The sequence below is a fragment of the Arthrobacter sp. E44 genome, from assembly GCF_041877125.1.
Taxonomy (GTDB): domain Bacteria; phylum Actinomycetota; class Actinomycetes; order Actinomycetales; family Micrococcaceae; genus Arthrobacter.
In genome coordinates this window covers 1-57,671 of sequence record NZ_JBHDJA010000016.1, presented here as the reverse complement: position 1 = coordinate 57,671, position 57,671 = coordinate 1, and the positions used below count along the sequence as shown (strand labels likewise).

The 57,671-nt window shown below is 64.1% G+C and carries 49 protein-coding genes (1 of these 49 running past the window's edge); 32 read left to right on the top strand and 17 right to left on the bottom strand.

What is annotated here, in order from left to right; all coding sequences use genetic code 11:
• The 3 genes from ACETK3_RS14770 to ACETK3_RS14760 all read right to left on the bottom strand — a co-directional run.
• Positions 1–1,429 carry the 5' portion of an ABC transporter substrate-binding protein gene (locus ACETK3_RS14770; RefSeq protein WP_373993123.1) on the bottom strand. 257 nt of this gene lie to the left of the window's left edge, so the window shows 1,429 of its 1,686 coding nt (coding positions 1–1,429); it begins with the start codon at positions 1,427–1,429; its stop codon lies beyond the left edge, outside the window.
• 163 nt (positions 1,430–1,592) lie between these two features.
• Positions 1,593–3,725, bottom strand: coding sequence for a murein biosynthesis integral membrane protein MurJ (gene murJ, locus ACETK3_RS14765; protein ID WP_373993122.1), 2,133 nt, complete (start codon positions 3,723–3,725; stop codon positions 1,593–1,595).
• Positions 3,726–3,785: 60 nt separating this feature from the next.
• Positions 3,786–4,334: an NUDIX hydrolase gene (locus ACETK3_RS14760; RefSeq protein WP_236800376.1), complete on the bottom strand. Its 549-nt coding sequence runs from the start codon at positions 4,332–4,334 to the stop codon at positions 3,786–3,788.
• A gap of 160 nt (positions 4,335–4,494) precedes the next feature.
• Between ACETK3_RS14760 and ACETK3_RS14755 the strand changes: the two genes are divergently transcribed.
• The 15 genes from ACETK3_RS14755 to ACETK3_RS14685 all read left to right on the top strand — a co-directional run bounded on the left by ACETK3_RS14755 (position 4,495) and on the right by ACETK3_RS14685 (position 22,749).
• On the top strand, positions 4,495–6,003 hold the full coding sequence (locus tag ACETK3_RS14755; RefSeq protein WP_236800375.1) for a CCA tRNA nucleotidyltransferase: 1,509 nt from the start codon (positions 4,495–4,497) through the stop codon (positions 6,001–6,003).
• Entirely contained in the window at positions 6,000–6,584 is a 585-nt protein-coding gene (locus tag ACETK3_RS14750; protein ID WP_236800374.1) for a histidine phosphatase family protein, read from the top strand. Before ACETK3_RS14755 ends, ACETK3_RS14750 begins: the two co-directional genes overlap by 4 nt.
• A 156-nt stretch (positions 6,585–6,740) precedes the next feature.
• Positions 6,741–6,875 (top strand): hypothetical protein, encoded by a 135-nt coding sequence (locus ACETK3_RS14745; RefSeq protein WP_272912533.1) that lies wholly within the window; start codon positions 6,741–6,743, stop codon positions 6,873–6,875.
• Positions 6,876–7,228: 353 nt separating this feature from the next.
• A complete protein-coding gene (locus tag ACETK3_RS14740) occupies positions 7,229–7,357 on the top strand; it encodes a hypothetical protein (protein ID WP_272910815.1) in 129 nt (42 codons plus the stop codon).
• A gap of 64 nt (positions 7,358–7,421) precedes the next feature.
• On the top strand, positions 7,422–8,885 hold the full coding sequence (locus ACETK3_RS14735) for a glycosyltransferase family 87 protein (protein WP_236800373.1): 1,464 nt from the start codon (positions 7,422–7,424) through the stop codon (positions 8,883–8,885).
• An 11-nt stretch (positions 8,886–8,896) separates the two neighbouring features.
• The gene (locus ACETK3_RS14730; protein ID WP_236800372.1) at positions 8,897–10,339 is read left to right on the top strand and encodes an NAD(P)/FAD-dependent oxidoreductase; all 1,443 of its coding nucleotides are present in this window, start codon (positions 8,897–8,899) and stop codon (positions 10,337–10,339) included.
• A gap of 86 nt (positions 10,340–10,425) precedes the next feature.
• Entirely contained in the window at positions 10,426–12,414 is a 1,989-nt protein-coding gene (locus ACETK3_RS14725) for a penicillin-binding transpeptidase domain-containing protein (protein ID WP_373993121.1), read from the top strand.
• 25 nt (positions 12,415–12,439) lie between these two features.
• Positions 12,440–14,122, top strand: a complete 1,683-nt coding sequence (locus ACETK3_RS14720; protein WP_237429317.1) for an ABC-F family ATP-binding cassette domain-containing protein — start codon at positions 12,440–12,442, stop codon at positions 14,120–14,122.
• 119 nt (positions 14,123–14,241) lie between these two features.
• On the top strand, positions 14,242–15,015 hold the full coding sequence (locus tag ACETK3_RS14715) for a DeoR/GlpR family DNA-binding transcription regulator (RefSeq protein WP_306968340.1): 774 nt from the start codon (positions 14,242–14,244) through the stop codon (positions 15,013–15,015).
• A complete protein-coding gene (locus ACETK3_RS14710; RefSeq protein WP_237429315.1) occupies positions 15,012–16,265 on the top strand; it encodes an MFS transporter in 1,254 nt (417 codons plus the stop codon). The genes ACETK3_RS14715 and ACETK3_RS14710 overlap by 4 nt, the downstream gene beginning before the upstream one ends.
• Before the next feature lie 22 nt (positions 16,266–16,287).
• Complete coding sequence (locus ACETK3_RS14705; RefSeq protein WP_237429314.1) at positions 16,288–17,784, top strand: bifunctional phosphatase PAP2/diacylglycerol kinase family protein; 1,497 nt, start codon at positions 16,288–16,290, stop codon at positions 17,782–17,784.
• Between the two features lie 145 nt (positions 17,785–17,929).
• The gene (locus ACETK3_RS14700; protein ID WP_236800366.1) at positions 17,930–18,853 is read left to right on the top strand and encodes an ABC transporter ATP-binding protein; all 924 of its coding nucleotides are present in this window, start codon (positions 17,930–17,932) and stop codon (positions 18,851–18,853) included.
• Positions 18,853–19,746: an ABC transporter permease gene (locus ACETK3_RS14695; RefSeq protein ID WP_236800365.1), complete on the top strand. Its 894-nt coding sequence runs from the start codon at positions 18,853–18,855 to the stop codon at positions 19,744–19,746. Before ACETK3_RS14700 ends, ACETK3_RS14695 begins: the two co-directional genes overlap by 1 nt.
• A 272-nt stretch (positions 19,747–20,018) precedes the next feature.
• Positions 20,019–21,425 carry an amino acid permease gene (locus tag ACETK3_RS14690; protein ID WP_236800364.1) on the top strand — a complete coding sequence of 469 codons (1,407 nt, stop codon included), beginning with the start codon at positions 20,019–20,021 and terminating at the stop codon, positions 21,423–21,425.
• Positions 21,426–21,447: 22 nt separating this feature from the next.
• Positions 21,448–22,749, top strand: coding sequence for a M18 family aminopeptidase (locus ACETK3_RS14685; RefSeq protein ID WP_236800363.1), 1,302 nt, complete (start codon positions 21,448–21,450; stop codon positions 22,747–22,749).
• Positions 22,750–22,753: 4 nt separating this feature from the next.
• Here the strand turns inward: ACETK3_RS14685 and ACETK3_RS14680 are convergent, their stop codons facing one another.
• The 5 genes from ACETK3_RS14680 to ACETK3_RS14660 form a co-directional block, all read right to left on the bottom strand.
• Complete coding sequence (locus ACETK3_RS14680; RefSeq protein WP_236800362.1) at positions 22,754–23,401, bottom strand: acetyltransferase; 648 nt, start codon at positions 23,399–23,401, stop codon at positions 22,754–22,756.
• Entirely contained in the window at positions 23,398–24,561 is a 1,164-nt protein-coding gene (locus tag ACETK3_RS14675) for a DegT/DnrJ/EryC1/StrS aminotransferase family protein (RefSeq protein ID WP_237429311.1), read from the bottom strand. The genes ACETK3_RS14680 and ACETK3_RS14675 overlap by 4 nt, the downstream gene beginning before the upstream one ends.
• Positions 24,562–24,609: 48 nt before the next feature.
• Positions 24,610–25,719, bottom strand: a complete 1,110-nt coding sequence (locus ACETK3_RS14670; protein WP_237429310.1) for a Gfo/Idh/MocA family protein — start codon at positions 25,717–25,719, stop codon at positions 24,610–24,612.
• Between the two features lie 51 nt (positions 25,720–25,770).
• On the bottom strand, positions 25,771–27,348 hold the full coding sequence (locus ACETK3_RS14665) for a sugar transferase (RefSeq protein WP_237429309.1): 1,578 nt from the start codon (positions 27,346–27,348) through the stop codon (positions 25,771–25,773).
• A gap of 147 nt (positions 27,349–27,495) precedes the next feature.
• Positions 27,496–30,144 carry a LuxR C-terminal-related transcriptional regulator gene (locus tag ACETK3_RS14660; protein ID WP_373993120.1) on the bottom strand — a complete coding sequence of 883 codons (2,649 nt, stop codon included), beginning with the start codon at positions 30,142–30,144 and terminating at the stop codon, positions 27,496–27,498.
• Positions 30,145–30,706: 562 nt separating this feature from the next.
• Here ACETK3_RS14660 and ACETK3_RS14655 point away from each other — a divergent pair.
• The 5 genes from ACETK3_RS14655 to ACETK3_RS14635 all read left to right on the top strand — a co-directional run bounded on the left by ACETK3_RS14655 (position 30,707) and on the right by ACETK3_RS14635 (position 37,822).
• Positions 30,707–32,629 carry a hypothetical protein gene (locus tag ACETK3_RS14655; RefSeq protein ID WP_373993119.1) on the top strand — a complete coding sequence of 641 codons (1,923 nt, stop codon included), beginning with the start codon at positions 30,707–30,709 and terminating at the stop codon, positions 32,627–32,629.
• Complete coding sequence (locus ACETK3_RS14650; RefSeq protein WP_373993118.1) at positions 32,626–33,651, top strand: aminoglycoside phosphotransferase family protein; 1,026 nt, start codon at positions 32,626–32,628, stop codon at positions 33,649–33,651. The genes ACETK3_RS14655 and ACETK3_RS14650 overlap by 4 nt, the downstream gene beginning before the upstream one ends.
• Positions 33,652–33,674: 23 nt before the next feature.
• The gene (locus ACETK3_RS14645; protein ID WP_236800355.1) at positions 33,675–35,141 is read left to right on the top strand and encodes a lipopolysaccharide biosynthesis protein; all 1,467 of its coding nucleotides are present in this window, start codon (positions 33,675–33,677) and stop codon (positions 35,139–35,141) included.
• A gap of 57 nt (positions 35,142–35,198) precedes the next feature.
• Positions 35,199–36,353 (top strand): glycosyltransferase family 4 protein, encoded by a 1,155-nt coding sequence (locus ACETK3_RS14640; protein WP_373993117.1) that lies wholly within the window; start codon positions 35,199–35,201, stop codon positions 36,351–36,353.
• Between the two features lie 149 nt (positions 36,354–36,502).
• On the top strand, positions 36,503–37,822 hold the full coding sequence (locus tag ACETK3_RS14635) for an O-antigen ligase family protein (RefSeq protein ID WP_237429303.1): 1,320 nt from the start codon (positions 36,503–36,505) through the stop codon (positions 37,820–37,822).
• Positions 37,823–38,301: 479 nt separating this feature from the next.
• Here ACETK3_RS14635 and ACETK3_RS14630 read toward each other — a convergent pair whose 3' ends face one another.
• The 4 genes from ACETK3_RS14630 to ACETK3_RS14615 form a co-directional block, all read right to left on the bottom strand.
• Positions 38,302–38,898 carry a hypothetical protein gene (locus ACETK3_RS14630; RefSeq protein ID WP_236800352.1) on the bottom strand — a complete coding sequence of 199 codons (597 nt, stop codon included), beginning with the start codon at positions 38,896–38,898 and terminating at the stop codon, positions 38,302–38,304.
• Positions 38,899–39,322: 424 nt separating this feature from the next.
• Entirely contained in the window at positions 39,323–40,495 is a 1,173-nt protein-coding gene (locus tag ACETK3_RS14625; RefSeq protein WP_373993116.1) for a glycosyltransferase, read from the bottom strand.
• Between the two features lie 90 nt (positions 40,496–40,585).
• Complete coding sequence (locus tag ACETK3_RS14620) at positions 40,586–42,244, bottom strand: polysaccharide biosynthesis tyrosine autokinase (RefSeq protein WP_237429300.1); 1,659 nt, start codon at positions 42,242–42,244, stop codon at positions 40,586–40,588.
• Between the two features lie 193 nt (positions 42,245–42,437).
• Positions 42,438–44,450 (bottom strand): hypothetical protein, encoded by a 2,013-nt coding sequence (locus tag ACETK3_RS14615; RefSeq protein ID WP_373993115.1) that lies wholly within the window; start codon positions 44,448–44,450, stop codon positions 42,438–42,440.
• Positions 44,451–44,890: 440 nt separating this feature from the next.
• On the opposite strand from ACETK3_RS14615, the gene rpsF reads away from it, so the two are divergent.
• The 6 genes from rpsF to ACETK3_RS14585 all read left to right on the top strand — a co-directional run bounded on the left by rpsF (position 44,891) and on the right by ACETK3_RS14585 (position 48,381).
• A complete protein-coding gene (gene rpsF / locus ACETK3_RS14610) occupies positions 44,891–45,196 on the top strand; it encodes a 30S ribosomal protein S6 (RefSeq protein WP_013602900.1) in 306 nt (101 codons plus the stop codon).
• 70 nt (positions 45,197–45,266) lie between these two features.
• On the top strand, positions 45,267–45,842 hold the full coding sequence (locus ACETK3_RS14605) for a single-stranded DNA-binding protein (protein ID WP_141158852.1): 576 nt from the start codon (positions 45,267–45,269) through the stop codon (positions 45,840–45,842).
• 126 nt (positions 45,843–45,968) lie between these two features.
• Positions 45,969–46,208 carry a 30S ribosomal protein S18 gene (gene rpsR, locus ACETK3_RS14600; RefSeq protein ID WP_003800144.1) on the top strand — a complete coding sequence of 80 codons (240 nt, stop codon included), beginning with the start codon at positions 45,969–45,971 and terminating at the stop codon, positions 46,206–46,208.
• A 17-nt stretch (positions 46,209–46,225) separates the two neighbouring features.
• Positions 46,226–46,678: a 50S ribosomal protein L9 gene (rplI, locus tag ACETK3_RS14595; protein ID WP_018769834.1), complete on the top strand. Its 453-nt coding sequence runs from the start codon at positions 46,226–46,228 to the stop codon at positions 46,676–46,678.
• Positions 46,679–46,758: 80 nt separating this feature from the next.
• A complete protein-coding gene (locus ACETK3_RS14590) occupies positions 46,759–47,607 on the top strand; it encodes a PhzF family phenazine biosynthesis protein (protein ID WP_373993114.1) in 849 nt (282 codons plus the stop codon).
• Between the two features lie 147 nt (positions 47,608–47,754).
• On the top strand, positions 47,755–48,381 hold the full coding sequence (locus tag ACETK3_RS14585) for an FMN reductase (RefSeq protein ID WP_237430569.1): 627 nt from the start codon (positions 47,755–47,757) through the stop codon (positions 48,379–48,381).
• A gap of 11 nt (positions 48,382–48,392) precedes the next feature.
• Here ACETK3_RS14585 and ACETK3_RS14580 read toward each other — a convergent pair whose 3' ends face one another.
• On the bottom strand, positions 48,393–48,968 hold the full coding sequence (locus tag ACETK3_RS14580) for a hypothetical protein (RefSeq protein WP_373993113.1): 576 nt from the start codon (positions 48,966–48,968) through the stop codon (positions 48,393–48,395).
• Positions 48,969–49,723: 755 nt separating this feature from the next.
• On the opposite strand from ACETK3_RS14580, the gene dnaB reads away from it, so the two are divergent.
• A complete protein-coding gene (gene dnaB / locus ACETK3_RS14575) occupies positions 49,724–51,109 on the top strand; it encodes a replicative DNA helicase (protein ID WP_236800347.1) in 1,386 nt (461 codons plus the stop codon).
• Here the strand turns inward: dnaB and ACETK3_RS14570 are convergent.
• Together ACETK3_RS14570 and ACETK3_RS14565 are read right to left on the bottom strand one after the other, a co-directional pair.
• On the bottom strand, positions 51,106–52,080 hold the full coding sequence (locus tag ACETK3_RS14570; protein WP_373993112.1) for an acyl-CoA thioesterase: 975 nt from the start codon (positions 52,078–52,080) through the stop codon (positions 51,106–51,108). The genes dnaB and ACETK3_RS14570 overlap by 4 nt on opposite strands.
• A gap of 136 nt (positions 52,081–52,216) precedes the next feature.
• A complete protein-coding gene (locus ACETK3_RS14565) occupies positions 52,217–52,651 on the bottom strand; it encodes a DoxX family protein (RefSeq protein ID WP_236800345.1) in 435 nt (144 codons plus the stop codon).
• A 108-nt stretch (positions 52,652–52,759) separates the two neighbouring features.
• Here ACETK3_RS14565 and ACETK3_RS14560 point away from each other — a divergent pair, with 108 nt between their 5' ends.
• The 3 genes from ACETK3_RS14560 to ACETK3_RS14550 all read left to right on the top strand — a co-directional run bounded on the left by ACETK3_RS14560 (position 52,760) and on the right by ACETK3_RS14550 (position 55,217).
• Positions 52,760–54,112 (top strand): MATE family efflux transporter, encoded by a 1,353-nt coding sequence (locus ACETK3_RS14560; RefSeq protein ID WP_373993111.1) that lies wholly within the window; start codon positions 52,760–52,762, stop codon positions 54,110–54,112.
• Positions 54,113–54,158: 46 nt separating this feature from the next.
• Entirely contained in the window at positions 54,159–54,749 is a 591-nt protein-coding gene (locus ACETK3_RS14555) for a hypothetical protein (protein WP_373993110.1), read from the top strand.
• Between the two features lie 96 nt (positions 54,750–54,845).
• Positions 54,846–55,217 (top strand): hypothetical protein, encoded by a 372-nt coding sequence (locus ACETK3_RS14550; protein WP_236820874.1) that lies wholly within the window; start codon positions 54,846–54,848, stop codon positions 55,215–55,217.
• On the opposite strand, the gene ACETK3_RS14545 is transcribed toward ACETK3_RS14550, so the two are convergent.
• Positions 55,214–55,759, bottom strand: coding sequence for a CGNR zinc finger domain-containing protein (locus ACETK3_RS14545; protein ID WP_236800341.1), 546 nt, complete (start codon positions 55,757–55,759; stop codon positions 55,214–55,216). The two genes, ACETK3_RS14550 and ACETK3_RS14545, sit on opposite strands and share 4 nt — an antisense overlap.
• 71 nt (positions 55,760–55,830) lie before the next feature.
• On the opposite strand from ACETK3_RS14545, the gene ACETK3_RS14540 reads away from it, so the two are divergent.
• A complete protein-coding gene (locus ACETK3_RS14540; protein ID WP_236800340.1) occupies positions 55,831–56,856 on the top strand; it encodes a DMT family transporter in 1,026 nt (341 codons plus the stop codon).
• 99 nt (positions 56,857–56,955) lie between these two features.
• On the opposite strand, the gene ACETK3_RS14535 is transcribed toward ACETK3_RS14540, so the two are convergent.
• Positions 56,956–57,219: a WXG100 family type VII secretion target gene (locus ACETK3_RS14535; protein WP_043448478.1), complete on the bottom strand. Its 264-nt coding sequence runs from the start codon at positions 57,217–57,219 to the stop codon at positions 56,956–56,958.
• Between the two features lie 211 nt (positions 57,220–57,430).
• On the opposite strand from ACETK3_RS14535, the gene ACETK3_RS14530 reads away from it, so the two are divergent.
• On the top strand, positions 57,431–57,604 hold the full coding sequence (locus ACETK3_RS14530; RefSeq protein ID WP_373993109.1) for a DUF2277 family protein: 174 nt from the start codon (positions 57,431–57,433) through the stop codon (positions 57,602–57,604).
• The last annotated feature ends 67 nt before the right edge of the window (positions 57,605–57,671 follow it).

Sequence of the window (57,671 nt, the reverse complement as noted above, 5' to 3'; positions counted from 1 at the left end):
TGGACTGGCTCTTCAGCTTCACCACGAGGGGAACACCCTGCGGGGCCAGGCCGCCCCAGTTCTCCGTGGCGAACTCCATGTCGGACCAGTAGCTTGCGGCGTTGCCGTCGTACGCCTTGATCAAGTCGCGGTCGAAAGTGGCGGCAAAGTCGAAGTTACCCTGCCTGCTGACACTCTCGATGGCCGGCGGAACTACCGGTGGTTTTGAGGGAGCTGCCTGCGTTGCCGGCGCGGATGCCTGCGGTGCAGTGGTGCTCGCTGCCGGTGCGGCCGTTGGCTGGGCCTGTGGTTCGGAGGTGAATAGGCTGCCCAGGTTGGTGACGGCAAAAATCAGGCCAGCAATCAGAACCACGGCCAGCAAACCCCCAACCAGCCAACGCATGGAACGGGGCTGGTTCTGGGATTCATCCCGGTCATCGTCGTAGTCGTCCCGGTCAGCGAAGGAGACTCCCGCGGAAGCGGGTGCTGCCGCGCGGGCGAACAGGGCAGATTTGCTCTTGACCGGCCGCGGCTCCTGCTGTGCTTCGTCGGTGTCCTCGTAGCGGTCCTGGTCCCCCGCGTGTGTGTAGTCGTCGTCGGACCACAGGGAAACCTTTGGCTTGCGCTGCTCCGCGGCAGGGTGGGCCTGGGTGCTGCCGACGGCCGCCGTATCGTTCGGGCCCGTGTCTGTCTCCGCGGAACCAGCACGTTCAGACGGAGAAGGAGCACGATTGGTTACCGGCTGGGCGGCGGTGGCATCCGGGTCGACCCGGGAGGCTCCCAACCCCGTCTTTGATGCTGCGGCACCGGAAGCAGCGGCAGCACCAGCAACACCGGCGGCTGCACCCGCAGCAGCTCCGGCACCGCGGTGGCCGTTCGAGGCAGGCGGCTGAGAGGCAGGCTGCTGAGAGCCAGCCTGCTGCGGACCAGGTTGCTGTGCTGCGGGGCGAACGGAAGGCCGGGGCGGTACAGCGGGACCGGAACGGTAGGGATCAACCTGGCTGGGGTGCGAATCGGCGTAATTGATGTACCCGGCCTCGACGTGGTCTTCCTCGTCGTACGGCTCAGGCTCGTGGGACCGGGGCTGGCCAAAGATTTCACTGCCCAGGGTGTCCGTAAAGAAGGGCTCAACGTAGGGCGGATTCGAGGTAACCACCAGATCCAGCAGGTCGGCAGCGGACGTGTGGTTGGTGATGAGGTAGGTGGTGTCCTCGGTCACGCCAAGGTCCAGGACCTGCACGGTGCCAGGGCGTTCGCCGGTGGCCACTTCGCGGGCGCTCTGGGCAACCTGTTCGGTGTTTTCCGGTCCGGCAACCAGGATGCTGACCGGGCGGTTGAGGACCTGGTCCACACCGTCCAGCACCAGATCGTGGTCATGCGAGGCCAACACTGTGGCGGTGACCTTGTAGCGGCCGCCCAGTACTGATCCGACATCGATCGGGTTGGACACGTGTTCCTCCTAGACTGTCCGGGATTGCCGGCCTCTATGACGCAACCGCCGTTCAGGCGCCGCGCACGGCCAACCCTGAATGCAACTACCCCTGTACCTGTTCGATCCTAGCTGATCTGCCCCGGACGGCCGCGGAGAAGACGGGCTCCGGGGCACATTCGCGTTACTTTTTGCGCTTGCGCCGGCTGCTGAAATACGGGTTTTCGCCGGTTTTCCCCTGGTAGGTCCGGCGGCCGGGGAGCGGGATCCGTTCGCTGAGCAGGCCGCCCCGAGCCGTGCTTGGCTGGTCCTCGACCGGCAGGTAGCCGCCCTCGGCACCTTGCTGGCTGCCGCCGTCGTACGTTTCCTGGCGGCGGGAACCCCGCTCCGGATCGGGGCCCGCACGGAAGGAGACGGCATCGAACTCGCCGGAAATCCGGGGGATGAGGCCGGTGTCCACGGAGGTGGTGGCCCGTTCAGGACGGTGCCCGGAGGAACCTTCGGCAGGAGCGGACGACGGCGCGTCCCCGGCTTCCGGCGCAGGGGCCTGGCCGCCGCGGCCAAGCCGTCCCAGCAGGGGCCGGAGCATGTCGCTCAGCTCCGAGACGCGGAACAGCCGCAGCAGCAGGAAGTAGACGGCCAGCATGACCGGCCCTGCGATGGCTACCGTCACCAGCGCTTGGAGGCGCCCGCTCCACGCGAAACCGTCCGGGTTGTAGCTGCCCATCAGCCACAGGGCGCCGGCGCCGGCAATGGCCGAACCCAGGGCTGCGTACCCCATCCGGATGTACGAGTTGGCAATCCGCGGCCCGTCGAGGCTGCCCAGCATGCGCCGCAGGAAGAACGCGCTGATGACCACCGAGAGGATGTTGCCCACCATGTACAGGACGGCAATGGCATAGATGATCTGTCCCACCGGCAGGAACTGGATGACGAACGCACCGGCCACGTACACGACTGCGAGAAGCAGCTGCACGTAGAAAGGCGTGCGGGCGTCCTCGTTGGCGTAGAAGACGCGGGACATCATGAAGTTGGCGCTCATGAACGGCGTGCTGAGGGCCAGGATGGTGAGCGTCTGGGCCAGCATGACGCCGTCCTGGCGCAGGCCGCCGGAGAAAAACATGCCCAGCGGACCGGCCAGGGCGAACAGTGCCAGGGCACCGAAAACAGTGGCCACGGCCATAGTCCGCAGGCCGTGCGAGAGGGCGTCGCGCAGTTCCGCGCGGTTGCCGTCCTGCGACGCCCTGGTCATCCGGTTAAAGAGGACAGTGGCCAGGGACAGCGCGATGATTGAGTGCGGCAGCAGGTACAGCTGGCTGGCAACCTCGAGCACGGCATTGCCGGGAAGGGTGGAGGCGGACGGGTCCCCCGCCTCCTGCAGCCGGATGCGTTCGGCGCCGGGGATGGTGGCGATGCGCATGACGTACAGGAAGGCGAGCTGCCCGACGGCGGCCGTCAGGAGGGTCCAGACGCTCAGCCGGGCAGCGTGGCCCAGTCCCACGCCCCGCCACCCGAACCGGGGACGGAGACCCAGCTTCAACCGGAAAACTGGAACCAGCAGGATGGCGGTCTGGGACAGCACGCCGATAGTGGAGAACCCGGCCACCAGGAGCGTCTGGGTGGGCCCCCAGTTGTCCAGGGTGTGGGGGCTGACCTTGTTCGTGCCGAAGATCCAAATGAACATGCCCAACCCTGCGATCGACACCAGGTTGTTCAGGATAGGCGCCCACATGGCAGGTCCGAACGCGCCATTGGCGTTCAGGACCTGGGTGAGCAGGGCGTAGAGGCCATAAAAGAAGATCTGCGGCAGGCACCAGAAGGCGAACGCGACCGCCAGTGCCTTCTGCTGCGGCGAGTAGCCCTGGGTGGTCAGCTCAATGACCCCCGGGGCCGCCAGGGTGACCAGTGCCGTCAGGCCGAACAGGAGCAGGACAGCCAGCGTCAGCAGCCGGCTGATGTAATCCGCTCCCCTGTCCGGAGCCTTGCTCGCCTTGATGATCTGCGGAACCAGCACCGCATTGAACACGCCGCCGGCCACCAGCAGGAAAATCAGGTTGGGCAGGTTGTTGGCGTTGATGAACGTGTCATTGACCGTTGAGCCAAGGCCCAGGGCTGTTCCCAGCATCCAGGTCTTGCCGAAGCCCAGGAAACGCGACACCAGCGTGCCCGCAGCCATGATGGCGCTGGAACGCGTCTCGCTGGCTCCCGCTGCTGCGGGCTGGTCGATGTCCGGCGCAGCTGGCTCGGGGGGCACGCCGTCGGGTGCCGAATCATCGGGCCGGCCGGACCGGTCGGAAGGAAAGTTGGTAGCTGACATCGACTTCATCGTCTCACCCGCAGGCACTTAACACCGCAATGACGACGGCGGCGTCCGGGCTTAGAGGTGTCCCGGCAGGACTTCGCGGGCGAGGTCGGCGATGCGGCGTTCGTTGGGAAAGGACAGCTTCCGGGCCAGTTCCTGGATGGGCACCCAGGCGACGTCCACGGCTTCCTGGTCCGGATCGTTCTCGATGGTGAGCTCGCCGCCGGTGGCGCGCAGGAGGTAGTGGTGCACGGTCTTGTGCACCCGGTGTCCGCTGACGGTGAACCAATAGTCGATGCTGCCCAGGGGGGCCAGGATGATGCCCTCGATGCCGGTTTCCTCGGCAATTTCCCGGACCGCGGCCTCTTCGTTGTTTTCCTTGCCCTCCGGATGGCCCTTGGGCAGGCACCACTCGAGCCGGCCACCCCGGTTAAGGCGGGCGATGATCGCCACCCTCAGTTCGGCGTCGGACGTGTCCACCACGACGCCGCCGGCGGAGACTTCCTCCACCGTGGGCAAGGACGCCGGCGCCGATTGCTGGGCAGGGGCAACGTGCGCCCCGATTGCCGACGGCAACGGTGCGTTTGTCCTCCTGCCTGGAGCGCTCGGTACTGGATGGGCCATGGAGTCCACTCTAACGACTGTTGCCCTCCTGTGATGACCGGAACATGACACGAAGATGGACGGGATATGACGTACTTTTTGGCGGGGAAGGCGAATCAGCGCGGATCGTGACGCTTTTTTGGACTGCCGCCGCGCTGGTTTCTGCCAAGCTTAAGGAACTATGTCGCACGCACATCACAAGATTGATACCCACACCGTCGACTTCAAGGTGGATCCGGTGGTCCTGGAGCTCGGGCAGCGCTTCGTGGACGCCGGCCACGAGTTGTCCCTTGTGGGTGGTCCCGTGCGTGATCTGTTCCTTGGCCGGACCTCCCCCGACCTGGACTTCACCACCGACGCCACACCCGACCAGACCGTAGCCCTGATCAAGAAATGGGCTGACAATTTCTGGGAGATCGGCAAGGCCTTCGGCACCATCGGCATGCGCAAGGCCGGTTTCCAGATCGAGATCACCACCTATCGTGCGGAGGCCTACGATCCCGAGTCCCGCAAGCCCGTGGTGGCGTTCGGTTCCTCCCTGACGGATGATCTGCTGCGCCGCGACTTCACCATCAATGCCATGGCGCTGAAGCTGCCTTCCATGGAATTGGTGGATCCCTTCGGTGGCGTACGCGACCTGCACGCTTCCCTGCTGGCCACGCCCGGTTCTCCGGAGGCGTCCTTCTCCGATGACCCTCTGCGGATGATGCGGGCCGCCCGGTTCGCCGCGCAGCTGGGGGTCTCCGTCCGGGACGACGTCCGTGAGGCCATGGCCAACATGGCGGACCGGATCAAGATCATTTCCGCCGAACGGGTGCGCGACGAGCTGGTCAAGATGGTGTGTGGGGCGCGGCCGCGGACAGGCATCGACCTGCTGGTGGACACCGGGTTGGCCGAGCACGTGTTGCCGGAGGTTTCCGCCCTCCGCCTCGAATCCGACGAGCACCACCGGCACAAGGACGTCTACCAGCATTCCCTCCAGGTCCTGGAGCAGGCGGCCCGGCTTGAAACCGATGCGGAGGGCCCCGTGCCCGGGCCGGACTTCGTGCTGCGCTTTGCTGCATTAATGCACGACGTCGGCAAGCCGGCTACGCGACGCTTCGAACCGGGCGGAGCGGTGAGCTTCCGCCACCACGACATGGTGGGTGCCAAGCTCACCACCAAGAGGATGAAGGCGCTGCGGTTCGACAATGACACCACCAAGGCCGTGGCACGGCTGGTGGAACTTCACATGCGCTTCTATGGCTACGGCGACGCCGGCTGGAGCGACTCGGCCGTCCGGCGCTACGTGACCGATGCCGGTCCGCTGCTGGAGCGGCTGCACCGGCTGACCCGCTCCGACGTCACCACCCGCAACCAGCGCAAGGCCGACCGGCTGTCCTTTGCCTACGACGATCTGGAAGAACGGATCGCCGCACTCCGCGAACAGGAGTCCCTGGATGCGGTGCGCCCAGACCTGGACGGAGCCGCGATCATGGCGCTGCTGGGGCTCAAGCCGGGCCCCGTGGTGGGCCGCGCCTACAAGTTCCTCCTCAACGAGCGGATGGAACACGGACCGCTGCCCACCGAGGAAGCGGAGGCGCGCCTGCTCCGCTGGTGGGCCGAACAGCCTGAATCTGCACCTGCCGGACCGGGGGCAGAAGCCTCTTCCGCCGTCGTCGAACGTTCACCCGTTGAGGAGCCCAAGTGACTAATTCCGCCTTTGCCCCGCGCCCCCAGCTCTGGATCCTTCGCCACGGTGAGACCGAATGGTCAAAGAGCGGGCAGTACACGGGCCTGACCGACCTTCCCCTGACAGTGGAAGGCGAGCAGCAGGCCGTGGAGGCCCGCAAGGTGCTGGACGGCGTCGACTTCGACCTGGTGCTCACCTCTCCGCTGCGGCGCGCACGGCGGACGGCCGAACTGGCCGGATTCCCTGACGCCCGGCACGAGCCGCTCGCCGTGGAATGGAACTACGGCGACTACGAGGGCATCAGCTCGGACCTGATCCGCAAGGACAACCCCGATTACCTGATCTGGACACACGGCGTGCCCAACGGTGAAACGCTGGACGAGGTGGCCGCGCGGGCGGACAAGATCATTGGACGGATCCTGGAATCCGGGATGGACAACGTGCTGATCGTGGCACACGGCCATTTCTCCCGGATCCTCACCGCCCGTTGGCTGGAATTGCCACCCACGGAAGGCCGGCACTTTGTCCTGGGCACCGCCAAGGTCTGCACCCTGGGATGGGATAAAAAGACGCCCGCTATTGTGCGCTGGGGCCTCTAAATCTTCTTTTTGAATAAACTTCTTACCTTTTTACGGGAATTGCTGGCCTTTCGCTGATTCCTGGGGTAACTTTATTCCTGACCCCACGGTGATCTGCCCGGGTCCCAGACCGCAACGCAACCCACGCAGCGGACAGCAGAAAAGGAGGTTGGGATAATGATGACTTTGACTGGCGAATGGAATGCCCCCATCAATGCGTTCCCGGCCTTTGCTGATGACGCACGCATAGCTCCGGTCTACTCCGGTTCCCGCCGCCCAGCCGCCCTCGCGGGCTTGCTGCGGCGCCGCTAACCGGCACCTGCATCCGCTCACCCGCCAGGACTCCTTCCAAGGCTTCGGCCCTGGCTCTCGGCCTGCCCGGAATGCTGCGCTTCTTCGCTGACTTCCCGGAAAAGCTTTTGGCATAGCCCCCGCTCTTTCTTCGAATAGTCCCTGCTCGGAGAATTTTGCATCCGGCTTTGTGGTCTCACTTCAGCTTCGCCATAGTCAGGCACCCCTGGAATTGCGCTTTCTTGTGCGATTCCGATTAATTCCCTGGTGGAATTTATGCACCCTTTTTACTGCACTTTCCCGCGCACAAAAACAGCGCTAATTCGCCGTGCCCTTTTGCACCTAATGATCAACGAAAGGAGGTGGTTCCCTTGATGCGAATGATCATGGGACTCCTGTCCCGCCCCCTGCAGCGCCGCAGTTCCTTCAACAGCGCCCTGCTGGAGCAGCACCGGAACGATGTTTTCGTGCTCATGCACCAGCAGCTGGGCGGCCTGCGCTGACGGCCGGCCCCGATCCTGCCGGACACTGATCTCCTGGGACGGGGCCGGCGGTAAGCTCGATGCCATGCACGAGACCCAGCCGCCGGAGGATGAACGACGGCCCCGCATCGTGGTGCCCAGCCGCAGTGATGACGTGTTGCGGAATTTCACGGAGGTGCTCGGTGGCCCGCTGGGGACCAGGACAGCGCCCGGTGTGGTCTCCCCCGGCATCTTCACCGTTGAACGGGTGCTGATTGTCCTCACGGCGCTGGCAGCCTTGGTGGGAATCCTGTTGAAGGGATACTGCAGGGCCAACGGCTGGGAGACGCCCACACAGTTCTACGCCACCTGCTACTCGGACTTCCCGGAGCTGTTCCGGAACCGCGGCATGGCAGCGGGGATGTTCCCCATCCTGGGCAGCGGCAGCCAGTTCGAATACCCGGTGCTCATAGGACTCATCGCAGGGGTTACGGCCTGGTTGGTGCCGGGCGGAGACCCCAAAACCATGGCCCTTGCCTACTTCGACATCAACGCCGTGCTGCTGGCGGCAGTGGCCATGGTCACCGTGGTGGTGGTTGCCCGCATGCCAGGCAGGCGGCCCTGGGACGCGGCCATGGTGGCCGTGGCCCCGGGGATCGTGCTGGCCGGCACCATCAACTGGGATCTTTGGGCCGCCTGCCTGCTTGCCATGGGCATGTACCTCTTTGCCCGGAAGCGGCTTGTCCTTGCAGGGGTGCTGATCGGGCTGGCCACCGCCACCAAGCTGTATCCGGTGCTGGTACTCGGAGCCATCCTGCTGCTCGCCGTCCGGTCGGGCAGGTGGCGACCGTTGCTGGTAACCGGCGCCAGTGCAGCGGCCACGTGGGTGCTGGTTAATCTGCCGTTCGCGCTGATGAACCCTTCCGGCTGGGCCTATTTCTTCCAGTACAGTGCCGACCGGGGCGCCGGCTACAGCTCGGCATGGTTCGCCTACAACCTGGTGGCGGGCAGGCTGGGCTGGTCCGGTCTGGGCGCCGAAGGCGTCAGCATCCTGTCTGCCGGGTTCTTTGTGCTGGCCTGTGCCGGGATTGCCGCCGTTGCCCTGACCGCGCCCCGCCGTCCCCGCCTGGCCCAGCTGGCATTCCTGATCGTCGGGGCCTTCATCCTCACCAGCAAGGTCTATTCGCCGCAATACGTGGTGTGGTTGATCCCGCTCCTGGCCCTGGCCCGGCCGCGCTGGCGCGACTTCCTGGTGTGGCAGGGCATCGAAGCCCTGCATTGGGCCGCGATCTGGATGTACCTTGGACAGGTGACCAGCGCAGGTTCCTCGCAACACAACCTGGACATGCCGTACTACGTCCTCGCCGTTGCCGCGCACATGGCCGCGGTGGCGTACCTCATGGCGCGCGTCACCTGGGACATCTACAACCCCGCATACGACCCCATCCGAAGGCACCACCTCGATGACCCGCACGGCGGGCCCTTCGCGGACGCACCGGACCGGTTCCGCTGGCGCATCCGGCGCCGCGCCGCTTCGCCCCTCCCTTCCAAAGCTTCACCCTCACTTTGAAAGAAGGTCCCATGGTTGATGTTGCGGTAGTAGGTTCCGGGCCCAATGGGCTCTCGGCGGCAGCGGTCATGGCACGTGCCGGGCTGTCGGTGGAGGTCTTCGAGGCAGCATCGACGATCGGCGGCGGCACGCGGACCACCGAGTTGATGCAGCCCGGCCACCTCCATGACGTCTGCTCCGCGGTGCATCCCATGGCCGTTGCATCCCCCTTTTTCCGCGCCTTCGAGCTGTCCCGGAGGGTTGACCTGATAACCCCGGACGTCTCCTTCGGGTCCCCGCTGGAGGGTGGCCGTGCTGCATTGGCCTACAAGTCCCTGGACAAGACCGCGGAAGCCCTGGGGCAGGACGGCCCGGCGTACCGGCGGCTGATGGAACCGCTGGTCCGCCATGTCGCTGACGTCATGGACTTCACCCAGAACCAGCTCCTCCGGATCCCCCGGAACCCGCTCGTGGCCGGCATCTACGGGCTGCGGACCCTGGAACAGGGAACCGGCCTGTGGAACCTCCGGTTCCGGGAAGAACTTGCCCCGGCCCTGCTCAGCGGGGTGGCGGCCCACGCCATCTCACACCTGCCGTCCCTGGCCGCGTCCGGGGCCGGGCTCATGCTGGGCGCCCTGGGGCATGCGGGCGGATGGCCCATCCCCCGCGGCGGCTCGGCATCAATCGCGGCAGCACTGGCTGATGACATCCGCGCCCATGGCGGCGTGATTCACACCGGAACACCGATAGACCGGCTCGAGCAGCTTCCGGCGGCCCGGGCCACCCTGCTGGATGTGGCGCCGCGCGGACTCCTGGACATGGCAGGGGAATCACTTCCGGGCCACTTCCGGCGGGCACTGGACCGCTTCCGCTACGGCAACGGCTCCTGCAAGGTGGATTTCATCCTGTCCGGGCCGGTGCCATGGCAGGCCGACGGACTTTCCGAATCCGGTACCGTCCACGTGGGCGGCACACGGGCCGAACTGGCGCGTTCGGAAAATGAGGTCAGCGCAGGACGCCACCCTGAACGGCCCTACGTGCTCGTGGCCCAACCCTCCCGTTTCGACCCGAGCCGGGCACCCGCCGGCAGGCACACCCTCTGGACCTACTGCCATGTTCCCTCGGGCTCCACAAAGGACATGACCAACCAAATTGTGGCCCAGCTGGAACGGTTCGCTCCGGGCTTCCGCGACCTGGTGGTGGAATCACATGTCATCACCGCTGCGGAGCTGGCCGAGTACAACCGCAACTACATCGGGGGCGACTTCAGTGCCGGCGTCATGGACGTCCGGGGGCTTATCCAGAAGCCTGTGATATCCCCCGTCCCGTGGCGGACGCCGCTGCTGGGCGTCTACCTCTGCTCGTCGTCAACCCCACCGGGGCCGGGGGTGACAGGCATGCCGGGCATGCATGCGGCAAGGCAGGCCCTCAAGGATGTCTTCAAGCTGCCGGTCCCTGACCTTGGCATCGCCTAGGTTCCAGGCATGGCCGGCGCGTGGTTGGGCCGTCCGCTGCTTACACAGTTGCGCAGCCGGCGGCCGGCCCGGGGGATAATGGCGCGATGGGGAAATCAACAAAACTTTCGCTTGCCGTAGCTGCGCTCATTCTCGGAACCTCGCTGGTGGCCTGCGACGACGGGAAGTCCGGGGCGGAAGCCGCCGCGCAACAACTGGCCGGCGCGGTCTCGGCGCTGGATGTGGGATCTGTGGCCTTTGAGGGCAAGGATGCTGCGGCAGCCAACGACCAGCTCCACCAGGTCTTCGCGGCCCTGGATCCGCAAAAGCCGCAGGTCCAGGCAGGCGGGCTTACGCTCGACGGCGACAAAGCATCCGCCCCACTGAATTACACGTGGAAGTTTGGCGACGCCGAGTGGAAGTACACCATCGCGGCAAACTTCAAGAAGTCCGGCGACAAGTGGCTCACTGTCTGGGACCCGGCCATGCTGGCACCCGGCCTGGCGGACAGCGAGATCGTGACCAAGGGCTCCCAGTCGCACAAACGCGCGGACATCCTTGGTGCCGGGGACGTCCCGCTGGTCACCTACCGTCCCGTGGTGAACGTGGGGATCGACAAGCCCCAGCTCGGTGGCGCGGACCCGGCCGATTCCGCCGGCAAGCTGGCCGCACTGGTGGGAGTGGATCCTGCCGCCTACGTACAGCAGGTCAAGGCTGCCGGTGAACAGGCCTTCGTTTCCGCGATCACCCTGCGGGAAGAAGGCCGGACCATCTCCGACCAGCAGATCCAGGCCATTCCGGGTGCCCGGGGGATACCGGCGTCGATTCCGCTGGCGCCGAGCCGGACGTTCGCCCGTGCCGTTCTTGGGTCGGTGGGTGAAGCATCCGCAGAGCAGATCGAGGCATCCAACGGTGCCCTTGTGGCAGGTGACGTGACCGGCGTCGGCGGTCTCCAGCAGCAGTACGATGAACAGCTCCGCGGCTCGGACGCTGTCGTCATCCGTGCACAGCGGGCCGACCTGACCCGCGAACAAATCCAGTCCGCCGGCACCGACCCCCGCCGCGTCCTCTTCCAAGTGGACCCCAAGCCCGGAACCCCGCTGAAAACCACCCTCGATCCGCGGCTGCAGACCCTGGCGGAAAGCACCCTGGAGGGCGTGAAACCGGCGTCGGCGATCGTTGCCCTGCGTCCCTCCACCGGCGCAGTCCTGGCAGCTGCATCCGGACCGGGCAGCAACGGCTACAACACCGCCATGCTGGGACAGTACGCGCCGGGCTCCATTTTCAAAATGGTGGACTCGCTCGCCATGTTCCGCAACGGGATGACGCCCGATTCCACCGTCCAGTGCACTCCCACCCTTACGGTGGACGGCCGCACGTTCAAGAACTCCGAGGGCTACCCCGAGACCTCCCTGGGCGCGGTAACGCTGCGGGACGCCTTTGCACACTCCTGCAACACGGCCTTCATCTCGCAGCGGGACTCGGTGTCACAGGGCCAGCTTGAAGCCGCCGCCACGTCCATGGGTGTTGCGGTGGAAGCGCCGAAGCTTGGTGCTGAAGCCTTCCTGGGTTCCGTACCCGGCCAGGCCCAGGGCACCGAGCACGCGGCCTCCATGATCGGACAGGGAAAGGTGCTGCTGTCCCCGCTGGCGGCGGCAATCATGGCCGGGTCCGTCGCCAAGGGCGCCCCGGTCTCGGCGCAGCTGGTCCTCAACGCCGACGCCGGTGCTCCCGCCGCAGGAACGACAGCAGGGTCCACCGCCCCGGCAGCAGAACCGACGGCCACAGCCACGGCCGAGGCGCCGTCCACGGCCTCGGACAAGCCCATCACTGCAGCGGAGGCGGCATCGCTCGCAGACATGATGCGCGCCGTCGTCACCTCCGGACACGCAGGATTCCTCTCCAGCGTCCCCGGTGCCCCGGTGGGGGCCAAGACGGGAACCGCCGAATTCGGCACCGAGAACCCGCCGAAGACCCACGCGTGGATCGTGGCCGTGCATGGCGACCTGGCAGTGTCCGTCTTCGTGGAGGACGGCGGCCTGGGTGCCACCACCTCCGGCCCGCTGCTGAAGCAGTTCCTCACCGCCGCCGGCTAGGGAGCGGCGTGGGAGGATTGACGGTGTGGCCCATATTGACGTTTCCGGCATCGACTACTTCCTCTCCGACGGCACCCAGCTCCTGAACGGGGTCACCTTCAAGGTCCCGGACGGCACCAAGACCGCCCTGATCGGGCCCAACGGCACCGGCAAGACCACGCTGTTCCGAATCATCGCGGGAGACCTGGTTCCGGACGAGGGCGTGGTGGGCCGTTCCGGGACCATGGGCATCATGCGACAGTTCGTGGGCCAGGTGCGGGACGGTTCCACGGTCCGGGACCTCCTGGTCTCCGCCGCTCCCCCGGCGCTGGCGGCGGCTGCGCGCGAGGTTGATGAGGCGGAGCTGGCCATGATGGAGCACGACGACGAACCCACCCAGATGCGGTACGCCCAGGCCATCGTGGACTGGGGGGACGCGGGCGGCTACGACGTCGAAACTGTCTGGGACGAGGTCTGTATGGCCGCGCTGGGACTGCCCTTTGACCGCGCGCAGCACCGCCCGGCGTCGACCCTTTCCGGTGGTGAGCAGAAACGGCTGGTACTGGAGGCGCTGTTTGCCGGCCCGGACGATCTCCTGCTCCTGGACGAGCCGGACAACTACCTGGACGTCCCCGGGAAGCGCTGGCTCGAGGAAAAACTGAACGAGTCCAGGAAGACGGTCTTCTTCATCAGCCACGACCGCGAACTGTTGAATAACGCTGCTGGACGCATCGTGACCTTGGAGCCGGGCATCAACGGGGCCGCGGCCTGGATCCACGGCGGCGGCTTCGGCTCCTATGTTGAGGCACGCGCAGACCGGAACGCGCGCTTCGAGGAACTGCGCAAACGCTGGGACGAGGAGCACATCAAGCTCAAGGAACTCGTCAACATGTACAAGAACAAGGCCGCGTTCCGTTCAGACATGGCCAACCGCTACCACGCTGCCCAGACCCGGCTGGCGAAGTTCCTCGAAATTGGGCCGCCGGAGGCGCTGCCCATCGAGCAGAACGTCCAGATGCGGCTCAAGGGCGGGCGGACCGCCAAGCGCGCCATCGTGGCGGAGCGGCTGGAGCTGACCGGCCTCATGAAGCCGTTTTCCACTGAAGTATGGTTCGGTGACCGCGTGGGCGTCCTGGGCTCCAACGGTTCCGGCAAGTCCCACTTCCTGCGGCTGCTGGCCACCGGTGGCACTGACCCCGAACGGGAGCACCTGCCGGTTTCCGATGTGCAGATCGCTGAGGTGCCGCATGAAGGGACGGTGAAGCTGGGTGCGCGTATCCGGCCCGGCTTCTTTGCACAAACGCACGTCCGGCCCGACCTGCTGGGGAAGACTCTGCTGGAGATCCTGCACCGCGGCGACGAGCACCGTTCCGGGCTGGGCCGTGAGGCCGCCGCCGGCGCGCTGGACGGCTACGGCCTGGCGGGGCAGTCGGAGCAGAAGTACGAGTCCCTCTCCGGCGGCCAGCAGGCACGGTTCCAGATCCTGCTCCTGCAGCTCAGCGGTGCCACCCTGCTCCTGCTGGACGAGCCCACGGACAACCTGGACCTGCATTCGGCCGAGGCCCTGGAACGCGCCATTGACCACTTCGAGGGGACCGTCCTGGCTGTCACCCACGACCGCTGGTTCGCCCGGACCTTCGACCGGTTCCTGGTTTTCGGATCCGACGGAAAAGTCTACGAGTCCGCCGAGCCCGTGTGGGATGAGCAAAGGGTGGACCGCGTCCGCTGAGACGTTGCTCCATCAGATATCGCTGTTTCACCCGTGGTTTGGCAGCCGCAACTGATAGAGGAACTGGAGAGTTGCTCTTTTGCAGTGATCAAGTGATCAGAGACTGTTAGCATTTGCTCATGAAGACCGATGAACGGCACCGCACAATTGCCGAAATCCTTCGGCAGCAGTCGGAAGCGAGCGTCGAACAGCTGATGCAGGCGTGCGGTGCCTCGGGCGCCACCATCCGGCGCGACCTTGAGATCCTCTCAGGCCACGGCGTCCTCCGCAGGTTCCACGGCGGTGCCAGGAGCCTGATCGGGCAGGGGCAAAATCCCGGCTACGGGCAGCGTGAGCTGGAGGACCGGGATGCCAAGACCCGTATAGGGGCTGCGGTGGCAGGCCTGCTGGCCGAACGGGAGCACGTCTGGCTGGACAGCGGAAGCACGGCGACGGAGGTGGCGCGGGCCGTGTCAGGCAGGGCGCTGACCCTGATGCCCATGTCCCTGCAGGCCCTCAATGCGGCAACTGCAGGTGGGGGAAGTGCAGGCTCCCGGCCTGCACTGTTGCTGCCGGGCGGGAGCGTGGTGCCCGGAGAACTTTGTTTCCGTGGACCCCTGGCCGAGTCCAATATCCGGTCCCTCCGCTTTGATACCGCAGTGATTACTCCGTGCGCAGTGCATCCCAACGACGGCCTGCTGGCCCACGACCTGGAAGATGCAGCAGTCAAGAAAGCAGGCCTGGAATCAGCTGCACGGGTGGTGGTAGCCGCCTCAGCGGCAAAGTGGCAGGCCCACGCACGGGTGCTCGTGGCCGGGCTGGACCGCGTGGACATCATCGTCACGGACAGGCAGTTCGGTGCGCAGGATAAGGCCGAACTCGAAAAATACTCTGTGGAAGTAGTGAGCGTATGAGCACCAGCACCGGCATGGAAGAGCACGCAGGATTGAAAGCCGCCGCCGCGGCCACGTTTGTGGTCTTCGGCATCAACGGGCTTGTCTTTGCCAGTTGGGCAGCCAGGATTCCCGCAGTCACCCAGACGCTGCAGATCACATCCGGCCAAATGGGCACCCTGCTGCTGTGCACGGCCATCGGCTCGCTGCTTGCGCTGCCCACCGCGGGACTGGTGGTGGGCAGGATCGGTACGGCCAACACCGTGCGTTTTGCCGGCCTGCTGGCCGCGGCGGCAGGCGTGGGTATCGCGATGTCGCTTTCGGCTGTTTCCATTCCCGGAACGGCGGTGTCCCTGTTCTTCTTTGGCATCGGCATTGGGCTGTGGGACGTGGCGCAGAATATTGAAGGGGCCGACGTGGAGCACAAGCTCCGCCGGACCATCATGCCGCAGTTCCACGCGGCCTTCAGCGGCGGCGCGTTCATAGGTGCCCTCGTCGGCGCGGGGCTGTCCACCCTGGGCGTGGACCTTCCGCTGCATCTTCTGGTGATCGCCGCCGTGGTGGTTGTGGTGGCCCTGGTGGTCCCACGCTATTTCCTCCCCCACCTGGTTACAGCCACCGTGGAGGGGGCCCCGAAGCCTGCCAAGGGGCAGTCCGCCTGGCGGGACAGCAGGACGCTGCTGATCGGCGTGGTGGTCCTGGGCGCCACGCTCACGGAGGGTGCCGGAAACGACTGGATTGCCAAGGCATCGGTTGACGGACTTGCCACCTCAGAGTCCACCGGTGCCCTTATGTTCGCCCTGTTCGTGCTGGCCATGACCGCTATGCGATTCCTCGGTGGCCGTGTCATTGACAAGTACGGACGCGTCGCCGTGCTGCGCGCCAGCATGGCAGCGGCCGCCGCAGGGCTGGGGCTCTTCGTGCTGGCATCCAACATCTGGCTGGCGGGGATTGGTGCCGCGCTGTGGGGCGTGGGCGCCGCCCTCGCCTTCCCGATGGGAATGTCCGCCGCGTCCGACGACCCGCAACACTCAGCCGCCCGCGTCTCCGTTGTATCAACTTTGGGGTATATCTCGTTCCTGGCTGGACCGCCGCTGCTGGGCTATCTGGGGGACCTGACGGGGATCCACACGGCGCTGCTGGCGATCATGGCCCCCATCCTGGTTGCTCTCCTGCTCGCCGGAGCTGCCAGGCCCTTACAGGTGGAGCAGGCGACCGCCGCGCAGGACACCGATCAGGACAGCGTGCAGGAGTCCTCCAAGCACGAGTAGCCCTTGGGGTTAGGGTGATCACATGCAAATCAGCAGGCCACGGGGCCGGACCTGGATCAGCCGGCTCGATAAATACCTCTTGAGGCATGTTTCAGACCTGCCGGGCGGTAACCACGACGTCTTCTTCCGGCGGCTTTCCGCTGCCGCCAACCAAGGCAAACTCTGGATTGGCACGGCGGCTGTCATGGCGCTCTTCCCGGGCAAGACGAGGAGGGCTGCGCTGCATGGCCTGATTGCCCAGGGGGTAGCCTCGGCGGTGACCAACGTGGTGTTCAAGACGCTGCTCCCCCGGACCCGTCCGCTCCCTGAACATCTGCCGGTCTTCCGCTTCGTGCATCCGCAGCCCACCAGTTCTTCCATGCCGTCCGGCCATTCCGCATCCGCCGTGGCGTTCGCAGTGGGAGTGGGTTTGGTCCGCCCCGCCCTGGGCACCGCATTGGCACCGGCTGCCTTAGGTGTGGCCTATTCAAGGGTGCACACTGGGGCGCACTGGCCCTCCGATGTTCTGTTCGGCTCCGCCCTCGGTGCCGGCGCTGCCTTGGTGACCCGCCACTGGTGGCCGGTCCGCCCGCCCATCCCGCAGACCAACCGGGCTTGGACCAGTGCCCCCGAACTGCCTGGTGGTGAAGGCCTCAGCATCGTGGTCAACACCCTTGGCGGCTCCTTCAAAGAAGAGACCGCCGAGGCTTTGCAGGAAGTATTTCCCAAAGCTCATATAAATACCGTGCAGCCTGACGAGGACCTGGTGGAGCGGATCGCCGCTACTGCTGATTACCCTGGTACCCGCGCCCTGGGTGTGTGGGGCGGAGACGGGACCGTGGGCACGGCGGCCGCTGCCGCCGTCGACCGTTCTTTGCCCCTGCTGGTCCTCCCCGGTGGGACCTTGAACCACTTTGCCCGGGACGCGGGGACGGGCAGCCTGAAGGATGCCGTGCGGGCGGCAAGCAACGGTGAGGCCGCACTCGCAGACATCGGAGTGGTGACCGCAGAGCGGGGCCTGGCCGGGAACCCGGAGGTATCCGAGGTGGCAATGCTGAACACGTCGAGCATCGGCCTCTACCCGAACTTTGTCCGACGGCGCGAGCACCTGCAGCCCGCGCTCGGAAAACCGCTGGCCGGCGTCGTTGCCATGTTCCGGACCTTCGCCGCGGGTACGCCCACCACTCTCACCGTGGACGGGAAGCGGCACAAAGTGTGGATTGCCTACCTGGGGAGGGGCCGGTACTACCCGCGCGACCATGCGCCCCTGATCCGGCCCGTCATGGACGACGGTGTGCTGGATGTCCGGCTGATCACCGCCGATGAGTCCTTTGCAAGGCTGCGCCTGCTCTGGTCCGTGCTCACGGGCACCGTGGCAAGCTCCCGGATCACGCATCTCCGGGAGGCCACGGGGGTCAGGATCGACGCCGACGGTGCCCCCATGGCGCTGGCCGTGGACGGAGAGGCCCTGGCCGGAGTCCGAAGCGTGGCCTACAAGGTCCGGCCGAAGGCGCTGACGTACTACTCACCGCGCTCCTGAGGGGAGCGGGCGCGGGGAGGACCCTGATTCTCCCCTGAATCATCCCTGATACGAGGCAAAACGCTGCCCGCACCCCGGTAGCGTGGGGCAAGAACACCCAGCGAAAACCGTCCGCAGCCGCGTGCTGCCGTCCGAAGGATGAATCATGATCGAGGCAAACGGGCTGACCAAGGTCTATGGTGCCAAAACCGCCGTGGCCGGTGTCAGTTTCACCGTTAAGGCAGGGCAAGTCACCGGCTTTCTGGGCCCCAACGGGGCAGGAAAGTCCACCACCATGCGCATGATCATGGGATTGGACCGGCCCACATCCGGATCTGTTACGGTCAACGGCCTGCCATACGTCCGGCACAAGGCGCCACTGCGGCAGGTGGGTGCCCTCCTCGACGCCAAAGCGGTGCACACCAGCCGCAGCGCCTACAACCACCTGCTGGCCATGGCGGCCACGCACAGCATCCCCAAAACGCGGGTGCATGAGGTGATCGAGATGACCGGGCTGGAGGCCGTGGCCCGCAAGAAGGCCGGCGGCTTTTCACTGGGCATGGGCCAGCGGCTGGGTATCGCCGCTGCCCTGCTGGGGGACCCGCAGACCCTCATCCTGGACGAACCGGTCAACGGCCTGGACCCCGAGGGGGTGGTGTGGGTGCGGAACCTGGTGCGGTACCTGGCCGGGCAGGGGCGCACAGTGTTTCTTTCGAGCCACCTGATGAGCGAGATGGCGCAGACTGCGGACCACCTGATAGTCATTGGCCGCGGCCGGGTGATTGCCGACGCACCCATCAAGGACATCATCACCGGCAAGGGCCAGTCACGGGTCCGCGTCCGTACCGACCAACCTGACCGGCTCCATCAGCTGCTGTCTGCGCGGGGTGCCTCCGTTGACGTGCCGGAGCGGGAACTGCTCGAAGTAACGGGTCTGGAACCCAAAGCAATCGCCGCGACCGCCCTGGAAAACCAGGTCATGGTCTATGAACTCACCCCCCTTGTTGCCAGCCTTGAGGAGGCATACATGGAACTGACCAAGGACGACGTCGAATACCACTCCCTGCCCACTGTGGAGGTCAGCAAGTAATGAGTTCCACAACCACTGAGTCAACGTCCTCCCGCGAACCGGCACCGTCCCCCGCCGGACCAGCCTCCCGCAACGCCGGAAGGTCCCTTCCCGGTCCCACCTTCTTCCGGGTCCTCAACTCGGAGATCATCAAATTCCGCAGCTTGCTCTCCACCCTGATCCTGCTCGCCTCCACGGCGGTGGTCATGGTGGGATTCGGTGCGCTGTCGGCGTGGGGGACAGGACAGTTCACGAATGCCGCCACCCGTGATCCGCAGGCGGCCTCGAGGATGGCATCCCAGGGCGGAGACCTTGCCATCAGCGCCCCCACCTCCGGTATCGCCTTCGCGCAACTGATCCTCGGGTCCCTGGGTGTGCTCCTGATGAGTTCCGAGTTCACTACGGGCATGGCCCGGTCCACCTTCGCAGCCGTACCCAAGCGGATCCCCGCATTTGCCGCCAAGCTGGTGGTGGTGATGGTGACGTCGTTCGTGGTCACCGCCGTGTCCACCTGGGTGGCCGGGCTGGTTGCTGTGCCCATCCTGGACAACTACGGCCTGAAACTCGACCTGGCCAGCTCCCAGTCGGTGAAGCTCCTCCTGGTCAACAGCATCTACGTGGCCGCCGTCGCCGCCATCGGCATGGCCCTGGGCACGCTGCTGCGGAACTCCGCCGGTGGCATCATGAGCCTGGTGGGCATCTTCTTCGTGGCACCTCTTGCCTTCCAGCTCATCCCCGGGGACTTCTTCAAGGAAGCCCGGAAGTACCTGCCCGGCAACACCGTTGAGCCGCTGACGGCTGTGCAGCACGTTCCGGACACCCTCGAGGCGTGGCAGGCCGGACTGGTCCTGGGCGCCTGGGTGGTGGTTCCCGTCCTGCTGGCCGCCGTGCTGCTCAAACGCCGGGACATCTGACCTCCGGGCTCCTGCTTCCGGCCAATGCATCCGCAGCGGCGTGGTTTCCGGCACATGACAAATATGCCTGGGAGGAAACTTTTCTTGCTCGTGATGGTTCCTGCTTGGAGGGCCGTCCTGTTCGCCGGGGGCAGATCTGTTGAACTGCACAAAGCAGGGCGGATAATGGCGGACCTAGGGTGAAACGACGATGTGGTGCATCACACGGTCCGCCGGTGTCCACCAAGGCACGTCGCTCAACCCATGCTATTTCCCAACAGGACGGCGCTTCCATGCATGCTGACCAGCAACTTTCAAAGTCCCTGAAACCCAGGCACCTGTCCATGATCGCCATCGCCGGCGTGATTGGTGCAGGACTTTTCGTCGGCTCGGGGGCAGCCATCCAGCAGGCCGGCCCAGGCATCCTCGTGGCGTACGCGGCCGCCGGCCTGGTGGTCATCCTGGTGATGCGCATGCTGGGCGAGATGGCCGCGGCCAACCCCGAGACAGGCTCGTTCTCCACCTACGCCGACAAGGCGCTGGGCCGCTGGGCAGGGTTCAGCATCGGCTGGCTCTACGCCTGGTTCTGGATCATCGTCCTGGGCATCGAAGCCACCGCAGGCGCTGCCATCATGCACCGCTGGGTGCCGGGCATCGACCAGTGGGTGTGGGCCCTTGTCCTCATGGTGCTGCTGACGCTGACCAACCTCGGTTCCGTGAAGTCCTACGGTGAGTTCGAGTTCTGGTTCGCGTCCATCAAGGTCGCTGCCATCGTCCTGTTCCTCCTCTTCGGCGCTGCCGCCATCCTGGGCCTCGTTCCGGGCGTCCCCGCACCGGGGCTGAGCAACCTGATCAACAACGGCGGCTTTATGCCCAATGGCCCGGGTGCGGTCCTGGCAGGCATCCTTGTGGTGGTCTTCTCCTTTTTCGGCGCTGAGATCGCCACCATCGCAGCCGGCGAATCCGAAAACCCTGTGGATGCCGTCAAGAAGGCAGTGAAATCCACAGTGTGGCGCATCCTGGTCTTCTACATCGGCTCCATCGCCGTGGTGGTCACCCTGCTTCCCTGGAACTCCGCCTCCGTGGCCAAGAGCCCGTACGTGGCGGTCATCGAACTCTTCGGCATCCCCGGCGCCGGAACCATCATGGACGTCGTAGTTCTTACTTCCGTCCTTTCCTGCCTGAACTCCGGTCTTTACACCGCCAGCCGCATGCTGTTCTCACTCTCTACCCGCGGTGACGCGCCGCGCTCATGGACCCGCATCTCCCGCCGGGGTGTTCCCGCCGCTGCCGTCCTTGCCTCCACTGTGGTCGGGTTCGTCACGGTCGGTCTGAACTACATCGCACCGGACACCGTGTTCCTCTTCCTGGTGAACACCTCGGGGGCCATTGCCCTGTTCGTATGGCTGGTCATCTCGGCGTCGCAGCTTGTCCTCCGCCGCCGCATGGGCGCCGCGGCCAAGGACCTGCAGCTGAAGATGTGGCTGTTCCCGTACCTCACCTGGGCAGCGATCATCAGCATCGTGGCCCTGCTCATCGGCATGGTGATCGTGGAGTCCACCCGGGAATCGCTGCTGCTCTCCCTGGCCCTGGCTGCCGTGGTCGTGGCGGTCGGTGTGCTCCGTTACCGTCGGCACGGCGCTGCCGCCGGCCAGCCGGACGCCGTGGAGGTCGAACCCGCAGCGGCACCTGCGGAGTAGGCGCGGCGCTAAACTCGGGACCATGCCTTTGCCTTCCTCTGCCGCAGACCACATCCAGGACCTTGGCGCCTATGTCAGCGCATCGCCGTCGAGCTTCCATGCTGCGCACGAGGGCGGCCGGCGGCTGGAGGAGGCCGGGTTCACCCGCCTGGATGAACTGCAGCCCTGGGAGGGCGGGCCGGGTCGGTTCTTCATCATCAGGGACGGCGCACTGATCGCGTGGGTGGTCCCCGAAGGTGCGGGGCCAACCACGGGGTTCAACATCCTCGGGGCGCACACCGATTCGCCGTCGTTCAAGCTCAAGCCCAAGCCCACCACCGGTGCCCACGGCTGGCTCCAGGCCGGAGTGGAAATCTACGGCGGACCGCTGCTGAATTCCTGGCTGGACCGCGAGCTCCGGCTCGCGGGCCGGCTGGTGATGCTCGACGGCGCAGAGCACCTCACGGCCACCGGCCCGCTGCTCCGCTTCCCGCAGCTGGCCATCCACCTTGACCGGGCCGTGAACGAGGGGCTCACCCTGGACAAGCAGCGGCATATGAACCCGGTGTGGGGGCTGGGGAATCCTACGGATTCGGACCTGCTGGGCGTGCTGGCAGGTTCGGTTGCCGGCTCCCCCGTCGATCCGGGACAGATCGGCGGGTACGACGTCGTCATCGCGGACACGCAGGAGCCTGCGGTTTTCGGCGGCAAGGGGGAGTTCTTCGCATCAGGGCGGCTGGACAACCTTTCAGCCACGCACGCCGGGCTTGCGGCGCTGGTTGCGCACGCGGGCTCCGGGGATGCCGGCGGCCCCATTGCCGTCCTGGCCGCGTTCGACCACGAGGAAATCGGCTCCAACTCCCGATCCGGTGCGTGCGGACCCATCCTTGAAGACGTGCTGGTGCGCATCTCTGACGGCCTCGGCGCGACGGTGGGCCAGCGGCGGCAGGCCCTGGCGGCGTCGTTCTGCCTCTCAGCCGACGCCGGGCACGCGGTGCACCCGAACTATCCGGAGCGGCACGATCCCGCCAACCATCCCGTGCTGAACGGCGGTCCGCTCCTGAAGATCAACGCCAACCAGCGCTACGCCACGGACGCGTACGGCGCCGCTTTCTGGGCACGGCTGTGCCGCGAAGCCGGCGTGCCCTACCAGGAGTTCGTGTCCAACAACGTGGTGCCCTGCGGCTCCACCATCGGCCCGCTCACCGCCACCCGGCTGGGCATCCGGACTGTGGACGTGGGCGTGCCGCTGCTGTCCATGCACTCAGCAAGGGAGCTGTGCGGGGTTGAGGACCCCCTGCGCCTGGCCACGGTGGCGGAGCTGTTCTTCGGGACGGCTGCGTAGTTTCCTAACGGATGAATCCCCGGTGATCGATCTCGTGGGCGGGTACCCCCACCCACGTTTCCCCGTCAGGGACGTTGCTGAGGACTGCGGCGCCCATTCCGATCGTCGCGTAGTCTCCCACTGAGGTCCTGTCCCGAACGCTGGAATTCAACCCCAGGTAGGCGCCCCTGCCAACCCTGACTCCGCCGCCCAGCGAAACGCCGGCGGCGAACGTGGCAAAGTCGGACACGTCGTCGTCGTACGAAAACGTCACCGCTGGCATGGCCACCACGTGCGACCCCAAGGTAACAGCGGCAGTGAGGGTGACATTCCGCAGCAAGATGCTGCCCCGCCCCACCCGGCACCCCTCGGGAAACTGGACGGTGGGATCCACCGCCGTGGCGTACCTGGAGTCGTTGATTCCCAGCGATGCAAGCCGCGCCACCACGGCCTCACGTTCCTTGCTGGCCATCACGCACACGAGCAAGAAGGCGTGTGTGTAGTTCGGAGCTTCACCAATGCTGCCCAGGACGGGGGCGCCGTCTACTGTCACACCCGCCATTTCCTTGTCATCGTCGAGCAGGCCGACGACGTCGTACTGCCCGCTGCTGCGAACCATCGCAAGGACTTCGCGGGCGAGGCCAGTTGCGGCAACCAGTATCAGTTCGCTCACGTGCCCACCGGGGATGCTGTTTTCCGGATGGCGTTGATGACGCGGTTGATGCTGGTGGCATCCAGTTCATGGAATACCGGCAGGACCAAAGTCCGCTCACTGAGCCGTTCAGTGTTATGAAGTCGCGTGTTGCCGGTATCCCGCCATCTGTAGGCGGGCTGCCGATGGGCGGCGTAGGCTCCCCGCCGCGCAGTCACCCCGGCCTCTGCCAGCCGTTCCAGCAATAATTCGCGCGTCGCCGGGAATGCGGGAAGGACTTCCATCCAGAGGGACTGGAAATTCGTCGTGCCATAGGGAGGATCAGTTACAAACCGCAGGCCATCCAGGCCTGACAAAGCGCCTGCATAAATGCCCGCAATCCACCGCCGGCGTTCCACCATGGCCGGAAGCCGCCGTAGCTGGCAGATCCCGATCGCTGCCTGCAGGTCGGTCATCTGGTAATCGAAGCCCACTTCCAGGCACACCTCCCGGGGAGGGACGAACTGCTCCGTGTTCGGCCGCGTCAGGTTGCTTGCATGCCCGCGCAGGGCCCGGGCGCGGGCGGCCCAGTCCGCCCGGCGGGTGGTGAGCATGCCGCCCTCACCAGTAGTGAGAATGTGATCGGGATGAAATGACCACACGGCAATGTCTGATCCAGTCCCAACGGGCTTTCCTCTATAAAGTGACCCCACCGCGCAGGCGGCATCCTCGATCAGTGTGATCTCGTGGCGGTTGCAAAGGTCCCGAATAGGGTCGAGATCCACAGGCACACCGGCTTGGTCCACTACGATCACCGCGCGCGTGTCCAGGGTCAGGGCGGCATGGATCGTTTCTGCAGTCACGTTCCCGGTGGCAGGGTCGACGTCACAGAACACAGGCCTTGCACCCACATAGGTGACGGCGTTCACTGTGGCTACGACGGAAAGGGACGGAACCACCACATCGTCGCCCGGGCCGATACCGGCCACCACCAAGGCGAGATGCAGGGCTGCGGTGCAACTCGACGTTGCGACGGCAAAGCGGGCGCTCTGGGCGGCTGCGAAAGCAGCCTCAAATTCCCTGACTTTCCTGCCTTGGGTAAGGCAACCGGAATGAACCACGTCGGCCAAGGCATCGGCTTCCTCTTGCCCGAGCCACGGCTTCACGACTTCTATCCTGGCAACTACTGACTCAGTAGCCACGGGACACCAACTTTCCTTGGAGGAGCAGGAGGAAGACAATGGCTGCCTCTACGTGGTCCACAAGATGCTCTGCGACCAGTCCCCGGAGAGATCGCCCGGGCCTTCCTGAAGCGGCGCAAGAACTCCGGACACTTGGCCATCAAGGCTCCTGCTCCGGGCGACGGCTTCCAGCACTGCCAGGACCCTCAGCCCGGGCAGGTGCGGTGCGTACCCGTCCCTTTGGCGTCGGATCCGGCTTGAAAACTCAGCCGCCAGCCGATCCATTGTCTGCTGCTCAATGGTCAACAGGGTGCCGTCTTCGCCCAGCAATTGGAGAAGGTCGGGTTCCGGGCAATATGGGGCCGTCAGTTTCTGCTGGGCGGACAGGCAGGGGTCAAAGACCCGCAGACGCTCCTTGTGCAGTTTGGCATCCCAAACCAGCGTGAGCCGGGTACCCGCTATCACCAGTTGGTGGCTTCTGGCCCGGCTGAGCCTGTTGACGTGGAGGTGGACAGGGGCATCATTGGGAAGCCTGAAATAGATGTGGCCCACACAGTCACGTCCGGTGCCCAAAGGGTCACCGCCGAAGGCTGAGACGTCCAGGGGAGCCAGGCCGTCCGGGAGTACCTGGTCCAGGATGGCAAAGTCGCCCGGCGCCAGATCCCAAAACACGTCCCGCTCTGTCTTCAGGAGGTTGGTTTCGGACAGGAGGGCTTCGACAAAAAGGATCTCGCCCAATGAACCGGTGTCCATCAGCTTTTGAATTTTCTGGATGGCCGGCTCAAAGGAATGGGGATGGTCGGCCATCAGGACAAGACCACCCGTTTTCGCTTGCGACACCATCTCCTGTCCGTGTGCCAGGCTGTCTGCGAGGGGCTCTTCCACCAGGACATGCTTGCCGGCCCGCAAGGCCGTCATGGCCGTTCCATGGAGGGCACCCAGCGGGGTGGCAATTGCGGCAGTATCTACGTCGACGCTGTCCAGCAGTTCATCTATCGTTTCGAAACAGGGGACAGCTCCGAGTTTCGCGGCGAGCCTGCGTGCCCGGTCAATGTCTACGTCGCATATTGCCGCCAATTCCCAGCCGGGGGAGGCCTGGAAGGTCCTGGCCAGAGCAGCGCCCCTGGATCCGGCGCCCACGACGGCCATTCCCAACTTGGCAGCCGACTGGTTGTCCAAGCCGAAATTGTGTGCCACGGCATTCATCTCGTCCTCTTCCTGCTTGAGCTGTCAGTAGGCGCCGGAAGGCTGAACAACGGCACGGAAAGTGCGCCACAGAATCAGCAGGTCCCCGGCGATCGACCAGTTTTCGACGTAGTACAGGTCCAGGCGCACGGCTTCATCCCATGAAAGGTCCGAGCGCCCGTTGATTTGCCAGAGCCCCGTAAGGCCGGGCTTGATCAGGAGGCGTCGGTGGGTATGCCGCTCGTACGCGCTGACCTCGCTGGCGAGGGGAGGGCGGGGCCCCACCAGGCTCATATCGCCCACCAGGACATTCCACAGCTGCGGCAACTCATCCAGCGAATACTTGCGCATCCAACGGCCGCATTTGGTGACCCGTGGATCGTTGTGCATTTTGAAAAGTACGCCTGAGCCCTCGTTGTTCTTGGTCAAAGTTGCCAGGCGTTCCTCGGCATCCACCACCATCGACCGGAACTTGTACATTCCGAACGTCTTTCCATCCTTTCCGATGCGCTCTTGGCGGAACAGGACCGGGCCGGGGCTGTCTTTCCTGACGATGACGGCAAGGAGGAGCAGAATCGGTGCCAAGACCAGGAGTGCGGTGCCGGCAAGTGCCACATCCACCACCCGCTTAAGGATGTGCCTTCCGCCCGAGTACTGGGGGATGTCAACGTGCATGAGCGGCAGTCCCTCCACGGGGCGCCAATGGATACGGGGCCCTGCCACGTTGGTCAGGGTTGCTGCCAGCACCATCTCCGCCGAACACTCCTCCAGCTTCCACCCCAGCTCCCGGATGAACCTGTTCCCTCCCGGGAGAGGTCCGGCGATGATCACAGCATCCGCCGTGGCGAGCCTTGCCGTTCGCGGAATGTCATCCGTGGACGAAAGGACCGGGACCAGTCGGTCGTCTACCCGCAGCCGTGCCCCCCGCCGGGAACCCGGGAGGCAGACACCCAGGATTTCGTAGACGGGACCCGATTTCTTCTCGATCTGGTGGACCACATAGCGGACGTCCTCAGGTTCGCCGACAACGATGGCCCGCGACAGGTGCCGCCCCTTTGCCTTTTCCGTGGCAAGCCGGCGCCGGAACGCCCAGCGGTTGGCGGTGAGCGCAACGATTCCCACGGGGAGGGAAACGGTGGCCAGGGCGGCACCGCCTTGGATCGAAAAGATCACGGCGGCCAAAGCAAGGAAACCAAAGACGCGGAAGGTAGCCCCAGCTACACGCTTATACTCGTCAGCGCCGACCCCCAGGACCTTGGGATCGCGTGTCCGGTGAATCTCCAACGCGGCGATCCAAATCAAGGCCACTGCTGCCGTGGCTACGGCTCCAGCCTTGGACCCGTCACGGAACAATCCGCGGTTGGCCAGCTCGGAACCCAGCACGACGGAGCCTGCCACCAGGAGGCTGTCCGTAATCCTCAAAAGATTGATATGGGTTGCGATCCAGTCGGCAGACGATTCCCGTCCCTTGGCTGGTACGTCCACGAGGGCAACAGGCCCTGCCGATCCTGCGTAGATGCCACGGGGAGGATAGTCGCTTCCAAGGTTGCCGGCGTAGATAGGGCGGCCAGTCCTCTTGTAGGGGATTGTGTTCCGTTCCCGGGTAATAGGTACTTCTGCCATCGTGGCCCCTAACGGTTTGTTCACCTGTAATGTGACTCTGACGCAAAGCTAGCTGGGGAGAGCAGCATGCGCCGGGTTTCGGCAGGTTCCCTGTGGATCCTGCGACGGTGTGTTGTGGGAAATGCGGAGACTGCGGAGCCCTCGGACTTAAAGGACAGGCAGGACGTAGGGCTCCGGCTGGGACTTCGCTTTCCCCGCAGCAAGGGCAGTCAGCTGGGCCCGTGACTCGACGCCGAGTTTGCGGTAGATGGCGGTAAGACGCACTTCCACCGTCCGCACGGAAACGAACAGCGTGGCCGCTATTTCCTTATTGCGCATGCCCCTTGCGACCATATTTGCCAGGACCCGCTCATGGTCGGCGAGCAGGAGCAGGGCCGGGTTACCTTGCGGACCTGGTGCTTCCACCCTTTCATTGAGCAGGAGGGCATCCACCTGCTGAAGCCAGGCGTTGGCCCCGATTTCGTCGAATATGACCTTGGCCCGCATCATCTCGTCCCGCGCGTCCCGCAACCTTCCCAGCGCCTTTAGCCGTTCGGCGTAGGACAACATTGTCCTGGCACGCTCAAGCAGAGACTCATGCCGGTTCCGGTTCTCGAGCGCCTGGGCAAACAGCTGGAGGGACTGTTCGCCGTCTGCCAAAATGGCCCGGCTCCGTGCAACCGCTGCCATCAACCAGGGGGACCGAAGCCCTACGGAGCGGCTTTCCAGGCTTGCTAGGGCTTGGGTAGCCTCGCGGTGGCGTCCCAGTCGAACCAGGACCTCCACAAGATCCGCATCGCAGCGGAGCAAGGTGGGATTGTTGAACCGCACGCCGATCTCCGCAGCGCGCGAAAGCTGGGCAAGCGATTCGGCGAGGTCGCCTCGGAGCAACGCGAAGTGCCCCTGCCAGGAGGCAAGCTGGGCGGTGATGGCGGCATGGCTCTCAACGCCGGCGTGGCGCTGTGCTTCCTTCGCATGGGTCTGGGCCATTGGCTCATCACCCAGAGCGTGGGCCCGCCATGCCCGGAGGACATGGCGCATCCCGCGGTGGTAGTTGGAGTCGGGCTCGCGCAGTTCGAGCTCGTCAACCAGCTTCACGGCAGTCCGGACATTGCCCGCCCTGATTTCGTTGTCTGCCGCGGCGAAAAGGGCCGTTTCGCGCCAATTACAGTTGGCGTCTGCTGCGGAAGAACGCACCCGCGCGAAGATTTCCTGCGCCTCACTGTGCCTTTCCGCATAGCTGAGGGCGCGGCCATGGATCAGCAGGCCTGCAATGGTGTTGTCACCGTCCGGGGCATACTTGGGCTTTGCAGGCTCCGGCTCGCCGCCAATAATCTCGGTCAGCATCCTTGCGCGCTGCGTGATCTCAAGGCATTCTTCGGAAGCGGAATCCGTGAACTCCCGTGCGTGGCACAGGATGTCCCTCGCGTCTGCGAGTTCCCACCGTTCCGCATAATAGACGGCAGCCACAGCAAGCAAGTTGGCAGCAAAGGATGGATCGAACTGGCCGAATTCCTTCACGAGGCGCAGGACCATGGCAGAACGGATTGCTGCACCCTGGATGAAACCTATTTCGAATGAAAGCCCCGTCAGACGCAGGATGAGGGCCGGATTCCGCGTTATCCGCTGAGCCCACTCCAGATAGCGCCTGGAGTAAACAAACTCTCCGCGGTTGAACAAAAGCTCAGCCACAGTGGAAAGGCGGGCAGCGGTCTCAGCCTCCCAGGGGTTGATGCTCAGTGCCCGCTCGATGTATTCGACGGCGAAGGGGACTTCCCCGGCCCTTATCAGGTCGACCGCGTGGCGCAGCAAGCCAAAGGGTGTCTGCCGTTCCAGGGCGGTGAAGCTGAGGTGCCACCTTCGTGCGTAGGGATCTGTAGCTTCCGAAGCTTCCGCCAGTGCCGAGTGGCTGGCAGTGCGGACGGCAGGCGTCATCGATCCGAAGATGTACCCGCGGAGCAGTTGGTCGCGGATACCTACATAGGAGCCTGTCCGTTGCACGAGTCCGCGGCCCAGCAGCTCCTCCACCGCGGCCCAGACATTGGGGTTGACTTTCTCTATTGCGGAGATGTCGCTTCGGAACGATAGGGATAGGAGGTCCAGGACGCTGCGGGCCGCTGCCGTCAGTCCTCCTACGGCCAAGGCGAATTCGGCTTCGAAACTGCCCTTGCAGGGCAGGGGGACAGGGAGGGCAAACTTGCCCTCGGCCTGGCGTTCCAGCAACTGGTTGTAAAGTTCGACGGCGGCGAGCGGGTTCCCGCGGCTGGCTCCGGCGACTGCGTGGGCAGCGGCGTTGGTACCCTGACTGACCGGAAGGGCCTCGAGCATCTTGACTGTGTCGCTGTAGCTCAAGGGATGAAGGGTGAGGACGGGCAGGCCCGAAAATGGGCTGTCAGGAATCTCTTCCCGCAGGCAGACAATCAGTGCGATATCCGTCCCTGCAAGGCGGCGGGCGAGAAAGCCGATCACTGCCTGGCTGCTTGGGTCCAGTTGGTCTGCGTCGTCGATAACAATGACGGTCCTGGACGAAGAGCGCTGGTGCAGGCCCCTGAGCAGCAGGGCGGATATTGCCGGCGCGTCGAGGGTTCCAGGCGTATCGCGGAGGATTTGGTCTGCAATTCCGTTGAGAACGGGATCGTCCATCGCATTCAGGAGGGCGGTAAGCCCGGACATAGGCCAGGCGGACTCGAATGCGCTCGCGCCGAGAAAGACGGTCCGGTAGTCGGAAAGATGCGGAGTTTCGGAAACCAGTGCCGACTTCCCGACCCCATGGACACCGATCACGGCAAGGGCGGCATCCTTCGGCCCTCTAATCACGGAGAGGAGCCTGTCCAACTCCCTCTTTCGTCCTGCCAATGACATGGGGTCCCCAATTCTCGAAGAAGGAGACCTGCATTCTTTCGATTTTTAGTAGTAATAAATCCCTAAGCGTCGCCTCGTGGTTATGCTAATAACCACGGGAGCGGCAGGCCGTCGGCTTATCGCCTTCGGCGCGGTACCCAGCCGTAAATGAGAATATAGCCGTGAATCCGGAGCCAGCGCCATACAAAGTTCTTCTGGATTTCATCAAGATCGCCCCTTCTTTTCATCAAGACGGGCGCCATGCTCCCTAGCTACCTAATGGACTGCGGCGCTACCCTCCCCTACCTAACGGCCACCGCCGCGCAGCTACCCCCATACTTACGTACTCCAATGGGCTTCCGTCCATAAAAGCGAGTACTCACTACTCGTGATGCCTGCTCAGGGGCGGCGTATGCTCACCAGACGGCCACAAGCCATGGCTGCGTTGCCGGCAGCAGTGACCAAACTGGGAGCCCGCACTCCCTTGCCGGCCCACACGGCCCGGTCCGGAAACGACGTGTCTTAAGGGGTAAGTGAATTGTCGATATTTCCCGGGCTTCCGGATTCAGTTGCACACCCTAATCGGTTCGCCAAGTTTATACCCGATTCCGGTGCTCAGTTCGAACTAAATATCAATCCTGTTTTGATGTCCGTTTTTCGGACCTTGGAAGATACCGGACAGTCCTGGATTCTATTGCGGGGTGAGGATGATCTTATGCACCCCGCCGGTGATGTTGACTTGCTGGTTTCCCGAAAGTTACTGCCCCGTTTGGACCGCGTCCTTGAGGCTGCAGGATTCCGCCGGGTAATGGCACAAGGACACGGAAGCCACCGTTTCTATTTTTGCTATCTTCCAAATGAGGATTCCTGGATAAAACTGGACATTGTTTCGGACATTGCTTTCGGAAAGTTCCAGGAGCTGCGGACAGGCCTTGCCGCCGACTGTCTGCGGCGCCGGGTCGCCCATGGACCACTCTGGCTTCCGGAACTCCGGGACAAGGCATGGCTTCAGATCCTGCACTTGGTGCTGGACAAGGGACACATTGCACCCGAGAGAGTACCGGTTGCCCTTTGGGCCACTGCCGTAGCTTCGGCTTCTGACCCAGTGGCTGATTTCCTTGACCGCAAATTCGGAAAGGGGAAAGCCCAGGACCTCCTGGATTTACTGGGTTCCGGCAATTTTCAGGATGTCCCCGCCGCCGCGGCGTCTCTGTCAGGAAACTGGACGCGAAACACATCCGCGCCCAAGATGATTTCGGTAACCCACAGAGTGCTTCGACGGGTGGGACCGTATCTCAAGGGCAGGGGACCTGTGATCGGAGTGCTCGCGCCGGATGGAGCGGGCAAAACCACTCTGCTCGTCGAATTGCAGTCGCACTCTCCACTGCCCTCGACTTATGTCTATATGGGCCTTTGGTCGGGCAGCCGGCACGATCCCTGGGTCCGTCGGGTTCCAGGCGCTGTGGTTGCCAGGAAGGTATTCCGCATACTTCGCGGTAGCCTCACCGCAAGGTACGTCTCGTTCCGCGGCCGGCTGGTGCTCATGGACAGGCTCGCTGAAGACACCTTATTGGCCAGTCCCGAAACTAAAAGCCGCCTTGGTGCGCTGACCGATGCACTTGCCCTGCGCCTTCAACCGACACCCGACCTTGTGCTTGTCCTCGACGCGCCCGGTGAGCTGATGTTCAAACGAAAGGGAGAACACAGTCCCCAGATATTGGAGGAGTGGAGGGCGGCCTACCTGGAGCTGGCTGGGAACCTTCCAACGGCCCGCATTGTTGATGCCAGCCGATCAGCCTCCGAGGTGAGGAAAGAGGCATCAAGCCTTATGTGGCGCACATTGGTGGGGGAGGAGGCCGCGGACCCTGTTGAGCCGGCGCGGCTGCCACTGCACTTGTGGACCTTGCTCGATTGGCGGTTCCTGCTTCCGGTCGCACAGTGCGGAAGGGTGGGCTACGGGGGCCACATTGGTCCGGACACCGCCGCATCCCTGAGCCTGTTGGATCCGGGTGCCACCCGGATTGCCATGGATGGAAGTACTGGAGCAGTTGAATTCGACCTTGTCTTGCTCTCGCAGCCAGACCTCCTGCTGTTTGAAAAGGGTATCCGGTCCCTTAGCGCCGACGGCTGGATCTGTCTGCAGGTAAAGCGGAAATTCACCCTGGGTCGAGGCCCGCATACCCTCGGCGGCTGGAAACGTGCCCTGGAACGGGCAGGCTTCGACGAGGTGGAAATCCATTGGCTCGTCCCGACGCTCGAACATCCGGAGCGTCTTGTACCCACTGCCTCTGAAACCGCCGTCAGGAATACCATCGCCCACTACTCAAGTGCACGTTTTGGGAAGGCCAAGGCACCTGTCGCGAGGCTGGCCCTAAGGCTGGGCCTGTTCAACATTGCCGCGCCCGCAGGCATAGTGATCGGCCGACGGGTGGAAGAAGCCGGCCACCAGGAGTCAGCGTGAAATACATTGATCAGATCCTCCGCGACCACTACCGCGAACTCTCACTTGGATCCTTTGGTCTTCGTGGCGGGTGGACCTCCCTGCTGCTTACACCGCAGTTCGTCACGTCCCGCCACGTAGTGGCACTGATCTTCGCCAAGGGCGCGCGGGACCCCAGCCTGGTGGTGAAGATTCCCCGCCAGCCGGGGGACAACGCCAGCGTGTGCAAGGAAGCAGACGTTTTGCTCCAACTCAGGGCGCTGGGGGTGGGGTCCGGACAGGGGGCACCGGAGGTCGTTGGCGTCCTTGATGTCGACGGACAAACAGTGCTTATCGAGACGGCTGTGACGGGCGCCTTGTTGGAGCCCCACATCGTCGCGGAAGACTTTGGCCGTGCGCTTCAAGCGGGCGAGGACTTCGTGGCTGCCCTGCCCTGCACCAAACAGGTCGCGGAAAACCCGGACTGGTACGAAAGGACGGTCCGCTCTCCTTTGGACGATCTCGCTTCGCTGGTTCCTGGCGATAATGAAGTCCTCGAGCTCATAGACCGCACCCATGAAGTGCTCGTGCCACTGCGGGAGGAAAAGCTTCCGGCCGTTGTTGAACACGGTGACCTTAGCTACCAGAACCTTTTCCTGCAGCAGGATGGACGGTTGCAGGTGGTCGACTGGGAGCGTTCGCGGCTTGACGGACTGCCCGCGCACGACTTGGTTTTCTACCTTCAATACCTTGGTCAATCCCAGGAAAATGCGCTGTCATCCCGCCAGCTCCAGCTCCGTGCCTTCGACAACGCCTTCAGTGCGGGCGGCTGGGCAGGCGCTTCGGTGACGCAGCACCTCAGGCGGCGGGGCGTTAACCCGGACCTGCTCCCATATGTGGTCATCGCAACCTGGGCGAGGTCCACCGCAACCATGGCCTACCGGCTGGCGGACCAGGGAGCCGGTTCCGGGGAGGCAGGGCGTCTTCGGTCGGCTCTCACCTATGACCGAGATTTTTGGCTATGGCGCCACTCGGTCACCGACTGGGCCGACCAGGCTCTGTAGGCAGTCACGGGAAGGTTCCTTACATGACTAATGATGGTGGTGGACTGGCCCGGGTCGGTTTCAGGGGAGCAATCTGGCAAGGTATCGCACTCGTGTCAGGCAAGGGCATCGTGCTCCTCACGACAATCGTGCTTGCGCGTCTCCTGTCGCCGGAACAATACGGGCTCGTGGCTGCAGCCCTTGTCCTCATGGCTTACATGGAAACTGTCGCGGATGCCGGAGTGGCACAAGCCCTGGTGTATCTGCCTGCTTCTGCAGTAACTGCGCGCTCGGCGCTCCTGGTCTCGGTGGTGATTGGTGCCGTGCTCGCCGTCTTGGCCATACTGGCGGCGCCTTGGATCGGAGAACTGTTCCAGTTGCCCGAGGTTGCACCTTTGGTCAGGGTGCTCGCTATTTCACTGCTGGCCACAGCCCTCGGGGCGGTCCCCGAGGCGCTGTTGAGGCGGGACCTGGAGTTTAAGAAGCTGGCAGTCGCACCGGTCCTCCGCGCATTCACCACCGGAACGGTTAGCCTCATTCTTGCCTTCGCCGGGTATGGAGCATTCTCCCTCGCTGCAGGAACAGCCTCAGGATCAGTTGCGTATGCGATTGCCTGCTGGTTCCTTGTTCGCCACTCCGCTCCCTGGCAAATCTGGCGGGTGGCCGGGGATGCGATCCGGGCAACAATCAAGTTCGGACTTCCCGTGGCCGGCAGTAACTTGCTCGCGAGGCTCATCTTCGACGTGGACTATCTGATCATTGCGGCCGTGCTCGGGGCCCAGGCCCTGGGCTTCTACACGCTGGCATTCCGGCTTCCCGAGGCGCTCATCATCAATGTGTTCTTCGTACTTTCCACCGTCCTGTTTCCCTTGTACACCCAGGTTCAAGACCAGCCCGGGCGCTTGCGGGATGGCTATCTTAGAGGCGTCCGGATACAGGCCCTCTATGGCATGACAGCCGGTGTGGGGCTGGCCGTGCTGGCGCCCGTGGTCGTACCGTTGGTTTTCGGATCCAAGTGGATCGATTCCGTTATCCCACTTGTCTTCCTCTCGCTGTATGCCGCGGCGCGCTCGCTTGGAGCGGGAGCAAACGACGTATACAAGGCAATCGGCCGGCCCGGAATTTCGATCGCTTTTTCCAGCGTTCGATTGGCGGTGCTGGTGCCCGTCCTGCTGTTCGCCGCCCAGTGGGGGATTATCGGAGTAGCGCTGGCCCAAATGGCGGCAGCTGTCTTTTTCGCGTTCGGCATGCAGGCCGTGGCAGCCAGAGTGCTGGGCATAGCGCCGAAAGCCCTGCTGCAAGCGGTCTTCCCTGCGCTGGCATGCAGCGTGATCGTGGCAATTACCGGTCTCGGCATCTTCCTCCTTCCCTACCTCGGCGGATTGCCCACCGCGGTACTGGTGGTGGCAGCCGCCATTGGCGCGGTGTACGCCGCCCTGAGGTTTTGCTTTACCGCACTGCATGACGAGCTTCTGGTCCTCCTCCGCAGGAAGAGGCCTCAACCTGCATGACCCAGGACTAAAGGCAACGGAACCTTCAAAGCCATCCAACCTGAAGCATGGAGTGACATGAGCAATTCAAAAGAAGCGGCCACGAGTGATCCTAAATTCATTCCCGCCTCCCTGATACTTGTAGCGCCGCGCGTGAATTCGGGAGGAGTCGGAGACTACGCACAAGAGCTCATTTCTGCGGCAATTCCTTCCTTCTCCTGCTTCCGTGAGATCAGGACCGGCGGGCCCGGAGATGCGGGAATCCTCGACCTGGTGCGTTACCGGGCACAATTGGCAGAGGTCATCGACAAGGCGGCATCGGACGGACCAGTTGTTGTCCATTTCGAATTATCCGCAGCATCGCTGGCGCCCTTCTGGCTGTTGGCAGGTTGTCCCCGGCACGTGATCATTACAGCCACGGTTCACGACCCGCCATGGGCGGTTTGGTGGCCCTTCCGGTTCAAGTCCGTGGCGACGAGGAAGTGGCTCCACCACGGCATCCACCTTCCGCTTCGGCCGGTAAGTAAGCAGTTTGAGCGCTTAGCTTTGAGAGGGACTGCTTTGTTCGCGCTTACCGACGTCGGGGCACGGGCTTTGCGGGAGGCCTTCCCTGCCTGCACGGCAGTGGCGGCGCGGCACTTCATACCCTCCAGGGCCGCCCTTAAGCCAGCTTTTGACCGGCCACTGGCCGTAGGACTGTATGGCCATGCCGCCAAAGGCAAGGGTTTCGAGCGGCTCGTGGAATTGCGTGCGGCGCTTCCGCCCGAGGTTGATGTGATCGTGGCGGGGCGTGGAACGGAAAAGCTTTCGCACGTCCCTGGAGTAACCATTCTTGGCGCCGTTGAGGGCGCTGAGGAAGACGCCTTCTTCGAGTCCGTGAGGGCGATCCTTTTGCCGTACGACAAAACAAGTCGGTTCTACGGAAAAATGCTGCCGGCGTCCGGCGTGGTTTCGCGTGCTTTCGCCTATGGCACGCCTGTGCTCGGCTTCGACTCCGGAACCCTCGGTGAAGCGTCGAAAGTGGGCGGACTTATTGCAGTCCCGAATTCCGTGCAGGCGCTGGCCGATGCGGCTTCCATGGTCATCACGGACCAGGCGGAACTTGAACGACTTGAAAGCGAGATTGGAGAACTGCAAAAGGAGCATTCTGTCCGGCAGGCAGTCCTTCCTTTTGTCTCGTTTTGGCGCGATGCCGTGGATGCACTGCCGCCCGGGCGTGAGCCTTTGCCGTGAGCTGAGCATCTGTGGAACCGCTGTCAGCCCTTGTTCCGGCTGCGGTTATCCACATACTCCCGCCAGGAACCTAGGGGCCCGGCGGCACCCGGAATAACGTGGAAAACAAACACGAAGCAACGTGCATAAGCAGCGGAGAGGATCTGCGCGTGGAGTCCCTATATCTTGGATTTGGCAGTGCCGCAGTCATACTTTCCGTGGTGGCAGTCCTAACGCATCCGGACCGCCGCTCTGCACTTTCGTTTCTGCTGGGAGTATCCGCCGGGCTGGTCGGCGTGCAGGTTTTCCGCATCCACATCTTCACGATCCTTGCGGTAATTTGGCTATGCCTGCCGGGAGGTGCCGTCAACAGGAGCTCTGCAAAGTTCCTGGCACCGCTTGGCTTTGCCGCCGCGTTGTTTGCCTCCACTGCGCTCCTCGGAGATCTGGTGAACAGCCCAACCCTGGCACTGCAACTGCTTGGACTCGTTGGCTCAGCCGCAATCGTGGTGCTGAGGGCCAGCCGGGAAGATGCGAAGGCCATGCTGTGGGGCTTGCTTGTCATTTCCACTATTGGCAGTGCAGTGGGTCTGTTGCAGGTCTTCAAGCTCGTGCCGAGCGACCTGTGGCATTTGCAGATCAGTGCCATTGGCCGTCCTACAGGCATTTATCCCGAACCCGACTGGCTGGGCATGTACGCCGGCGTCGGGGTCATTCTCAGTTGGCGGTTGGCCCTGCCGAGGGTGGCGAAGGTGGTTTTCAGCCTGACAAACTTCATGGTTCTTGTGTTGGCAATGGCCCGGGCGTCATGGGTCGCCCTGGTGGGGACGCTGCTCCTGGTCGCGTGTGCCGCGGTGATCTACCGGGGCACACATGCAGTCGGCCCGAGGCTCAAAGGGCCTCGAAAAGGCCGCTTGGCGGCCATTGCTGCCGCCGTTCTGGCATCGGCAGTTGCCCTGACCGCGGTCCCGCAACTCCAGGAGGACCTGGTACGGCGGATCTCGACAATGATAGGCACCGTCCAGGAAGATGACATCTCGGGCCAGGCCCGGATCAGGCAAAACGACTCGTTGATGGCTCTGGCGGACACGGTGCCGGTGTACGGGCACGGCATCAGCGCAGCCGGCAGGGTAGGCGCCTGGGGACAATTCGAGGCCGTGGGCGAGGCACAGAACAACGTCGCCAGTAACTGGATTTTGGGCATGTGGGTTGACGGCGCATGGTTCGCTGTCCCGCTGATCGCCTTCCTGATCACACTGGCGTTGGTAAGGATCCGGACGATTCCGGGGCAACTGCTGACTTTCTGCCTGATCAGCAGTCTTTTCTCGAACGCGGTCTTCTTCCCGATAACCTGGATCCTGGTCGCTCTGGCAATCACTGCGGGCCAGCGCCGGCACAGCACACCCGTCACTGAACAGGAAACTGCGGGCGCCCCGGCAGGGGCGGTGCCGGGACCCTACCCACCCCGCGCAGCTGTGGCCCAGCCTTAGAAAAGGCCACCCCAGTCCGGCAAGGACTCCCAGTACTGCTGGGACGTGGGCGTGATGGCAGGAGCCGGTGATGGTTTCGCTGGGGGTGCCGCGGCGAAGGTCAGACAAACTGGTAAAGCTGCATGCAGGCTCTTGGAACCGTGAAGGTTCGGGCCAGCCGGAGAATGACTGTTCGAGGCGATCGCAAATGCGAGCCCTCTTCCTCCCCTTCAGTAAAGGCCTGAACGGTTTGCTCAGCGCCCCCGGGTCCGAGCTCCAATCAGCCCAGTCCCTCGGCCCAGGGCAGGCTCCGCGGGGCTGTGCAATGCGTCCGACGGGCACCTCCGGACGTTGTCGCTGCCGCCTAAACCCCACTCAAACATAGGCCGCCCCAGCATTGCTGCTGGTCGGGCTCCCTTCCAACCATGGAAATGCTCCCCGAAAGTCAACACTGATTCCTCAGTCCGGCCTTCGGGGAGCAAGTCCATGCGTCCCCGGTCTTATCGCTCTGGCAAGATCCAATTTCGGTACAGGGCAGCCCAGTCTCTGGAGGCATCCGCATGGAAGAGCTTGCCTGCGAGTGCTGCTTCAGTCCTGCCCTGGCCCACGGCATGTTCGATCGCACCGATCCAGCCGGCAATTGATGTATCCCGCTGTTCGCCTGATTCCGTCACCAGCAGCCTGGACTGCGGTCCATAGAGTCCCCGGAGGCTGGTACCAGCACGTCCAACGATAGGAACGGCCTGTTCCAGCGCACGGATAGCGATGCCGCTCTGATAGAAGCGCTTGTAAGGGATGATAATTGCGTCACTGGTGGCAATCAGCTCATCAAGCTCGCCTTCACTAACAAAGCGCGCGTCCACAGTCCAGCCGTTGACGGCGGGCCAACCACGGCCAACTATTTCAAGGTTGTACTTTGGCGTGAGCCTGGTGGCCAATTCCTCAAGCAGGGCCACGTCCCTGTCGGGCTTGTACTGCCCAAGTACGCGGACAGTTGGCCTTCCGGTGCCACCGGTACGCCCTTGTACCGCATCACCCACTGGAAGCATGGGATGCGGCAACAGGATCATCCCGGGGGCCAGGCCCAGGTCGCCCATGGCCTCCGCCGCCTCCTGGCTGTGCACAAGGGCTCCCGGCCGCTTCTTCAGTTGCCCCACAAGTCGGGCAACCAGGGGACTGCTGCCAACAGACCGGACCAGCGGGCGCGGATCGTGGTAGACGATGATCCCGGAGTTGCCGCAGGTGATTTTGACAGTAAGGAAGTCCAGGAAACCGAGTACAGGCCACGTTAGAAGAACGCGGGCCGGTCCAGGGCTTCGGCGTGCCAGGCGACCCGCCGAACGGAGGGCCCCCGAATAGGCAATAAGCCAACGAAGCCGCCCCTTTCCGGATTGCGACGGTTCCGGGACCGAAATCAGCTCTGTCTCCGCCCCGGCGTCCTGCAGATGGCCGCACAGGGCTGAGGTGTAATGCTCCAGCGCAACGCCAAGCGGGTTGACGACGACGAGTCGCGCAGTGCCGTTAGCGAAGGGTAGCCCGGAGATTGCCGGCGCTGTCGACGTCATTGCTTTGTTCCCCCTTCCTTTCCGCCGTTTTCTCTGCACCCATGGCCGCTTGCATGGCGCGTTCGTAGCGCTGGCACACGTCGGTCCAGTCGTACTGGGCAGCTGCCCGTTCCCTGTTGGCCTCCCTGGCCTTCGCCCGCTCGTCGTCATCCTTCAGCATGCGTTCTACCGCCCGCTTGATGGCCAGTGGTTCCGGAGGCACCAGATACTCGTCCGACCCCAGGACTTCCGCGTTATAGGGGGTGTTGCGGGCGACAACGGGTGCCCCGCATGCCATCGCTTGAACGAGGGCAGGATTTGTTCCGCCGACACTGTGGCCGTGGAAGTAAGCGCCGGCATGCTCCCACAGGGAAAGGAGTTTTTTGTCGTCGCTGAGGTGGCCGAGCCAGTCGACATTTGGATGCTCACTCAAGCGGCGGGCAGCTTCGTCCAAGTCACCGCCGTATCCGGTGGATCCAACAATCACCACCTTGTGCTGCTCGGCAAGGAGCTCGGCCGCTTCGAAGAACTCAGATACGGTGTTTTCGGGAACGAACCGGGCGACCATGAGCACATATCCATCGTGCTCATATCCCGGGACCACATCGCTCCGGGCGGGGATCCGTCCGCCATAGGGGATGAAAACACTGTCGCGGCCGAACTCTTCCCTCCACCGGCGCTGGATTTCCAGCGAGTCACTCACAAGGATGGTGCCGTACCGGGCTGTCATCCGCGCCCCAAGCTTGAAGACGGATTTGGCAATCCGGTTCCACTTGGCACGTTCCCATTCAATGCCGTCAACGTTCACAACACTCGGTATTCCGCGAAGCCTAAGCAGGGGAAGGAAGAAACCATTCGCCACGTTCATCACCAGGGCAACCCGGGGCTTGTGCAGCAACGAATGGAGGACCGAGGACAACCCGAACGAAAGGGTGCTGAGTGATTTACTCTCAAGCCCCCACGTTCTCGTGGTCCGCACGCGTGGGTCGCGGGCCTCGTCGTCGTCCTTTGTTTGGCCTGCCCGGCAGTAGACGTTTACATCCCAGCCGCTTTCTGCGAGGAATGGCGCCAGATGGCGGACGGCAGTCTCGAAACCGCCGTAATAACTCGGGTAGCCACGGGTCCCGATAACAACTACAGACTTGGACATTCGTTCTCCTCTGGGAGCGTGAAACCAGTACCCACAGATCCGCGGGCGGGTGACGGCAGGGCCATGAAGGTAAAGCGGAGAGCCAGCCGCCTAGGATGAGGGGACGCTTCTCCGTGCTTTCTCATTACCACCGGCCAAGGGAACAGCAGCGGGGCGCGGCGTTGTCCTGGTTTCATGCGCGTTGGACCGGTCACGGGGAATCGGAAGGCGTTCGGCCTCCGGTTCAGGCGTGTAGTACGTATACCCGTCAAACTCCTTGGCAGGCAGGCCGTTGATGAGCGTTCCCAGGACGCTTGCATTGACCTTCCGAAGGTTTCCGAGGGCCTTCCGCAACTGGTCGGTGGTTGTCCGGCCCGCCCTGACAACGACGATTGCTCCATGCGCGATGCGGCTCAGGAGTACGGCGTCCGTTACCGGGAGCAGCGGGGGAGCGTCGATGATGACAATTGCCCGTTCCGCCAAGGAATCAATGAGGTGCTTCATGGCGTGGGAGCTGAGCAGTTCGCTGGGGTTGGGTGGAATCCGGCCGGCCCCCAAAATCGACAGGTTTGGCAAGTCACCGCGCTGTTGAAGGACCTCATCGACTTCAGCTTTGCCAGTGAGGATGTCGGTGACACCTACGCCGGGAACCACGCCGAAAATCTTGGCGACGCTAGGGTGCCTCAAGTCTCCATCGACGACTACCACCTTTTCCCCAGCTGCCGCCATCGTCGCGGCCAAATTGGCAGCAACGGTGGATTTACCCTCACCACTGACGGAGCTTGATACGACGATAATTCGCGGCGGGTTATCAACGTCGAGGAAGGCCAGGTTGGTGCGCAGTTCACGGAGTGATTCAGCGAATGCGGGGCTATGACCGGCTCCACCCTGCTTTACTGTTGCTCCTACGGCACCGGTGTGATCTCCCTTCAGCTTGGCCTCCACGGGAAGGGCCGCGATCACGGGCAGGGACGAAAGGCGCTCGACGTCGTCGGCAGTACGCAGCCGGCGGTCAAGGTGATTCCGGAGGAGTGCGGAGGAATAAGCCAGGAGAAGACCTCCGGCGAGACCGAAGATGGTAGCCAACGCCAGCCCTGGAGAAGCAGGGGCGGTGGGGACAGTGGCTGCGTCGAGCGGAATCAGGGAGAGCCGCGGGATGGCGGGTGCAGCCGGCTGCCCGGAGGCAGCGGCGGCCTCCCTGTCACGGACCTGCTTGGCCAGTTCGGTGATCCACGCGTCCGCAACTTTTTGGGCTGTTGCCGGATCATCGGACTCGGCTTTGACATAGATTTCAGCCGACTCAAGCGGGACGGTGACCGTGACGTCCTTCAGCAGGTCATCGCTGGCCTGGGACAACCCCAAAGAGGCACGCACGTTGTCGGCCACCAAACGGGATTCTGCCAGCGACTTATAGTTCTTGGCCCTTGCCTTGGCCAACGTGTCACCCTGCAGCAGGGTGCTCACATTGTCGGTTCCCACTGCAAGTACCACCGCAGAAGCCTCCGCGGCGTAGACGCGCGGTTGGAGCGCACTCCACGCCATGACTGCAAGCGTGATGCCAAGGGTTACGGCTGTGATCGACTTCCAGTAAGTGCGGGCTACCCGTACGTAGTCCCTCAATCCCATTCCGGCAGCCTTTTCATCGCTGCCGCCAATCTCCTGATAACTCAAGACTTCGATCCCTTCTGTGGGTTGAAGCGCCGGATAGGCAGCTTCGGCAAAGGGGCCCGGGAAGTCCGGGTCTCTGCGTGTGACCACTTCTGCTGCCATGGATGCCCCTTTTCCGGCTGTTGCCTGTGTCGTTGCTTGACGAAATGGCGTGAAGCAACGCTATGGCGCCTGGGGCCGCCGTGGTCCTTGTGGCCAGGGCGGCTGCGGACACCCGGGGCCAGAAATGTGGATACTGCGGGTACCTGCGGGGTTGCCTGGAGCGCCAGGCAACCCTGAAGGTGCTGGTGGGGAGCTAGCTTGCCGGCTTCAGGGCAGCTTGCCAGGCCCCAGCGGCCTTATTGGCTGAGAACGTCCAGGTGCTGGTGCCGCTGGCTCCCGCAGATGGCTGGACCCTGTCGGCTTCCTCGGTAATCTGGCCGCCTGCCGCTTCCCAGCGTTCGGACCAGCCTGTGGGAGCCGTAATCGCCGGCGTGCCACTGTCGTATCCCGCTCCACCAATGAGCATGGCACCGCTGCTGGCAGTCGTAATGCTTGGGACCGTGATGCTGGTTCCGGACGATACCTGGGTTGCCGCGTTGGCATCCAGAGGAGTGGTGGTGTTAACTCCCCGGTAAGCGGTGATTCCCCCGCCCCACTTCACAGCCGGATTCGTGGTCCATGAGTATGAGGTACCGTCGGCAGTTCCCACGACGTGGTAGTAAGCGAACACTTCTGCACCCGACCAGACGCGCAGTCCATTCACAATGGGTGTCCACCCGGCGGGCACCGAGCTGATCGAAGGGTTCAGGTCTGCTGTAAAGGACGCCACCAGGACATCTCCCGCCGCTGCGCCGGACGGTTTGGGCAGCGTAACGGTGGCTGCCGTGCCGGAGTAGCTGCTTGCCGTACCCACCACTGTGATGCTCCCCGTCGGCGTTGGCGTCGGCGTGGGGGTCGGCGTAGGAGTTGGTGTAGGCGTTGGGCTGGGTGAAGGGGTTGTTCCCAGGGGCCGGTCCGAGTACCAGTACCGCTTTGTGGCGTTATTGCTGGCCATGACCACCACACCCGTAGTTGCGTTGACGCTTTGCTTGGTGGTGGTGACGTCATTCATGTTGGCAGAAGCGCCGTCCTGGATAACCGGGGTTCCCCGGCCGGTGCCAAAGACCGGGTTGTCCATGGAGGCGGTCTTTTCGTAGATACTTCCCGGAATGCCGGAGTAGGCACAGCCTGATACTGAGGTGGACGGGCCGGTGTAAAAGGCCCTGACCAGGTTGTTGGTGGTGTCCAGCAGGATCTGGGGGCGCGTGACGCAGTCGGCAATGGTGGCAATAGTGGACCGGGTGAAGGAACCCGTCCCGGGCCGGAATACCAGGAGCTGCAACTCCGGCAGTGTGGGGTCTGACGACGTGTCGTTCAAGCTCGTTTTTACGGCTGCATACACGCGTCCTGCTGAATCTGCCATGAGTGCTTTCAGGTTCAGGTGGTCATCCGCCTGGCCTTTGCCCTGGACAGCCGGCTGGAAGTTCCAGGAGGATGCAGCGGTGGTCGATGTCCCGTCCGTGCGGGTGGCCCAATAAACGGCATTCGAAAGGTGGTCACTCCACATCACGCCGATCTTGTTGCTCCCGAAAGCGACCACGGCCGAGATGTCATCCGGCGCGGGATTCGGATCGGCTACAGGAAGGACGAACGGCGTGCCCCAACTCGTTCCCCCTGGAGTGGACGAATTGACGTAGACGCTGCTTGTGTAGCCGCTCGTGGAGCTCCCGGAGACTTGGGTCCACGTAGCCCAGATGGCACCGGTGGTGTCTTTGTCGATTGTCATCGACTCACTGCTGTTGTTCGTGATGGTGGTGGGGAATCCGCTGTCGAGGGTGTATTTGCCGGCCGAGTAGCTGTACCTGTACAACTTGGCCGGCTGTCCGGATACGGAAGGTTGCGTGCTTGAGTCTCCTGACACCGTCACCACATGGGAAGCGATGTACAACTTGTTTCCGTCCCACAGCGTGTCCGCCAGCGTATTGCCGCGGCTATCGTTGAGGACGCCGGTGTCCACCCATGTTTTTGAGGTCCGGTCCAGCCGGAAGATATGCCACCCGCTACCTGTGGTCCACATGTCTGCCCACCAGGTACCGTCGTTCCACCACAGCTTGCTTTGCGGCTTGTCAGCGGTGGGAGGGTTGCTCACTCCTGAATAGCTGATGCTTTGGTAGCCATAATTCTCGGCGGCCCGGGCACTGTCGATTCCGGCGATAAGCGTTAATAACAGGGCGACTGCCAGGGCCAGGGAGGAAGCAACGGAGGCAGGCGTTTTAGCTCTGGACATCTTGGGGTTTTCCTTAGGCGCAGGTTCATGGACATTTCCCTTGGCACCCCAGCCGTGCCGGACATTCGCGGGCGAACGTCGAGATTAGGGACAACGTAGTCCGCGCCTTCCAGATGGGGCAATGGGGTCTTTGCCGGCCGCATTTGATAGGGAGATGCGGGGATTCAGCCACTCTTCGCGGAGCTCCAGCAAGACGGAAGTCCCGGCCTTCCTGCCTCCTGTTTTCCACATAGCCCGTCCGGCTGCTGCCGGGCTGCAGCAGCATCCGGCTAGCCTTGAGTCAAGCGCGAATCGCCTATCGGGTCCATATGCACTAAGATATTGAAGTCTGTGCTGCGTCCTGCCCCCGTTCCGGTGGCAAGGCATTGCACGGAATCGCAAATGAACCTCCTGTTACGGAAATGCCGTAACCGCTTAGCCCAAAGGAGGTGGGTTCACATATGCGTCCTTACGAATTGATGGTAATCATCGACCCCGAGGTCGAAGAGCGTACCGTTGAGCCGTCGCTTCAGAAGTTCCTGAACGTCATCACCAACGATGGTGGAACCATCGAAAAGGTTGACATCTGGGGCCGTCGTCGTCTGGCTTACGAGATCAAGAAGAAGTCCGAAGGTATCTACGCCGTGGTGAACTTCACCGCCAAGCCGGAGACCGCCAAGGAACTTGACCGCCAGCTGTCTCTTAACGAGACCATCATGCGCACCAAGATCACCCGCCCCGAAGAGCAGAAGGTTGTTGCTGAGTAATTCAGCCGGCTTCATTCTTCACCCCGCAGGAAACGCACTCTTCACCCAGGATCGAACAAGGAGGCAGTAGATGGCAGGCGAGACCACCATTACGGTCATCGGTAACCTCACCAATGACCCGGAATTGCGGTTCACACCGTCCGGTTCGGCAGTAGCGAACTTCACCATCGCTTCCACCCCCCGCACCTTTGATCGCCAGTCCAACGAGTGGAAGGACGGGGAGACCCTGTTCCTCCGCGCCGCTGTGTGGCGTGAAGCAGCCGAGAACGTTGCCGAGTCCCTGACAAAGGGAATGCGCGTCATCGTGACCGGCCGCCTGAAGAGCCGCTCCTACGAAACAAAAGAAGGCGAAAAGCGCACCGTTATCGAGCTTGAGGTCGATGAAATCGGCCCCAGCCTGCGCTACGCCAACGCCAAGGTCAACCGCACCCAGCGCTCCGGCGGACAGGGTGGCGGCGGCTTCGGCGGTGGCAACAGCGGCGGTGGCTTCGGCGGCGGCAACTCTGGTGGAAACCAGGGCGGCAACTCCGGCGGAGGCTGGGGCGGCGGCAACCAGCAGGCTGCGCAGGACGATCCCTGGGCCACGCCCGGTGTGTCCAACGCAGGCGGCTGGGGCAACGGCCCCGATTCCGAACCTCCCTTCTAAAACCCAAACAACGGCCCGGCGCCGGGACTGCCTGGGTGCACAACGCACCCAAAGCAGCTGCCGCCGTCGGACCACCACCATCCCGTGGATCAATATCCACGGGCTCCCTAGAATAGGAGCTCCACGATGGCTAAGGCTGAACTCCGTAAGCCCAAACCAAAGTCCAACCCCTTGAAGGCCGCTGACATCACTGTCATCGACTACAAGGACGTAGCATTGCTGCGCAAGTTCATCTCCGACCGCGGCAAGATCCGCGCCCGTCGCGTCACTGGCGTCACGGTGCAGGAACAGCGCAAGATCGCCCAGGCAATCAAGAACGCCCGCGAAGTTGCTCTGCTGCCTTACTCGGGCGCTGGCCGCGGCTAAGGAAGGGATTAACTAACATGGCAAAGCTCATTCTGACCCACGAAGTAACCGGTCTCGGTGCTGCTGGCGATGTTGTCGAGGTCAAGGACGGTTACGCACGTAACTACCTGCTGCCCCGCAACTTCGCCCTGACCTGGTCCAAGGGTGGCGAGAAGCAGGTTGAGTCCATCAAGGCTGCCCGCGCCGCCCGCGAGCACGCTTCCTTGGAAGATGCTCAGAAGCAGGCCGCTGCTCTGTCCGCCAAGCCGGTCAAGCTGGTCGTCAAGGCCGGCGAGTCCGGCCGCCTGTTTGGCACCGTCAAGCAGGGCGATGTCGCCGACGCTGTTGAGGCCGCTGGCCTTGGCAAGATCGACAAGCGCAAGGTTGAACTGCCCGCACACATCAAGTCGGTTGGTTCCTACCAGGCCAACGTCCGCCTCCACGCTGACGTTGCCGCTGTGATCGAACTCGACGTGGTGGCAGGAAAGTAATTTCCCACCCCACGTCAGGACCCCCGTCGCCGGATTCCGGCGGCGGGGGTCTTTCGCTTTGGCGGTGGTAGCCTGCTCCGGTGAACCCGACACCGCGCAGCCGTCCTTTCCACCAGGTGGATGTATTCGCCAGCCAGCCCTACCGCGGCAACCCGCTCGCCGTCGTCCTTGATGCCCAGGGCCTGGATGCCGCGGCCATGCAGCACTTCGCCAACTGGACCAACCTTTCGGAAACCACCTTCCTGCTGCCGCCCGAGGATCCCCGGGCTGATTACAAGGTCCGGATCTTCACGGGCTCTGAGGAGTTCCCGTTCGCGGGCCACCCCACGCTGGGCTCGGCCCATACCTGGCTGGAAGCCGGGGGCGTACCCAAGGCGGACGGCTACGTGGTGCAGGAGTGCGCTGCCGGGCTGGTCCGGGTAAGGCTCGACGGCGGGAGGCTGGCCTTCGCGGCACCACCCCTGACGCGCTTCGGCCCCGTGGAAGCGCCGGTCCGCCGGCAGTTGGCGGCAGCACTGCGATTGCGCGTGGATGATGTCCTCGACGCGGCCTGGCTGGTGAACGGTCCGGAATGGATCGGCGTCCTGCTGGGGTCGGCAGAACAGGTGCTGGCCCTGGAACCGGACCAAGCTGCCATGGGCGACCTCAAGGTTGGCGTAATCGGGCCCCACGCACCGGGCGCCGGTACCGACTTTGAGGTCCGCACGTTCCTGCCGGGTGACGCCATGGTGGAGGACCCGGTCACGGGCAGTTTGAATGCTGGAGCCGCTCAGTGGCTGATTGGAAGCGGGCGCGCGCCGGAGCAATACCTGGCTTCGCAGGGGACCGTCCTGGGCCGGGCGGGGCGGATCCATGTCGGCGCCGGGGACGGGGAGATCTGGGTGGGCGGCGATTCCACCACCTGCATCAAAGGGAGCGTTCTGCTCTAAGCCGGGGCTCCGGCCGGGTCTGGTTGCGTACTAAATGCCTTGATCCGGGCGCCCGATACTCCGGGAATACTTCCGTGCTGCCCGCAGTTCATTGGTATAGATGCAAACGCATGTAGAATCAGAATGAACGAGCACCAGGAGAACGCCATGGAAACCCGCCGCATCACCGTCCTTTCTGCCGGGCTCGGCGTACCCTCATCCAGCCGGCTGCTGGCAGACCAGCTCGCCGCAGCCGCCGAGCGGCAGCTAAAGGCAGGCGGCTATGACGTGGCAGTGGATGTTGTGGAACTCCGCGACCTGGCCGTGGACATCGCCAACAACTTCGTTACCGGTTACGCCGCACCACGCTTGGCGGAAGTTATTGCCGGAGTGGAGGCGTCGGACGGAATCATCGCGGTCTCCCCGGTCTTCAGCGCCTCCTACAGCGGGCTTTTCAAGTCCTTCATCGATGTCCTGGACCCGAAGTCACTGGACGGCAAGGCAGTCCTGCTGGGCGCTACCGGCGGCACGGACCGGCACCAGATGGTGCTGGACTATGCCCTGAGGCCGCTCTTCAGCTACCTCCGCACGCGCATGGCTGCAACCGGCGTCTTTGCGGGGCCCCAGGACTGGGGAACCGCAGAAGAGGGTGGTGGATCACTCGCGGACCGCATCGAGCGCGCGGCGGGTGAGTTCACCCGGCTGCTTGAGGGGCCGCAGCCGGGCCGGAAGCCCGCTCCGCTGGAGTCCCTGCCGTTCGAGCAGCTGCTGGCGGGTATCGCAGGGCCCCGCTAGTCCTCCACCTGCTAGTCGTCCAGCAGCGCGATGAACTCCCGTGCCTGGGTGAGGGAGATGTCGGAGTGGCGGGTCAATGCGTTGGCCGCCGCCTCCGTGTCGCCGCTCCGGGCCAGGGTACGGATCCTGCCGTAAATCTCATCGTTGAGCATGTTGCTGCTCACCTCGCGCGTGACGTCGCCCTTGCTGGCGATGGCCCGGTAGCGGTAGGGGAACCGCTGCGGCTCGTCGTCGTCGTCGTCCTCCTCCTGGACGGACTGTGGCGGCTCGTGGCGCCGATAAGGCTGGGGGTGGGCCGCCAGGGCGCCTACGGCGTCGCGTGAGGCCCTCAGCCCCTCTCCGGTGATCTCGTAATACAGTTTGATGGCGGCCATGGCCTGGCCCTGCGCGATCAATGCGTAAAGCCGCCGGTGTTCCTCTTCCGACAACCGGTCCGCCGCTGCCCTGGCCAGCTCCTGTGATGTGGCGGCAGGTTGCGCCGGTGTGGAAGGGTGTGCGGCCTTGCGCTTTCGGCTGGCGCGGTACGCCACCGTCACCCCCGCAACCACCGCGAGCAGGATAAGGACCGGGACCACAAGGGATTCCATTTTCACGAGCCGTTCTGTGTACTTCCTGGCCCTCGCCAGGTGCGGTTGCTTTGCTGGCCATCAGCCCAGCCATTGCCTGCTGCCGGGTGTGCGGCTGCATGTGCTGGCTACCAAGAATCTTAATCCAGATACTGGTTATCCACAGCAATATTCACCGGTGCGCATACAGCCCGGGGTCCTGCCCGTCAAACTCCCCAAGCGGAATATGAGCAAGCCCACGGCATTGTCCTGCCTGACTGTGGAGCCACCCTCCTGCCCGCTCCCCGGCGCCGCGCCCCCAAGGGGCCTGTGGATGAAATTCCCCGGAAGAAATATTTACTCCACATGCCATTGGATGCGTTTCCGCAGGTCAGAGCGCTGCGGGAGGGTAAAAAACTTTTATATCCACAGGCTTCCCCACAGGCTGTGCACAAGCTATGCCGCTTACTGCACAGGTTATCCACAACCTTGCGGGCATGCTGGCTTTGCTGCCGGGACCCCGGCGGTTAGCGTAGCGGGGTACCTGTTCTTCGCGGCCGAAACAGGGCCTCTCCTGCTTCGGCGCGGGACCCAGTCGGCCGCTTCCCACGTGTAGCTGTGGAAAAGCTGTGGATACTGGGGATAACTCCAGGCGGGGGCTGTTAGGGAACGCTTGCGGCGCTCAATTGTCAGAGCCCGAGGGTAGAACTGGACACGTAGCGGGAGCCGGATTGCCGGAGGCCGCGAGCAGGACGGAACACCGGACGCACGCCCGGTACAAATGGAGGACGGCAGCTTTGTCAATCGCGCATCTGGACCCTGTCGAGGCAACCCGTGGATCGGACGCCAGCAGGAAGCCCCCGCAGGACATCGCTGCCGAACAGTCCGTACTGGGCGGCATGATGCTTTCCAAGGACGCGATCGCCGATGTTGTGGAGATCCTCCGCGGCCAGGACTTTTACCGGCCCGCCCATGAGACCATCTACGAAGCCATCATCGACCTGTACGGCCGCGGCGAACCCGCGGATGCTGTCACCGTCTCGGACGAGTTGACCAAGCGCGCTGAAATCAACAGGATCGGTGGCCCCGCCTACCTGCACGAGCTGATCCAGACCGTCCCCACTGCTGCCAATGCCGGCTACTATGCCGAGATCGTGGCCGAACGTGCGGTGCTCCGCCGGTTGGTGAACGCCGGCACCAAGATCGTGCAGTTGGGCTACGGTTCGGACGGCGAGGTAGAGGACCTGGTCAACCAGGCGCAGGCAGAGGTTTATGCCGTAGCCGAGCGCCGCACCGCAGAGGACTATGTGGTGCTGAAGGACGTCATGGAGTCTACGGTGGACGAGATCGAGGCCTCGGGCCACCGCGGTGAAGGGATGGTTGGCGTCCCCACCGGTTTCTACGAACTCGACGAACTGACCCATGGACTCCACCCGGGCCAGATGATCGTCATCGCTGCCCGCCCCGCCGTCGGCAAGTCGACCTTCGCCCTGGACTTCGCCCGTTCCGCAGCCATCAAGCACAACCTGGCCACTGTCATGTTCTCCCTGGAAATGGGCCGGAACGAGATCGCCATGCGCCTGCTGTCGGCCGAGGCCACCATCAGCCTCCAGGATCTCCGCAAGGGAACCATCAAGGACGAGCAGTGGTCCAAGATCGCTACCACCATGGGACGTATGAACGAGGCGCCGCTGTTCATTGACGACAGCCCCAACATGTCCCTGATGGAGATCCGCGCCAAGTGCCGCCGCCTTAAGCAGCAGCACGACCTCAAGCTCGTGGTCCTGGACTACCTCCAGCTCATGAGCTCGGGCAAGAAGGTGGAGTCCCGCCAGCAGGAAGTCTCGGAGTTCTCACGTGCACTGAAGCTTTTGGCCAAAGAACTCCAGGTCCCCGTGATCGCGCTGTCCCAGCTGAACCGTGGATCGGAACAGCGCCAGGACAAGCGGCCCATGGTCTCGGACCTCCGTGAGTCCGGCTCCATCGAGCAGGACGCCGACATGGTCATCCTGCTCCACCGCGAGGACGTCTACGACAAGGAGTCCCCACGCGCGGGCGAGGCCGACATCCTGGTGGCCAAGCACCGTAATGGTCCCACCAAGGACATCGTGGTGGCGTTCCAGGGCCATTACTCACGGTTCGCCAACATGGCCGGCGACGCCGGTGGCGGCGGTGGCTTCTAGGAGCCCTGCGCCAGCAGATGGTTGGGCAGCCGGTTCCCGGGCGCCGTACCCCGGATCTCCAGGAGTTCGCGGGCGTGGGCGTGGAGCCGTTTGTCTTCGTCGCTGACCGGCACCCAGGCGGGGACGGGCACTGACGTGCCTTCGTCGTCGCGCGCCACCATAACGGTGAGGCAGTAGGTGGTGAGGTTCAGCTCCCTGCCCTTGGGATCGCCGGAGCGGACGTGGACGGCGATGTGCATGCCCTTGGTCCCGGTGTACACCAGCCGGGCTTCCACCTCCACCACATGGCCGATGAGCAGCGGGCGGTAGAAGCGCACGCCCCCGGAGAACACCGCCACGGTGTCCCGGCCGCAGTAGCGTGAGGCACAGACGTAGGCGGCCTCGTCGATCCACTTCATGACGATGCCGCCGTGGACCTTGCCGCCCCAGTTCACGTCGGTGGGGGCCGCCATGAACCGCAGCGTCACCCGTTCGGCCGTGCCGGAGTCGGTATATTCCTGCCGGTTCATGGCTTCCACGATCTGCTCGCGGACCTTGATCCTGGCCAGCGCATGGTCGCGCTGCTCGATCTCCTCCGGAGTGACGGGCTCGAACTGCTGTACCGGAACGGGCTTGCCGTCCGCTCCCACGGCCACGAAGATCACCATGCACGTGCTGCGCATCGTGGCCGGACCGCCCTTCGGGTCGCCCGAGGAGACAACGGTACGGATGTGCATGGATGACCGCCCGGTGTAGACGATGGTGGCCTCCACCTCCACCATGTCCCCGCTGTTGACCGGATCGGCGAAGTGGATGTTGCCCACGTAGGCGGTCACGCAGTAGGACTTGGCCCATCCCACCGCTGCGGCATACGCCGCCTTGTCCACCCATTCAAGGACCGTGCCGGCATCCACCGATCCGCTGTGGCCCACGTCGGTGGGGGCGGCGAGGAAGCGGAGGGTCACGGAGTTGGGGCAGCCGGTCTCAGTCATGGTGCGATCTTACTGACGGCCCTGGTTACCGGCCGGTTGGGACCGCAACAAACTGCCCCCCGCATTAACCACAGCGGCGGCTACGCACCTGGGTGCGCAGCCGCCGTCCGGCAGTGGTGCTTCCGTTCAGGCCGGACTAGGCCAGGGCCGCAAGTTTGGAGTTGCTGCGGGCGAACAGCGCGCGGTCTATGGAGAAGCGGCCGGCACCGGTGAGGGCCAGCGCGAACGATGCCGCGGCCAGGAGCAGGACAAGCTCATACCCTCCGTTTGCGGCAAAGATGCCTGCAGGGGCATGAACCAGGAAGAGGGCGCCGAGCATGTCCAGGACAAGGAGTGCGGCCACCACGCGGGTGAGGATGCCCAGGATCAAGGCAACCCCGCCGGCCAGTTCAAGGACGGCGATGGAGGGAGCCATGAGTTCTGCGGCGGGAACGCCCATTTTGGCGAAGGAAGCCTGGGTGCCGGCAATGGTCCATTCGTTGAACTTCTGCCATCCATGGGCTGCGAAGAGGAAGCCGAGGATCAGGCGGAGGGCGGTGAGGGCTGCGGTGGTCAATCGTGGCTGGGTCATGGCTCCACCCTTCCGGACAATTGGTTGAACTGTCAACTAAAGGTGGGGAGGTGTGGTGTTTCTCATGCCCGTCCGCGTCCTGTCGGTGCACCCGGTTAGGCTGTCACCGTGCCCCAAAAATCCGCCCCGGCAACCACGGCCGCCACCCGCGGTCCGGCCCGGGAGATACTCCGCCTCGCCGTCCCTGCCTTCGGGGCGCTGGTGGCCGAACCCCTCTTCCTGCTGGCGGACTCCGCCATCGTGGGGCATCTGGGTGTTGCCCAGCTGGCGGGGGTGGGGCTGGCCTCGGCCGTGCTGCAGACCGCCGTCGGGCTCATGGTCTTCCTGGCGTACTCCACCACTCCGGCTGTTGCCCGCGCCATTGGTGACGGGCAGTTGGGCAAGGCCCTGGCGGCAGGGCGCGACGGCGTATGGCTGGCGTTGATCCTGGGCGTGCTCCTCGCCGTGGCCGGCTTTGGCGCCGCAGAGCCGCTGATTGACCTCCTGGGCGCCGAGGGCAGCGTCCGGACCTTCGCCGTCGACTACTTCCGTTGGTCCATGCCCGGGCTTGTGGCCATGCTGTTGATCTTCGCCGGCACCGGCGTGCTGCGCGGACTGCAGGACACCCGTACCCCGCTGGTGGTGGCCACCGCTGGATTTGGCGTCAACATCGTCCTGAACCTCTGGCTTGTCTACGGACTTGGCTTGTCCGTGGTGGGCTCCGCGGTGGGGACCAGCCTTGCCCAATGGGCCATGGCACTGGTCTACCTGGTGATGGTCCGCCGGAACGCGGTCCGGCACGGCGTAACGCTGCTGCCCAGCTGGCGGGGAATCCGCAGCATGACCCGGGTGGGGTCCTGGCTCATGCTGCGCACACTCAGCCTGCGCGCCGCGATCCTGGCCACCGTGCTGGTTGCCACCGCCCAAGGCGAGGTGAATCTCGCAGCCCACCAGCTGGCCATGACCATCTTTTCCTTCCTGGCGTTCGCGCTGGATGCCCTGGCCATCGCTGCCCAGGCGCTTATTGGAAAGGAGCTGGGCGCATCCAACGCGGCCAGGGCCCGGCTGCTGACCGGAACCATGATCCGCTGGGGCGCTGGCTTCGGCGTGGTAACCGGCCTGCTGCTGGCCGCGGCGGCACCATGGGCCGGGGCGCTGTTTACCCCTGACCACCAGGTGCAGCAGGTGCTTACCGTGGCACTCTGGGTCCTGGCCGCGGGGCAGCCCATCGCCGGTTACGTCTTTGTCCTGGATGGTGTGCTGATCGGTGCGGGGGACGCGCGCTACCTCGCCCTCGCGGGACTGGTAAACCTACTGGTCTACGTGCCTCTGCTGGCATGGGTTGCGCTGTCCGGCGCCCATGGCGCCTCCGGGCTCGGCTGGCTCTGGGTGGCCTTCGCGCTGGGGTACATGGCGGCGCGCGCAGTCACCCTGGGCCTGCGTTCGCGCTCCGACCGCTGGATGGTGCTCGGCTCCGCCTGAGGCGGTCCCGGTTAGACCTCCCAGCCGCCGCCACTAAACTGGACCGGTGACGCAACCATCCACCCCCGCGGGCGCTGCTCCCGGAACCGCCCCCCGTAACGACCTCTGGAAGCCGGTCCTGCTCCGTTCGGCTGCTGCGCTGGTGTTTGGCGCCGTGACGGTCTTCTGGACTTCTCCTTCCGTCGAGGTCATGGGCTGGGCCGGGGGACTCTACCTCCTGGCCGCAGGGGTGGTATCCCTGCGGACCGTCCCCGCAGCGGGCTTCGCCCAGAACTCTGCCCCCGGCAAGCTGCTCTCCGCCGGCGGCGCAGTCCTGGCCGGGGCCGGCTTTGCCGTACTGCTCCTGCACAGCGACCTGTTGTTCGGCGTGGTCGCCGCCCTGGGGCTGGGCGTGGCCGGCATCCTCGAGCTCGCCTGCGGCCTGCAGCACAAGGGCCGCCACGTACTCGCAAGGGACTGGATTGCCTCGGGGGTCATCAGCATCGGAACGGCGGTGCTGCTGCCGTTCTTCATCAACCTTGGCGCCCACGCGCTGCTGGGTGTAGCCGGTGGCGGAGCCATTATCTCCGGCGTCCTGTGGGTACTTTCCGGGCTGACCCTGCGGCACGATGCCCGCGCCGGGGCAGGAAGGCCGTAAACTAGGGGGAGCGCCTTCTACTTTCTGTAGAAAATGGGTGCGACACCGCAAACGTAAACCAGGCCGGCCGCGCGCCGCCTGCAGGGAGGAATCACTGTGGCTGACCAGCATCAAGGAAAACCGCGCAAGCTGCGGACCTCGGTGAAGGGTCCCCTGATGTTCTCCGCATTCTGGGCCGTCGTCGCCTTCGTTGCGGTGCTGATCTTCGCCTCCGGGGGGAGCGCACGCGCACCCCGCTTCGACCTCGCTTTCACCGCAGCCGGCATCGCCTTTATCGCCACCCTGGTGGTCGCCGCGATGCTGTCCATGAGCTACAAGGAGAACGCGGAACACCTGGGCAAGGGCTCGGGCGTGAACTTGAGCTCCGCGCCCAAAGCCCCCCACGGAGGCTCCAGCCACGGCTTTGGTGCTCCCGGCAGCCAGAACCCGCCGGTCCCCGGCGAAGATACGGACGGCACGCCCCGCTAACCTGCCGCGGCCTGCCTGGCGCGGTAGGCGGCAACATGGGCCCGGTTGGCGCAGTTGCCCGTATCGCAGTACCGCTTGGACCGGTTGCGGCTCAGGTCCAGCACGCCGGCGTCGCAGTCCTCCGACTCGCAGATGCGCAGCCGGTCCATTTCCTTGCTGCGGATGACGTCAGCCAGGGCCATGGCTGCCTCAGTGCTCATCCGGTCCGCCAGCGGCGCCTCCGGTGCAGTGGCATGCAGGTGCCAGTCCCACCCGTCGTGCTTCATCAGCTGGGGCAGGGCATTCGCGTCACGCAGCAGCCGGTTGACCGTGGCTACGGCGGCGTCCTCATCCGCCGTCCATACGGCGGCCAGTTCGCGGCGCAGCTTCAGCACGCTCTGCAGTTCCGCGGCATCCCGGGTCCGGGCTCCGGAAAATCCTTCCGCGTCCAGGAAGCTGTCCAGGTCGGCAACGGAGGCCAGTCCTTCGCGGCCGTTTGCGGAGGTGTTGATGAGGTTCACCACCGTGCGCAGCGCCACCTCCGTGTCAGGGGCGAAAACCATGTTGACTCCTTACAGCGCCGAAGCGTAGTGTCATGAGCATTACCCCACTTTACTCCTGACAGGAGGCGACGTTGCCTGCCGCCAACAAGCACCACCCCACTTCGGAACTGCCCGCCACGCGGACCGGCTTCCTTGCGTCCGGGCTCGGCATCGCGTTGTTCTCCTCGGCCGTCTTCGGCCTGTCCGGATCATTTGCCAAGTCGCTGCTGGAGACCGGATGGTCCCCGGGCGCGGCCGTCACCGCCCGCCTCACAGGCGCTGCCCTGATCCTCGCCCTGCCCGCAGTGTCCGCATTGAGGGGCCGCTGGCACCAGTTGCTGGACAACTGGCTCACTATCGTGCTGTTCGGCCTCATCGGCGTGGCGGCCTGCCAGTTGTTCTACTTCAATGCAGTGGCACGCCTGTCCGTCGGAGTCGCGCTCCTGCTGGAGTATCTGGCCCCGGTCATCATCGTCCTTTGGCTCTGGGCCGCCAGCCGCCGTCGCCCACGGGTGTTGACCGCCGGCGGGACGCTGCTGTCCCTGGCCGGACTGGTGCTGGTCCTGGACCTCACCGGCGCCGTGAAGGTGGATCTGGTCGGCGTCCTCTGGGGCATGGCTGCCGCGGTTTGCCTGGCCATCTACTTCTTCATCACGGCCAAGGAAAACGACACCCTGCCGCCTATCGTGCTGGCTTCCGGCGGACTCATGGTGGGTGCTGCAGTCATGTGGCTTGCGGCCGCCACGGGACTGCTGCCGATGGCCTTCACCACCGCGGACACCAAACTGGGACCGTGGACCACGCCCTGGTGGGTGTCGCTTGCGGGGCTGGTGGTGCTGGCAACCGTGCTGGCCTACACCTCGGGCATCATGGCGGCAAGGGCGCTCGGCTCCAAGGTGGCATCCTTCGTGTCCCTCACCGAGGTCCTTTTTGCCGTGCTGTGGGCATGGCTGCTGCTCGGTGAACTTCCGGGCCCTGTCCAGCTCCTGGGCGGCGTCCTCATTGTCGGCGGCGTTATCCTGGTCAGGCTCGACGAGCTGCGCGCATCCGGGGCCGGCAACGGCAGGCTGCCGGCCTCACCGCTGGAACACGCGAACGACGTCGAACCAGTCCCTTAACCGCGCCCGCCGCCGTCGTACGCAGAAAAAGTGGTATGCCAACAAAAAGGGCAGGGACACCGCGTGGTGTCCCTGCCCCGCCAGTATGTGGCGGTAAGCCTAGTGAGAGGCCTGGCTCTGCTCTTCGGCGTTGCGCTTGGCCTGCGCGCCGGCTTCCTTCAGTGCCTCGGCAACCTTGGTGAGCATGGCGGTGTGCGTACCGGACCACTCGTTGCGGAACTTGGTGGCGTCCGGGCCTTCCCAGTTGGTGCTGCTCAGAACCTTGGTGAGAGTGGACTTCTGCGTCTCGATCTCGGACGCCCCTGCCTGAAGCTTGCTGCCGAGCTGGCGAAGCTGCTCAACGTCTGCACCCCAAATAGCCATCAGTTTCTCCTTGTTAGGTCGTGGATCCGAACCAGATCGGCATCCCCAGCGGCCCCCCGGCTCATCCGGAAGATCCATTGCCTAAAACCTATCCCGGCCCCCAAACAGTGTCGATGGGCAGCCCTGCCCATGCCGGGCTCCCCATGGACGCCGGGTGGAGACCATGAAAAAGGGGTCGATCCCAGGCGTTGGAAGAGCCTAGCATGGCGTTATGTGCCGGAATATCCGAACCCTCCACAACTTCGAGCCGCACGCCACGTCTGTTAGCGGCCATGAAAAACTGCCCATAGGCGGCCACGAAAGTGCCCGCTGGCGGCCAGCAGAACTGCCGGCCGGTGGCCATGAGATCTGCCCACTTCCTTACTTGTTCCTGCCGCGTCTTTAAGCGGTGGGGGCCTCTCCCTGCGGTTTGATGACGGTGTCTAAGCGCACCAAAAGCGAACCAGGAAGAG

What these genes read in the sequence shown, in the direction of transcription:
- rpsR (WP_003800144.1), top strand. Translation starts at nt 45,969, where the DNA reads ATGGCTAAGGCTGAACTCCGTAAGCCCAAACCAAAGTCCAACCCCTTG.
- ACETK3_RS14535 (WP_043448478.1), bottom strand. Translation starts at nt 57,219, where the DNA reads ATGGCTATTTGGGGTGCAGACGTTGAGCAGCTTCGCCAGCTCGGCAGC.
- ACETK3_RS14760 (WP_236800376.1), bottom strand. Translation starts at nt 4,334, where the DNA reads ATGGCCCATCCAGTACCGAGCGCTCCAGGCAGGAGGACAAACGCACCG.
- rpsF (WP_013602900.1), top strand. Translation starts at nt 44,891, where the DNA reads ATGCGTCCTTACGAATTGATGGTAATCATCGACCCCGAGGTCGAAGAG.
- ACETK3_RS14685 (WP_236800363.1), top strand. Translation starts at nt 21,448, where the DNA reads ATGCCTTTGCCTTCCTCTGCCGCAGACCACATCCAGGACCTTGGCGCC.
- ACETK3_RS14615 (WP_373993115.1), bottom strand. Translation starts at nt 44,450, where the DNA reads ATGTCCAGAGCTAAAACGCCTGCCTCCGTTGCTTCCTCCCTGGCCCTG.
- ACETK3_RS14755 (WP_236800375.1), top strand. Translation starts at nt 4,495, where the DNA reads ATGTCGCACGCACATCACAAGATTGATACCCACACCGTCGACTTCAAG.
- ACETK3_RS14605 (WP_141158852.1), top strand. Translation starts at nt 45,267, where the DNA reads ATGGCAGGCGAGACCACCATTACGGTCATCGGTAACCTCACCAATGAC.
- ACETK3_RS14745 (WP_272912533.1), top strand. Translation starts at nt 6,741, where the DNA reads ATGATGACTTTGACTGGCGAATGGAATGCCCCCATCAATGCGTTCCCG.
- ACETK3_RS14580 (WP_373993113.1), bottom strand. Translation starts at nt 48,968, where the DNA reads ATGGAATCCCTTGTGGTCCCGGTCCTTATCCTGCTCGCGGTGGTTGCG.
- ACETK3_RS14730 (WP_236800372.1), top strand. Translation starts at nt 8,897, where the DNA reads ATGGTTGATGTTGCGGTAGTAGGTTCCGGGCCCAATGGGCTCTCGGCG.
- ACETK3_RS14690 (WP_236800364.1), top strand. Translation starts at nt 20,019, where the DNA reads ATGCATGCTGACCAGCAACTTTCAAAGTCCCTGAAACCCAGGCACCTG.
- ACETK3_RS14585 (WP_237430569.1), top strand. Translation starts at nt 47,755, where the DNA reads ATGGAAACCCGCCGCATCACCGTCCTTTCTGCCGGGCTCGGCGTACCC.
- ACETK3_RS14620 (WP_237429300.1), bottom strand. Translation starts at nt 42,244, where the DNA reads ATGGCAGCAGAAGTGGTCACACGCAGAGACCCGGACTTCCCGGGCCCC.
- ACETK3_RS14625 (WP_373993116.1), bottom strand. Translation starts at nt 40,495, where the DNA reads ATGTCCAAGTCTGTAGTTGTTATCGGGACCCGTGGCTACCCGAGTTAT.
- ACETK3_RS14710 (WP_237429315.1), top strand. Translation starts at nt 15,012, where the DNA reads ATGAGCACCAGCACCGGCATGGAAGAGCACGCAGGATTGAAAGCCGCC.
- ACETK3_RS14665 (WP_237429309.1), bottom strand. Translation starts at nt 27,348, where the DNA reads ATGGCAGAAGTACCTATTACCCGGGAACGGAACACAATCCCCTACAAG.
- ACETK3_RS14640 (WP_373993117.1), top strand. Translation starts at nt 35,199, where the DNA reads ATGAGCAATTCAAAAGAAGCGGCCACGAGTGATCCTAAATTCATTCCC.
- ACETK3_RS14725 (WP_373993121.1), top strand. Translation starts at nt 10,426, where the DNA reads ATGGGGAAATCAACAAAACTTTCGCTTGCCGTAGCTGCGCTCATTCTC.
- ACETK3_RS14735 (WP_236800373.1), top strand. Translation starts at nt 7,422, where the DNA reads ATGCACGAGACCCAGCCGCCGGAGGATGAACGACGGCCCCGCATCGTG.
- ACETK3_RS14570 (WP_373993112.1), bottom strand. Translation starts at nt 52,080, where the DNA reads ATGACTGAGACCGGCTGCCCCAACTCCGTGACCCTCCGCTTCCTCGCC.
- murJ (WP_373993122.1), bottom strand. Translation starts at nt 3,725, where the DNA reads ATGTCAGCTACCAACTTTCCTTCCGACCGGTCCGGCCGGCCCGATGAT.
- ACETK3_RS14715 (WP_306968340.1), top strand. Translation starts at nt 14,242, where the DNA reads ATGAAGACCGATGAACGGCACCGCACAATTGCCGAAATCCTTCGGCAG.
- ACETK3_RS14565 (WP_236800345.1), bottom strand. Translation starts at nt 52,651, where the DNA reads ATGACCCAGCCACGATTGACCACCGCAGCCCTCACCGCCCTCCGCCTG.
- ACETK3_RS14645 (WP_236800355.1), top strand. Translation starts at nt 33,675, where the DNA reads ATGACTAATGATGGTGGTGGACTGGCCCGGGTCGGTTTCAGGGGAGCA.
- ACETK3_RS14740 (WP_272910815.1), top strand. Translation starts at nt 7,229, where the DNA reads ATGCGAATGATCATGGGACTCCTGTCCCGCCCCCTGCAGCGCCGCAGT.
- ACETK3_RS14695 (WP_236800365.1), top strand. Translation starts at nt 18,853, where the DNA reads ATGAGTTCCACAACCACTGAGTCAACGTCCTCCCGCGAACCGGCACCG.
- ACETK3_RS14530 (WP_373993109.1), top strand. Translation starts at nt 57,431, where the DNA reads ATGTGCCGGAATATCCGAACCCTCCACAACTTCGAGCCGCACGCCACG.
- ACETK3_RS14705 (WP_237429314.1), top strand. Translation starts at nt 16,288, where the DNA reads ATGCAAATCAGCAGGCCACGGGGCCGGACCTGGATCAGCCGGCTCGAT.
- ACETK3_RS14700 (WP_236800366.1), top strand. Translation starts at nt 17,930, where the DNA reads ATGATCGAGGCAAACGGGCTGACCAAGGTCTATGGTGCCAAAACCGCC.
- rplI (WP_018769834.1), top strand. Translation starts at nt 46,226, where the DNA reads ATGGCAAAGCTCATTCTGACCCACGAAGTAACCGGTCTCGGTGCTGCT.
- ACETK3_RS14630 (WP_236800352.1), bottom strand. Translation starts at nt 38,898, where the DNA reads ATGGGCGACCTGGGCCTGGCCCCCGGGATGATCCTGTTGCCGCATCCC.
- ACETK3_RS14545 (WP_236800341.1), bottom strand. Translation starts at nt 55,759, where the DNA reads ATGGTTTTCGCCCCTGACACGGAGGTGGCGCTGCGCACGGTGGTGAAC.